General features: G+C 70.5%; 42 protein-coding genes, 1 tRNA gene and 4 pseudogenes (1 of these 47 running past the window's edge). 25 read left to right on the top strand and 22 right to left on the bottom strand.

Annotated elements, in window-relative coordinates; translation table 11 throughout:
• Positions 1-208: 208 nt before the first annotated feature.
• Positions 209-592, top strand: a pseudogene (locus P3T39_RS14135) (ATP-binding cassette domain-containing protein); the annotation flags it as partial.
• Positions 593-782: 190 nt separating this feature from the next.
• Here the strand turns inward: P3T39_RS14135 and P3T39_RS14130 are convergent.
• Positions 783-1,331: a DoxX family protein gene (locus tag P3T39_RS14130; RefSeq protein ID WP_280697880.1), complete on the bottom strand. Its 549-nt coding sequence runs from the start codon at positions 1,329-1,331 to the stop codon at positions 783-785.
• Between the two features lie 364 nt (positions 1,332-1,695).
• Here P3T39_RS14130 and P3T39_RS14125 point away from each other — a divergent pair, with 364 nt between their 5' ends.
• Positions 1,696-2,673: a pirin family protein gene (locus P3T39_RS14125; RefSeq protein ID WP_280697879.1), complete on the top strand. Its 978-nt coding sequence runs from the start codon at positions 1,696-1,698 to the stop codon at positions 2,671-2,673.
• A gap of 58 nt (positions 2,674-2,731) precedes the next feature.
• Here P3T39_RS14125 and P3T39_RS14120 read toward each other — a convergent pair.
• The 3 genes and pseudogenes from P3T39_RS14120 to P3T39_RS14110 all read right to left on the bottom strand — a co-directional run.
• Positions 2,732-2,914, bottom strand: a pseudogene (locus P3T39_RS14120) (NAD(P)H-binding protein); the annotation flags it as partial.
• A gap of 410 nt (positions 2,915-3,324) precedes the next feature.
• Entirely contained in the window at positions 3,325-4,845 is a 1,521-nt protein-coding gene (locus P3T39_RS14115) for a DEAD/DEAH box helicase (protein ID WP_280697878.1), read from the bottom strand.
• A 357-nt stretch (positions 4,846-5,202) separates the two neighbouring features.
• Positions 5,203-5,406, bottom strand: a complete 204-nt coding sequence (locus P3T39_RS14110; protein WP_280697877.1) for a cold-shock protein — start codon at positions 5,404-5,406, stop codon at positions 5,203-5,205.
• A gap of 415 nt (positions 5,407-5,821) precedes the next feature.
• Here P3T39_RS14110 and P3T39_RS14105 point away from each other — a divergent pair, with 415 nt between their 5' ends.
• The 7 genes from P3T39_RS14105 to P3T39_RS14080 all read left to right on the top strand — a co-directional run bounded on the left by P3T39_RS14105 (position 5,822) and on the right by P3T39_RS14080 (position 12,552).
• Positions 5,822-6,043 carry a hypothetical protein gene (locus tag P3T39_RS14105; RefSeq protein ID WP_280697876.1) on the top strand — a complete coding sequence of 74 codons (222 nt, stop codon included), beginning with the start codon at positions 5,822-5,824 and terminating at the stop codon, positions 6,041-6,043.
• A gap of 156 nt (positions 6,044-6,199) precedes the next feature.
• The gene (locus P3T39_RS14100; protein WP_280697875.1) at positions 6,200-6,817 is read left to right on the top strand and encodes a hypothetical protein; all 618 of its coding nucleotides are present in this window, start codon (positions 6,200-6,202) and stop codon (positions 6,815-6,817) included.
• Positions 6,818-6,873: 56 nt separating this feature from the next.
• Positions 6,874-6,972 (top strand): Ms4533A family Cys-rich leader peptide, encoded by a 99-nt coding sequence (locus P3T39_RS37555; RefSeq protein ID WP_348534341.1) that lies wholly within the window; start codon positions 6,874-6,876, stop codon positions 6,970-6,972.
• Positions 6,973-7,068: 96 nt separating this feature from the next.
• Complete coding sequence (locus P3T39_RS14095) at positions 7,069-8,778, top strand: ABC transporter substrate-binding protein (RefSeq protein ID WP_280697874.1); 1,710 nt, start codon at positions 7,069-7,071, stop codon at positions 8,776-8,778.
• 32 nt (positions 8,779-8,810) lie between these two features.
• The gene (locus P3T39_RS14090) at positions 8,811-9,842 is read left to right on the top strand and encodes an ABC transporter permease (RefSeq protein WP_280697873.1); all 1,032 of its coding nucleotides are present in this window, start codon (positions 8,811-8,813) and stop codon (positions 9,840-9,842) included.
• Positions 9,839-10,828, top strand: a complete 990-nt coding sequence (locus P3T39_RS14085; RefSeq protein WP_280697872.1) for an ABC transporter permease — start codon at positions 9,839-9,841, stop codon at positions 10,826-10,828. Before P3T39_RS14090 ends, P3T39_RS14085 begins: the two co-directional genes overlap by 4 nt.
• The gene (locus P3T39_RS14080; protein WP_348534340.1) at positions 10,825-12,552 is read left to right on the top strand and encodes an ABC transporter ATP-binding protein; all 1,728 of its coding nucleotides are present in this window, start codon (positions 10,825-10,827) and stop codon (positions 12,550-12,552) included. Before P3T39_RS14085 ends, P3T39_RS14080 begins: the two co-directional genes overlap by 4 nt.
• 86 nt (positions 12,553-12,638) lie before the next feature.
• Here the strand turns inward: P3T39_RS14080 and P3T39_RS14075 are convergent.
• Positions 12,639-13,031 (bottom strand): annotated as a pseudogene (locus P3T39_RS14075) (LLM class flavin-dependent oxidoreductase); the annotation flags it as partial.
• A 368-nt stretch (positions 13,032-13,399) separates the two neighbouring features.
• On the opposite strand from P3T39_RS14075, the gene P3T39_RS14070 reads away from it, so the two are divergent.
• Entirely contained in the window at positions 13,400-13,618 is a 219-nt protein-coding gene (locus P3T39_RS14070) for a hypothetical protein (RefSeq protein ID WP_280697871.1), read from the top strand.
• Between the two features lie 15 nt (positions 13,619-13,633).
• Here the strand turns inward: P3T39_RS14070 and P3T39_RS14065 are convergent, their stop codons facing one another.
• Together P3T39_RS14065 and P3T39_RS14060 are read right to left on the bottom strand one after the other, a co-directional pair.
• Positions 13,634-16,648 (bottom strand): BTAD domain-containing putative transcriptional regulator, encoded by a 3,015-nt coding sequence (locus tag P3T39_RS14065; protein WP_280697870.1) that lies wholly within the window; start codon positions 16,646-16,648, stop codon positions 13,634-13,636.
• Between the two features lie 156 nt (positions 16,649-16,804).
• A complete protein-coding gene (locus P3T39_RS14060; RefSeq protein ID WP_280697869.1) occupies positions 16,805-17,566 on the bottom strand; it encodes a DUF2127 domain-containing protein in 762 nt (253 codons plus the stop codon).
• Positions 17,567-17,683: 117 nt separating this feature from the next.
• On the opposite strand from P3T39_RS14060, the gene P3T39_RS14055 reads away from it, so the two are divergent.
• Both P3T39_RS14055 and P3T39_RS14050 read left to right on the top strand, forming a co-directional pair.
• Positions 17,684-17,757: transfer RNA gene (locus tag P3T39_RS14055), tRNA-Met, on the top strand.
• Between the two features lie 213 nt (positions 17,758-17,970).
• Positions 17,971-19,821, top strand: a complete 1,851-nt coding sequence (locus P3T39_RS14050) for a glycoside hydrolase family 15 protein (RefSeq protein ID WP_280697868.1) — start codon at positions 17,971-17,973, stop codon at positions 19,819-19,821.
• Between the two features lie 43 nt (positions 19,822-19,864).
• On the opposite strand, the gene P3T39_RS14045 is transcribed toward P3T39_RS14050, so the two are convergent.
• Complete coding sequence (locus P3T39_RS14045; protein WP_280697867.1) at positions 19,865-20,320, bottom strand: hypothetical protein; 456 nt, start codon at positions 20,318-20,320, stop codon at positions 19,865-19,867.
• A 321-nt stretch (positions 20,321-20,641) separates the two neighbouring features.
• Between P3T39_RS14045 and P3T39_RS14040 the strand changes: the two genes are divergently transcribed.
• Positions 20,642-23,284, top strand: coding sequence for an amino acid permease (locus P3T39_RS14040; RefSeq protein ID WP_280697866.1), 2,643 nt, complete (start codon positions 20,642-20,644; stop codon positions 23,282-23,284).
• 31 nt (positions 23,285-23,315) lie between these two features.
• Here P3T39_RS14040 and P3T39_RS14035 read toward each other — a convergent pair whose 3' ends face one another.
• The 5 genes from P3T39_RS14035 to P3T39_RS14015 form a co-directional block, all read right to left on the bottom strand.
• Positions 23,316-24,929 carry a peptide chain release factor 3 gene (locus P3T39_RS14035; RefSeq protein ID WP_280697865.1) on the bottom strand — a complete coding sequence of 538 codons (1,614 nt, stop codon included), beginning with the start codon at positions 24,927-24,929 and terminating at the stop codon, positions 23,316-23,318.
• A 228-nt stretch (positions 24,930-25,157) separates the two neighbouring features.
• Positions 25,158-26,513: a YcaO-like family protein gene (locus tag P3T39_RS14030; protein ID WP_280697864.1), complete on the bottom strand. Its 1,356-nt coding sequence runs from the start codon at positions 26,511-26,513 to the stop codon at positions 25,158-25,160.
• Between the two features lie 113 nt (positions 26,514-26,626).
• Entirely contained in the window at positions 26,627-26,791 is a 165-nt protein-coding gene (locus P3T39_RS14025) for a hypothetical protein (RefSeq protein WP_280697863.1), read from the bottom strand.
• A gap of 97 nt (positions 26,792-26,888) precedes the next feature.
• Positions 26,889-28,196, bottom strand: a complete 1,308-nt coding sequence (locus P3T39_RS14020; protein ID WP_280697862.1) for an MFS transporter — start codon at positions 28,194-28,196, stop codon at positions 26,889-26,891.
• A complete protein-coding gene (locus P3T39_RS14015; RefSeq protein WP_280697861.1) occupies positions 28,193-29,164 on the bottom strand; it encodes a cupin domain-containing protein in 972 nt (323 codons plus the stop codon). Before P3T39_RS14015 ends, P3T39_RS14020 begins: the two co-directional genes overlap by 4 nt.
• 259 nt (positions 29,165-29,423) lie before the next feature.
• Between P3T39_RS14015 and P3T39_RS14010 the strand changes: the two genes are divergently transcribed.
• Positions 29,424-30,791, top strand: a complete 1,368-nt coding sequence (locus tag P3T39_RS14010; protein WP_280697860.1) for a peptidase C39 family protein — start codon at positions 29,424-29,426, stop codon at positions 30,789-30,791.
• Between the two features lie 117 nt (positions 30,792-30,908).
• Here the strand turns inward: P3T39_RS14010 and P3T39_RS14005 are convergent, their stop codons facing one another.
• Positions 30,909-32,147 carry a hypothetical protein gene (locus tag P3T39_RS14005; protein WP_280697895.1) on the bottom strand — a complete coding sequence of 413 codons (1,239 nt, stop codon included), beginning with the start codon at positions 32,145-32,147 and terminating at the stop codon, positions 30,909-30,911.
• A 393-nt stretch (positions 32,148-32,540) separates the two neighbouring features.
• On the opposite strand from P3T39_RS14005, the gene P3T39_RS14000 reads away from it, so the two are divergent.
• Positions 32,541-34,118: an NAD(P)/FAD-dependent oxidoreductase gene (locus P3T39_RS14000; RefSeq protein ID WP_280697859.1), complete on the top strand. Its 1,578-nt coding sequence runs from the start codon at positions 32,541-32,543 to the stop codon at positions 34,116-34,118.
• Positions 34,119-34,267: 149 nt separating this feature from the next.
• Here P3T39_RS14000 and P3T39_RS13995 read toward each other — a convergent pair whose 3' ends face one another.
• The 5 genes from P3T39_RS13995 to kdpF form a co-directional block, all read right to left on the bottom strand.
• Positions 34,268-34,492, bottom strand: a complete 225-nt coding sequence (locus P3T39_RS13995; RefSeq protein WP_280697894.1) for a hypothetical protein — start codon at positions 34,490-34,492, stop codon at positions 34,268-34,270.
• Between the two features lie 109 nt (positions 34,493-34,601).
• Positions 34,602-35,240 (bottom strand): K(+)-transporting ATPase subunit C, encoded by a 639-nt coding sequence (kdpC, locus tag P3T39_RS13990; protein ID WP_280697858.1) that lies wholly within the window; start codon positions 35,238-35,240, stop codon positions 34,602-34,604.
• Between the two features lie 46 nt (positions 35,241-35,286).
• Positions 35,287-37,335, bottom strand: coding sequence for a potassium-transporting ATPase subunit KdpB (gene kdpB / locus P3T39_RS13985; protein WP_280697893.1), 2,049 nt, complete (start codon positions 37,333-37,335; stop codon positions 35,287-35,289).
• 83 nt (positions 37,336-37,418) lie between these two features.
• Positions 37,419-39,083, bottom strand: coding sequence for a potassium-transporting ATPase subunit KdpA (gene kdpA / locus P3T39_RS13980; protein WP_280697857.1), 1,665 nt, complete (start codon positions 39,081-39,083; stop codon positions 37,419-37,421).
• Between the two features lies 1 nt (position 39,084).
• Positions 39,085-39,174, bottom strand: coding sequence for a K(+)-transporting ATPase subunit F (gene kdpF, locus P3T39_RS13975; protein ID WP_280697856.1), 90 nt, complete (start codon positions 39,172-39,174; stop codon positions 39,085-39,087).
• A gap of 333 nt (positions 39,175-39,507) precedes the next feature.
• Between kdpF and P3T39_RS13970 the strand changes: the two are divergent.
• A pseudogene (locus P3T39_RS13970) lies at positions 39,508-39,627 on the top strand (integrase); the annotation flags it as partial.
• A 272-nt stretch (positions 39,628-39,899) separates the two neighbouring features.
• Here the strand turns inward: P3T39_RS13970 and P3T39_RS13965 are convergent.
• The gene (locus tag P3T39_RS13965) at positions 39,900-40,784 is read right to left on the bottom strand and encodes a cyclase family protein (protein ID WP_280697855.1); all 885 of its coding nucleotides are present in this window, start codon (positions 40,782-40,784) and stop codon (positions 39,900-39,902) included.
• 259 nt (positions 40,785-41,043) lie between these two features.
• Between P3T39_RS13965 and P3T39_RS13960 the strand changes: the two genes are divergently transcribed.
• The 4 genes from P3T39_RS13960 (at position 41,044) to P3T39_RS13945 (ending at position 47,870) form a co-directional block, all read left to right on the top strand.
• Positions 41,044-43,902, top strand: a complete 2,859-nt coding sequence (locus P3T39_RS13960) for a SpoIIE family protein phosphatase (protein WP_280697892.1) — start codon at positions 41,044-41,046, stop codon at positions 43,900-43,902.
• 178 nt (positions 43,903-44,080) lie between these two features.
• Positions 44,081-45,655 (top strand): sugar ABC transporter ATP-binding protein, encoded by a 1,575-nt coding sequence (locus tag P3T39_RS13955; RefSeq protein WP_280697854.1) that lies wholly within the window; start codon positions 44,081-44,083, stop codon positions 45,653-45,655.
• Positions 45,652-46,728, top strand: coding sequence for an ABC transporter permease (locus tag P3T39_RS13950; protein ID WP_280697853.1), 1,077 nt, complete (start codon positions 45,652-45,654; stop codon positions 46,726-46,728). Before P3T39_RS13955 ends, P3T39_RS13950 begins: the two co-directional genes overlap by 4 nt.
• Positions 46,725-47,870 carry a substrate-binding domain-containing protein gene (locus P3T39_RS13945; RefSeq protein WP_280697852.1) on the top strand — a complete coding sequence of 382 codons (1,146 nt, stop codon included), beginning with the start codon at positions 46,725-46,727 and terminating at the stop codon, positions 47,868-47,870. Before P3T39_RS13950 ends, P3T39_RS13945 begins: the two co-directional genes overlap by 4 nt.
• 124 nt (positions 47,871-47,994) lie before the next feature.
• Here P3T39_RS13945 and P3T39_RS13940 read toward each other — a convergent pair whose 3' ends face one another.
• A complete protein-coding gene (locus tag P3T39_RS13940) occupies positions 47,995-48,570 on the bottom strand; it encodes a hypothetical protein (RefSeq protein ID WP_280697851.1) in 576 nt (191 codons plus the stop codon).
• Positions 48,571-48,997: 427 nt separating this feature from the next.
• On the opposite strand from P3T39_RS13940, the gene P3T39_RS13935 reads away from it, so the two are divergent.
• The 5 genes from P3T39_RS13935 to P3T39_RS13915 all read left to right on the top strand — a co-directional run bounded on the left by P3T39_RS13935 (position 48,998) and on the right by P3T39_RS13915 (position 55,661).
• Positions 48,998-50,617, top strand: coding sequence for a multicopper oxidase family protein (locus tag P3T39_RS13935; RefSeq protein ID WP_280697850.1), 1,620 nt, complete (start codon positions 48,998-49,000; stop codon positions 50,615-50,617).
• 170 nt (positions 50,618-50,787) lie between these two features.
• Positions 50,788-51,609 carry a hypothetical protein gene (locus P3T39_RS13930; RefSeq protein WP_280697848.1) on the top strand — a complete coding sequence of 274 codons (822 nt, stop codon included), beginning with the start codon at positions 50,788-50,790 and terminating at the stop codon, positions 51,607-51,609.
• A gap of 45 nt (positions 51,610-51,654) precedes the next feature.
• Positions 51,655-53,646 (top strand): fumarate reductase/succinate dehydrogenase flavoprotein subunit, encoded by a 1,992-nt coding sequence (locus P3T39_RS13925; RefSeq protein ID WP_280697847.1) that lies wholly within the window; start codon positions 51,655-51,657, stop codon positions 53,644-53,646.
• Positions 53,643-54,413, top strand: a complete 771-nt coding sequence (locus P3T39_RS13920; RefSeq protein WP_280697846.1) for a succinate dehydrogenase/fumarate reductase iron-sulfur subunit — start codon at positions 53,643-53,645, stop codon at positions 54,411-54,413. The genes P3T39_RS13925 and P3T39_RS13920 overlap by 4 nt, the downstream gene beginning before the upstream one ends.
• A gap of 324 nt (positions 54,414-54,737) precedes the next feature.
• Positions 54,738-55,661 (top strand): TIGR03620 family F420-dependent LLM class oxidoreductase, encoded by a 924-nt coding sequence (locus tag P3T39_RS13915; protein WP_280697845.1) that lies wholly within the window; start codon positions 54,738-54,740, stop codon positions 55,659-55,661.
• Here the strand turns inward: P3T39_RS13915 and P3T39_RS13910 are convergent.
• Positions 55,635-56,285: the 3' portion of an FAD-dependent oxidoreductase gene (locus tag P3T39_RS13910; protein ID WP_280697844.1), read on the bottom strand. It continues 1,065 nt past the right edge of the window; only the last 651 of its 1,716 coding nucleotides appear in the window; its start codon lies off the right edge, out of view; it ends in the stop codon at positions 55,635-55,637. The genes P3T39_RS13915 and P3T39_RS13910 overlap by 27 nt on opposite strands.

Genomic DNA, 56,285 nt, shown 5'->3' with positions numbered 1-56,285 from the left:
CCTTCTGGGCCGCCCACCACTGGTACTAAGCCATGCCCAACAAACACACCCACACGAACGGGCCCGGTGCACACGCACCGGGCCCTTCGTCATGCCACCTCCGGCAGCAGCCGGTCCAGATAGGTGTCCAGTGCGGCCTCCAGATCGGCCGCTGCCAGCGTTCCGGGTGAGCTGACCGCGTCGAGATGGCCGGCCTGGTCCGGGCCTGGTGGCTCGCCGACCCCGGCGCACCGCGTGGCAGCTGCTGGTCCGCTTCCTCGACCCCGACAGCGGCACCGTGCGCCTCGACGGCGAGGACATCAGGGACGTGACCCTCGGCTCGCTGCGCGCGGCCATGACGCTCCTCCCCCAGCAGTCGTCACTGTTCCACACCACGATCCGGGAGAACACCGCCTACGGCAGGCCCGACGCCTCACGGGCCGACATCGAACGGGCCGCCATGGCAGCCGACGCCCACGGCTCCATCACGGCGCTGCCGGACGGCTACCTGAGCGAGATCGGCAGCGACGGCTTCCGGCTCTCCGGAGGACAGCCCCAGCGGATCGCGATCGCCCGTGCTTTTCTGCGCAGCACTCCCGTCCTGGTCCCGGACGAGCCCACCGCGGGCTTGGACGACCGGTCCGCAGAGCGCGTGATCACCCCGCTGCGGCACCTCATGGCCGGACGCACCACCGTCCTGATCACGCACGACCGGGCCTTCGCCCGCACCGCCGACTCCATCCTCAGGCTGGGCCCTGACGACACGACGCCGACGGCCGCGGCTTTACCGGAACAAGGTCCCTTCACAGGGACAGGACGATGGCGGCGCCGATGCCGCCCAGGCCCAGGGCGACGGTTGCTTCGTACCACCCGCCACTGCCCCAGCGGAACGGGCGGTCCAGCGCAAAGCGTCCGGGGCCGATGGCGGCGAGGGCGAGCGCGACCAGTGCGATGCACAGGGGGTACTCCATTCCACCCTCGGTCTCCCACAGCCCGCGGGCCGAGGTGACGACCATCGCATTGATCATCACCCCGATCACGGTGGCGGCCGCCAGCGGGGTGAGCAGACCGGCGGCCAGGCCCAGGCCGCCGAGCATCTCCGAGGCACCGGCCACGCCGGCGAAGAGAGTCCCGGGGTGGTAGCCCAAGGCTTCGAAGCCCTTGCCGGTGGCACTCAGGCCGTGCCCGCCGAACAGGCCGAAGAGCTTCTGGGCGCCGTGGCCGGCCAGCAGCAGACCGATCGACCGGAGCAGAAGCAGACCAGCGTCGGCAGCGGACACCGGTGGCGGGTGCACAGAAATGGTGGCGGTGGGTCGGGGAGAGGCCCGCAGCCGCTCGATAATCCGTTTCATGGCGAAGCTCCTTTGCCTCGCGCCGCCACTCCCGGGGAGCAGTCGTCGACCGCCCGAGGCGTCGGCATGCACCATCGGGTTGAGCACTGTCGAGTTGGGCGGCCGCAGAACATGCATACGACCAACACATGCATCTACTACGTTCCACCTCGTGGGAGGGATTGCCCGATGCCCGGCGGACCGGCGGTGATCCGCCGATGATTGGTCGGTGAGAAGTCGGCGAGTCGTCGGTACGGTCACGCGATGCTACGAGGCGCAGAGCCCGGACAGCGAGGGAATGTTCAACATTCAACTCATGTTGTCGCAACAGCACGGCTTGCAGCACCCAGAACAGCTCCGGGAGCGGCTTCCGAAGGAGAGTCCGATGCCCGCAATCACCGTTCAGAACATCCTCACCCTCCCCCGTGTCCCCCGTCCCGACCGCACGGTCCTCGTCCAGCGGCCGGTGAGCTCGGTGACCACCGCGCCCAGCGGCTTCGAGGGAGAGGGCTTCCCCGTCAGGCGCGCCTTCGCCGGCGTGAGCACCCGGGATCTCGACCCCTTCATCCACATGGACCAGATGGGCGAGGTCGACTACGCGCCGGGTGAGGCCAAGGGCACCCCGTGGCACCCCCACCGCGGCTTCGAGACCGTCACCTACATGATCGACGGCATCTTCGAGCACGCCGACTCCAACGGCGGCGGCGGTGTCATCACCAACGGCGACACCCAGTGGATGACCGCCGGAAGCGGGATCCTGCACATCGAAGCGCCCCCGGAGCACCTCGTGGTCTCCGGAGGACTGTTCCACGGCATCCAGCTGTGGGTGAACCTGCCCCGCGCCAACAAGTGGAACCCGCCTCGGTACCAGGGCATCCAGGGCCGCGAGGCGCTACTGCTCGCCTCCGAGGACGGCGGCGCACTCGTCCGCGTCATTGCCGGGGAGGTCTCCGGACACACCGGTCCCGGGTCCACCTTCACGCCCATCACCATGATCCACGCCACCGTCAACGCCGGAGCGGAACTGACCCTGCCGTGGCGGCCCGACTTCAACGCGCTCGTCTACGTGCTCGCCGGCCGGGGCACGGTGGGAGCCGAAGCGCATCCCGTCCACACCGGGCAGCTGGCCGTCTACGGTCCGGGCGACCTCGTGACGCTCGACGCCGCGCAGCAGCAGGACAGCCGCACGCCGGAACTGGAGGTGCTGATCCTCGGCGGCCGGCCGATCGGCGAACCCGTCGCGCACTACGGCCCGTTCGTGATGAACACCGAGGCCGAGCTGCGGCAGGCGGTCGAGGACTATCGGGCAGGTCGGCTCGGCGTCGTCCCCGCCGTGCATCTGCCGCACGGAAGGGGTGTCTGACGATGGAACTGAACCTCGCCGGCGGCGTCGCCGTAGTCACGGGCGGGTCCGCAGCGCGCGTCAGATCGCCGACGACCACGTCGGCGCCCGTGGCGCGCAACGCCTCGGCACGGTCGTCCGCACGGCGGACGAGCGCCCGGACGGACAGACCCCGTCGCCGGAGCGACTCGACCACAGCCCGGCCGACGGCTCCGACGCTCCCCGCGGCACCGGTCACGAGGATCGGTCTCTCATCCGGCATCGGCATCTCCCGGTCCGAGCCCTTGCCGCACGGTGTCACGGTGCGGCCGCTGGGCCGCACGAGATCGGGGGCGCCGCCGGCGATGGCGCTTCCGTGGTCGTCGGGCTTGCGGAAGCCGCCGGTCCCGAGCGTCGGCTCGGATACCCGCAGCCCCGTTCCGTTTCCGAAGACCTGATACCGCATGTCGATTCCCTTCGATCCGACCGGCACCGTTGGTCCTGTTGTCCCGAAGCGTCAGATCACTTGCAGGAACGTGCCGTTGGCGAGGTCACCGGCTCAAACACGGTCTGCGCCGGACAGCGGGCGCCACGCTGGCGCGTGGCTCTGACGAGGGGTCGTCATCGGTCGCCCGCCGCTGACGTACGACTCCGCCGGGCCGACGGTCAGTCCGTCCGGTGATGGCCGCCGACCTACCCGGCGGTGTCGACACGCGAGGGCGAACCGGTGCGGGCGGACCGGCCGTTGCGGCCCGCGTGGGCGGGACGGCTGCGGCGGCTGCGGCCGGAAGAGGCGTTGCGGCGGGGGCGTTCGCGGACCGGGTCGGCCACCACCACGGGCACACCGCTGGGGACGCGGGCGCCGGTGATCCGGGCGAGTTCCTCGTCGCTGGAGTGGACCCGGGCGGAGCCGGGGGTGATTCCGGCGGTCGCCATCATGCGGGCCGTCTGGCGGCGCTGGCTGGGCAGCACCAGGGTGACGACGGTGCCGGACTCGCCGGCGCGGGCGGTGCGGCCGCCGCGGTGCAGGTAGTCCTTGTGGTCGGTGGGCGGGTCGATGTTGACGACCAGGTCCAGACCGTCGATGTGGATGCCGCGGGCGGCGACGTTGGTGGCGATCAGCGCGGTCACCGCTCCGGTGCGGAACTGCTCCAGGGTGCGGGTGCGCTGGGGCTGGGACTTGCCACCGTGCAGCGCGGCCGCCTTCACCCCGTTGGCCAGCAGGTCCTCCACCAGGCGGTCGGCGCCGTCCTTGGTGTCGGTGAACATGATCACGCCGCCGTCGCGGGAGGCGATGTGGGCGATGGCCGCGTTCTTGTCGGAGTGCTGCACATGCAGCAGGTGGTGCTCCATGGTGCTGACCGTGGCGGCGGACGGGTCCACGGAGTGGGTCACGGGGTCCTTGAGGAAGCGGCGGACCAGCCGGTCGACGTTGCGGTCGAGGGTGGCGGAGAAGAGCATCGTCTGGTTGTCGGCGGCGACCTGTTCGAGCAGTTCGGTGACCTGGGGCAGGAAGCCCATGTCGGCCATCTGGTCAGCCTCGTCGAGAACCGTGATCTGGACGCCGTCGAGCCGGCAGTCACCGCGCTGGATCAGGTCTTTGAGTCGGCCCGGGGTGGCGACGACGACCTCCGCTCCCCGGTTCAGGGACTTGGCCTGGCCGCCGATGGACATACCGCCCACCACCGTCGCCATCCGGAGCTGGACGGCGCGGGCGTAGGGGGTGAGGGCGGTGGTGACCTGCTGGGCGAGCTCACGGGTGGGGACCAGCACCAGGGCCAGCGGCCGACGGGGTTCGGCGCGCCGGCCAGCGGTGCGGGCCAGCAGGGCGAGGCCGAAGGCGATGGTCTTGCCGGATCCCGTGCGACCCCGGCCCAGCACGTCGCGGCCGGCCAGCGAGTTCGGCAGCGTGGCGGCCTGGATCGGGAACGGCGAGGTGACACCCTGTCGGGTCAAGGTCGCCAGCAGGGCGTTCGGCATGTCCAGCTCGCCGAACGACTCGACGGCCGGCAGCGCCGGAGTGGTGCTGACGGGAAGCGCGAACTCGGCGTGTGCCGAAGGGATCTGACGTCCCCTCGGCCCGGATGAGCGCTGTGCACCGGAGCGGGACCCGTAGCCGGAGCCACCGCCGGAGCGAGAGCCGGACGAGGAACGCGAACCGGAAGCGGAGCGCGAACCGGAACTCTGGTACGAAGAACGACTGGAACGAATCATGCGAAAACCTTCCTCAGGACGGCACGTCGCAAGGAGGAGTCCGGGGCGCAGAAGCGCACGGAGGCCGCAGGAACGAGCCAGGAATACGGAGAGTGGGCCGTGGACGGCAGAACCGTACGGCAGGTCGTCTACGGTCGGCGCTCGCCGGAAGCGGCGGCGGAAACCTCGAACCGTGACATCTCACGGCAGGGTGCCGATCCGGACGCGGCGCGGAGCATCTCGCGTGGGATGGTCACCGGTGGCAGAGCCAGAGGCCTGAGCGGACCGGACTGTTCCTGGTGCACTGCCGAGGGGCCCGCACCGAGCATGTACGCGGTGCGGGCCCCTGCTGCTTGGCGGGTGCCTTAGCAGAAAAAATCAGAGCGGGCGAATGTTCTCCGCCTGCGGGCCCTTCTGGCCCTGCGTGACGTCGAACTCGACCTTCTGGCCCTCGAGCAGCTCACGGAAGCCGTTGGCGTTGATGTTCGAGTAGTGGGCGAAGACGTCAGCGCCGCCACCGTCCTGCTCGATGAAGCCGAAGCCCTTTTCCGAGTTGAACCACTTCACGGTGCCATTAGCCATTAAAAATCTCCTTCAAGGGACTGTCCGAAACCCGCGACATGCGGACTCCGCGTCGCCGTGATGATGACCCGCCCCGGGGAAGAGCCGAGGAAACAAAAATGCGCCTGAAGGTCGAAAACCAGCAGGCGCACACAAAGTTCATGGGAACCACAACTGCAACTGACTCGACTGTAGCAGGGTTTCAGCCGCAGCGGGGGAAATACCGCGGACCGGTTTGCTGCAGCGCCCGTGCCCGCGCTGCCGACAGCCCCGGGAGTCGCATCCCGCCACGGGGCTCACCCAGCCGCTGGCACGGCCTGCCGGCCAGGGCTGGGTGCGGCCCGACGATCAAACCGAGGGCGCAGCACGGGACCTCGTTCAGTCCGTAGGCCTCGAAATGTCCCACGAACGTCGTCATGGGCGCATACTGCTAGTGATGAAGAAATCAGCCGCAGCCCGGCGCACTCTACCGACAAGCCCCTTCAAGCCCCCTGCCCCGCCCGTCCTCAAGGAATTTGCCGTCGGGGACCGGGTGACACACGACCAGTACGGTCTTGGCCGGGCCATCGCCATCGAGAGCGACAGCACGGTGCTCGTCGATTTCGGTTCACGACAGGAGCGCATCGCGCAGCCGTACGCACGAATGTTCAAGCTCTGAGCCTCCGCACCGCAGTTGACGACTGCGTGGCGTGAGTGTCCGGCCACACCCACCGGTGCGGCCGCGATGGGTGATGACCATGGCCATGCCTGCGTCTGCGTCGGCGCGCTGCCCTGAGCCGCCGGAGCAGGCGGCAGCAGGGCAGCGCCGGGTGCGGTGTCGGGCCTGGATCTGCTGACGATCCGCCCGGCCCTGAGCGATGGCGGTCTTGCGCGGCTTGGCGCGCTCGGCGACCGGGATGCGCAGTGTGAGGGCACCTGCGTCGTAGTCGGACTTGATTCCGTCGGCGTCGACATCCAGGCGGCCCGCGACGCTGGCGCGAGCCGGGCCGATCTCGCCCACCCCCTCGGCGTCACCAGCCGCCAGGCGGCCGAACGGCGCTACCTGTGTCTGCGCCCCGCGGAAGCCACCGACAGTGCCACCGACAGCACCGGCGACCAGCGAGTGAAAGCCGAACGCGACCGCCGCGCCCCAGAACGCGCCGTCACCGCCTGGGCCCGCCACATCTCGGCCGACCTGCGCCGCCTCGCTGGACAGATCGGCGCACTCGACGACCTCACCACCGGGGCCCGGCCACACATCGACAGTCTTCTGCGCGCCCTCGGCGACAACGACGCCGCCCGGCTCATCGGCCCCCTCGTGGACACACGTCCCCATCTCGAAGACAGCCACCCCGACCTCGCCGCGCGTGTGGACGCCCTCACCCGCCACACCGCCGAGCTTCGACGGCACAGCAACGACCAGCGCCGCACCGACCCCCGACCCGGCCGGTAGCAACCTCCGTCAGGCCGACATTGACATTCCGTGAGCACTCATACAATCTTCTCGGCATGTGCATGTCAGACCGTCACACGATCGAGTGCGCCGCCATCGAGCTGGCGCTGATCGGCGTGGCCGCGCACTGCGTCTCCGACATCCACTGTCGCTGAGCCCCGCCGTCCCCCTGCGGGCGCAGTGCCTCTCCCCCTCGGCTCGCTGCCGCCCGCCTTCCTCCGTATGCAGTCGGTAGCGAAAGGCCAGTTCCGATGTCCCGAGTCCTTCTCGTACCCCGCCGCCTCGCCGCGGCCGCCGTCACCTTAGCCCTGGCCTCAGGGGCCGCAGCGTGCGGGCCGAAGAGCGGGAGCGCGGGATCGGATGCCCAACCGCACCCCGGGGGCACGCTGACCGTCCTCAACCAGAACCCGCAGAACAGGTTCGACCCCGCGCGGCTCTACACCTCAGGCGGCGGAAACGTTCCTTCCCTGGTCTTCCGCACCCTCACCACCCGCAACCGGGCCGACGGCGCGGCCGGCACCAAGGTCGTCCCGGATCTGGCCACCGATACCGGCACACCGTCGGCGGACGCGACGGTGTGGACGTACCACCTCAGGGACGGGCTGAAGTTCGAGGACGGCTCGCCGATCACCACCGCCGACATCAAGTACGGCATCGAGCGGTCCTTCGCCCCTGAACTCTCCGGCGGCGCACCCTACTTGCGGGACTGGCTGGCGGGCGCGGCCGACTACCAGGGGCCGTACCAGGACAAGCACGGCCTGGACGCTATCGAGACCCCGGATCCGAAGACGATCGTCTTCCATCTCGACAAGCCCGAGGGCGACTTCCCTTACCTGGCCACCCAGACGCAGTTCGCGCCGGTGCCGCAGGCCAAGGACACCGGGACGAAGTACCAGGACCACCCCGTCTCCTCCGGCCCCTACCAGGTCGTCAAGAACGAGAACGACGGCATGCGTCTCGTACTCCAGCGCAATCCCGACTGGACGCAGGAGAGCGACAGCCAGCGCAGGGCCTATCCGGACACCATCGACGTGCAGGCCGGACTCGACCCGGCGGTGATCAACCAGCGGCTGTCCACCGGCTCCGGCGCCGACGCAGCCGCCGTCACCACCGACACCGACCTCGGCCCGTCCGAACTCGCCCAGCTGGCCGGCGACGGGCAACTCGCCTCACGGGTCGGTACCGGCCACTTCGGATACGTCAACTACCTGGCGTTCAACCCGAAGAGCAAGCCGTTCGACAACCCCAAGGTGCGGGAGGCGATCGCCTACGCCGTCAACCGCACCTCGGTGGTCAACGCCGCGGGCGGCTCTTCGCTCGCCGAGGCCGCCACCACCTACCTGCCGGACCAGGCGGCCTTCGGCCACACGCCGTACGACCCGTTCCCCGCCGGTGCCACCGGCAATCCGGACAAGGCGAAGGAACTGCTGAAGGAGGCCGGCTACCCGGACGGGCTGACCATCACGCTGACCCACTCCACCTCGGCGGGCACCGGCTACGGCCCGAACCTGGCCACCGCCGTCCAGGACGGTCTGAAGGCGGCCGGGATCACCGTCAAGCTCGACGGCCTGGAGGAGAACAAGTACTCCCAGACCATCCACACGGTGAGCACCGAGCCCGGCTTCTTCCTCTCCGGCTGGGGTGCCGACTGGCCGTCCGGCGGCCCGTTCCTCGCGCCGATCTTCGACGGCCGCCAGATCGTCACCGACGGCTACAACTTCAACTCCGCACAGCTCGACGATCCCTCGGTGAACAGCGAGATCGACCGGATCAACAAGATCACCGACCATGACACCGCCGCCGGGCACTGGGGCGCACTGGACCGGCAGATCGGTGCGCAGGCGCTGACCGTCCCGCTGTTCCACCCCGTCTACAAGCGCCTCTACGGCAAGGACATCCGCAACATCGTCATCAGCGACTGGACCGGTGTCCTGGACATCTCCCAGGTCGCGGTCAAGTAGCGCACCGGGTCGGACAGATCGGTCACACAACCATGGCTGCACGAGAACTCCTGGCCGCCGAGGCCGTCACGACCTTCCCGGCCACCGGGACACGACAGGTGTGGCGGCGGCTGCGCACCCAGCGCGCCGCCGTCGCGGCCGGCACCGTCATCGTCCTGCTGCTGCTGATCGCGGCAGCGGCGCCGCTGCTCAGCGCGATCGAGGGCCAGGATCCCACCACCTACCACAACGACCTCATCGACTCGGCCTCCGGTGGCGTGCCCGTCGGACCCTTCGGCGGGGTCGGCGCGGAGCACTGGCTCGGCGTCGAACCGGGCACCGGCCGCGATGTGTTCGCACGGCTGGTCCACGGTGCCCGGGTCTCGATCCTGGTCGCCGTCGGATCGACCGTCGTGCAGGTGCTGCTCGGCGTCACCGTCGGACTGGCCGCCGGTCTGGGCAACCGCCTGCTCGACCAGCTGATCAGCAGCACCACCGACGTGATGCTGGCGCTGCCCTCGCTCGTCTTCTCCATCGCCCTGATGGCGGTCGTGCCGTCCGGCTTCCCCCGCCCGCTTCTGCTGACGCTGGTCATCGGCCTGCTGGGGTGGGGCGGCACCGCACGAGTGGTGCGTGCGCAGACGCTCACCCTCAAGGAGCTCGACTACGTGGCCGCCGCCCGGCTCGGCGGATCCTCCCCGTGGCGGATCGCCCGGCGCGAGCTGCTGCCCTCGCTGGCGGCACCGGTCATCACCTACGCGGCGCTGCTGCTGCCGTCGAACGTGGTCGCCGAGGCGGGGCTGTCCTTCCTCGGCGTCGGTGTCAGACCACCGACCTCCTCGTGGGGGCAGATGCTCTCCAGCGCGACCACCTGGTTCCGGGCCGACCCGACGTACATCCTGTTGCCGGCGGTGCTGCTGTTCGCCACCGTGCTCGCCTTCACCGTGCTCGGGGACAGGGTGCGCATCGCGCTCGACCCGCGCGCGGCCTCGCGGCTGCGGGTCGGCGTGCACAGGAGCGGCACAGGACCGGGCTCCGCTCCGCCGCTGAGGAGCGGCACACCGAACTCGAAGGAGGAGGCGTGAGGGAATATCTGATCCGCCGAATCCTCGGCATGGGCGGCGTTCTGCTCGCCCTCTCCCTGATCGTCTACGCGGTCTTCTACCTCGCTCCCGGCGACCCGGCCCAGCTGGCCTGCGGGCTCAAGTGCAGCCCCGCGCAAGTCCACCAGGTGCGCGCGCAGTTGGGGATCGACGACCCCGTACACCTGCAGTACGCGCACTTCCTCCAGGGGATCGTGACGGGGCGCGACTTCAGTACCGGCACCGGCGTACTGCACTGCCCGGCGCCGTGCCTGGGCGTCTCCTACCGGACCGGTGAACAGGTCACCGGCATGATCGTCGACCGGCTTCCGGTGACCGCGTCGCTCGCCCTCGGCGCGATGGCCCTGTGGCTGACGCTCGGAGTCGGCACCGGAGTGCTCTCCGCGCTGCGCCGCGGCCGCTGGAGCGAGCGGCTGCTGACCGTACTGACGCTGGCCGGCAACTCCGTCCCGGTCTTCGTCATCGCCCTGCTGCTGCTCATGCTCTTCTGCGCGCAACTGCAGTGGCTGCCGTTCCCGAGCTACGTGGGGCTCGGTGAGGACCCGCAGCAGTGGTTCTGGGGACTGTTGCTGCCCTGGGTCTCACTCGCGCTGGTCGAGTCCGCCAAGTACGCCCGGCTGACCCGCTCGTCGATGCTGGAGACCCTCGCCGAGGACCACATCAGGACCTTCAGGGCGTACGGCGTGGGCGAGCGGCAGCTGGTGACCCGGCACGCACTGCGCGGCGCGCTCACCCCGGTGATCGCGCTCAGCGCCATGGACCTCGGGACGATGTTCGGGTCGGCGGTGCTGACCGAGTCGCTCTTCGGGCTGCCGGGGCTGGGGAGGCTGCTGGTGTACTCGGTGAACGTCATCGACCTTCCGGTGGTCGTCGGCCTGGTCATGGTCACCGGATTCTGTGTCGTCCTGGCCAATGCCGTCGCGGACGTGCTGTATGCGGTGGCCGACCGACGGGTGGTCCTGTCATGACGTCCGTACCGCGCATGGACGGATCGCGCTCGGACGGATCGCGCTCGGACGGACCGCTCGTGGACGTACGGGACCTGGTCGTCGAATTCCCGGCCGACGGCGGGTTCGTCCGGGCCGTCGACGGGCTGGACTTCACCCTGGAGGCCGGGCAGGCGCTCGGCATCGTCGGCGAGTCGGGGTCCGGCAAGAGCACCGCCGCGCTCGCGCTGCTCGGCATGCACCAGGGGACCGGCGCGCGGCTGACCGGCTCGATCCGGGTGGCGGGCGTGGACGCGGTGACCGCCGAAGGCGCCGAACTGCGGCGGCTGCGAGGTGAGTCGGCGGCGATCGTGTTCCAGGACCCGCTCTCCGCGCTCGACCCGTACTACCCCGTCGGCGGCCAGATCGCCGAGGTGTTCCGGGCGCACCGCGACGTCTCCCGCCGTGCCGCGCGCGCACGCGCCGTGGAGGTACTCGACCGGGTCGGCATCCCGGACGCGGCACGGCGCGCACGGTCGCGCCCGCACGAGTTCAGCGGCGGCATGCGGCAACGGGTGCTGATCGCGATGGCGCTGGCCTGCGAGCCGCGGCTGCTGATCGCCGACGAGCCGACGACCGCGCTGGACGTGACCGTCCAGGCCCAGATCCTCGACCTGCTGCACGATCTGCGCGCCGAGACCGGTGCCGGACTGATCCTCGTCACCCACGACCTGGGCGTGGTCGCGGGCAGTGTCGACCAGGTACTGGTGATGAAGGACGGCCGGGCGGTGGAGCGCGGACCGGTCAGCGGCGTACTGGGCGCGCCGCGTGAGCCCTACACGCGCGCACTGCTGTCGGCTGTGCCGAGAGTGGACGCGCCCGCGTCCGCCTCCGCCTCCGCCTCCGCCTCCGATGACCGGGGCGACGGTGAGGTGCTGCTCGAAACCGTGGACCTGCGCAGGGAGTTCGGCAGTCGCTCGGCCACGGTGACCGCCGTGGACGGGGTCTCGCTCGCCGTACGCGAGGGCGAGACCCTGGGCATCGTCGGCGAGTCGGGGTCCGGCAAGACGACACTCGGCCGGATGCTGGTACGGCTGTTGGAGCCGAGCGGCGGCCAAGTCCGGTACCGGGGGCAGGACATCGGTGCCCTCGGGGAGAAAGCACTGCGGCCGCTGCGCCGCGAGCTGCAGATGGTCTTCCAGGACCCGGTCTCCTCACTCAACCCGCGTCGCACCGTCGGCGAATCCATCGCCGATCCGCTGCGCGCCGCAGGCGGGTGGGACGACCGAAGGATCCGGACGCGCGTCGGCGAGCTGCTGGAACGGGTCGGGATCGACGCCGACTGGTACCACCGCTATCCGCACGAGCTCTCCGGCGGCCAGCGACAGCGGGTCGGGATCGCACGGGCGCTCGCGCCGGCGCCGAGACTGGTCGTCTGCGACGAGCCGGTCTCCGCACTGGATGTGACGACCCAGGCCCAGGTCGTCGCCCTGCTGGCCGAGTTGCAGCGCGACCTCGGTCTCTCCCTGGTCTTCGTCGCCCACGACCTGGCCGTCGTGCGGCAGGTGAGCGACCGGGTCGCGGTGATGCGCGCCGGACGGATCGTCGAGCAGGGCAGCACGGAAGCGGTGTACGACTCCCCGCAGCACCCCTACACCAAGGGCCTGTTGGCTGCTGTCCCGGTGCTGGACCCACTGGAGTCGGCCACCCGGCGGGACGCACGGCGAGCCCTGGCGGCGGCAGGGCGACGGCCACACATGCAGTAGATCCAGGTCCCACGTCAGCCATGCACTGTCTGGAGGCGCGGGGCTCCGAACAGTGCATGGCTTCCCCCGGACGAGGTAGCTGCGGGTCAGACCTGGGCCGCGATCAGCCGGCGGCGGCCGTGCTCGGCCTGGGCTGCCTTGGCGGCCTTCTCGGCGTCGCGCTTGGCGACCTCCTGGCGGACGATCGGGATGACGTACCGGCCGAAGTCGATCGCGTCGTCGACCGGGGCGTAACCGTGCGCGCAGAAGGTGTCGACGCCGAGGTCGTAGTAGTCGAGCAGGGCCCGGGCGACCGTTTCCGGGGTGCCGACCAGGGCGTTGGAGTCGCCGGCCCCACCGGTGGCGGCGGCGGTCGCGGTCCACAGCGCGCGGTCGTAGCGCTCACCGGCCTCGGCGATGGCGAGCAAGCGCTGGGAGCCGTAGCGCTGATCCTTCGTCAGGATGTCGCCCTCGCAGTGCTGCCGGCTGTCGATGCCGCCCGATATGAAGTGCACCGTGAGCCGACCGTCACTGATCTGGTCGCTTCGGGGATCAGAGTCGGTAATCATGATCTACAGAGGATCAACCAGAGATCAGCAACGGCGTTGATCTAGATCCTTCGCGCCGCGGCACCGCGCGCCCGCCCGGCCGTCGGCGGTGGAGTCGAACCGCGTCGGGGTTCCTCACCGACGCCGACAGCGGCACCACACGCCGCGATCTTCCACACCGGCACCCCGGAAGGGCCACCTCCCCGATGACACTTCGTCATATAGATCTTCAACGGCCGTTGATCATTCGTAGATCGAGGCCGATCATGATGTACCTGAAGCAGCCAGAAGCTGATCGACCCCGACCAGAGGTGTTGAACATGAGCCACGCTGTAACCCGCCTGCTCACCCGCGCCGCCCTGGGTTTCGCCGTCTCGGCGTGTGCACTGACCGCAGTGCTCCCCACGTCCGTGACGGCTGCTCACAGCGGCACGACGACCGGCGCGACCGCCCCCGTCGTGACCACCGTCGGCGGCCAGACGCCGCACAGCAACGGCGGCGACATCGGCCTCAAGGAGTGGAACAGCACCGGCTCGTGACCCGCCGGCGACACCTCACACGGTGTGCGGTGCGGGCCAACCGGCTGCCAGAAGTCGTGCGGTCTCCTCCCGGTCCGGCAACCCCAGCCGGGTGAAGACGGCATGGGCCTCGTGCAGCCGCAGCCCGGCCGCCTCCCGGTCGCCCGACTCGGCCAGCGCCTGGGCCAGTACACGCAGGGCGTAGCCCCGGTCGCGTTCGGCACCGATCCGCGCACAGTCCGCCAGGGCCCGCTCGGCCTGGTGCACTGCGTCCGTCGACCGGCCGAGGGCGCGCAGCGAGTCGGCCAGCCGGTAGCGGGCCTGCGCGGCCCGGACGGGGATGTCCACCTCTCCGCAGAGGTCGAGGCACTCGGTGAAAGCCGTCACCGCCGACTCGAACCGGCCCGCCTCGTGCTGTGCGAGGCCGAGTACGTAGAGCGCGTACGCGGCCCCGTGGCGGTCTCCGACCGCTTGCAGTACCGACAGGGTGGCCTCGCAGGCCAGGGCCGCCTCCTCGGACCGGCCGCTCCTGGCCCGGGCCAGTGCGGCGTTGAGGACGGTCGTCAGCTCACCCGACCGGTGGCCCAAGTCCCTTGCCAGGGCGGCGGATTCGTCGTAGTAGTCGCCTGCCTCCACGAACCGGTGCTGGTACTGGGCGATCATGCCCAGGTCATTGAGCGCCTGACGGAGGATCACGGTGTCCCGAGTCGCCCGGCAGGACTGGGCGGCGCCCCGGCTGTAGCGCTCGGCCTCGGAGAGCCGAGTGGCCTGCAGTGCGACGTTGCCGAGAATGAACTGGGCCCGCCCCTCCGACAACCGGTCTCCGGTGAACACCGCCACCTCGGCCACCGCCGAGGCGGCGATGGCGAGTTGCTCGTACTGTACGTCCCGGCCGAACGGAGTCAGCGCGATCAGCAGGTCGGCGGCGGTCCGCAGCATCGCACTGCCGTCAGCGGGCAGTTCCACGGTGGCCGCGAGCACCGCGGCCACCGCGCCTTCCGCCTCGGCCGACACCCAGGCACGGGCGGCGCCGACATCGGTGAACCACAGACCGCGGGCCGGCGAGACGGACAGCGTGGTGGCGACCGGGTCCCCCGGCACCATGACCTGGAACGCCGACGAGACCGTGGCCAGCAGGAAGTCCAGCAGCCGGCCGATCGCGGTGATCCGCTCGGCCCCCTGCTCCCTTCGAGCCGACTGCTCCAGCGCGAAGGCCCGGAGCAGGTCGTGGCAGCCGTACCGGTCGGCGCTGCGGGCGATCAGCATACCGGCGTCGACCAGGCCCTCCAGCAACTGCTCGGCGGAATCCTCCGAGACGCCGAGTACCGCAGCCGCGGCCGGCAGGCCGATGTCCGGCCGCGCGGTGCCGGCGATCAGGCGGAACGCCCTGGCCTGGTCGTCCGTCAGGTGCCGGTAGCCCCACTCGAAGGCGGTGGCCACGGCGAAGTCACCGACCACCAGCTCCGCCATCCGGCGGCGCTCGTCGGCCAGCTTCCCGGCCAGCCGCGCCACCGTCCAGGCCGGTCGCGAGGCCAGACGGGCCGCCACGATACGGACGGCGAGCGGCAGATGGCCGCAGGCCGCGACCAACTCCCGTGCGGCCTGCGGGTCGGCGGCCACCCGCTGGGCGCCGGCCACCTTGGCGAGCAGGGCCAGAGCCTCCTCGGTCTCGAAGACCTCCAGGTCTAGCTGGGTCTCGGCCGGCAGGCCGAAGAGCCGGCGACGACTGGTCAGGATGACGGCGCAGCTGTCGGAGCCGGGCAGCAGCGGGCGGACCTGGGCGCTGTCCTGGGCGTTGTCGAGCACCACCAGGACCCTCCGCCCGTCGAGCAGGGAACGATAGAGCCGGGCGCGGTCCGCCACCGTCTTCGGCAGCGCGGGACCGGTGACTCCCAGGGCGGCGAGAAAGCTCGCCAGCACCTCGCCCGGCGCGGCCGCACGGGTCTCGTCACCGCCGAGATCGGCGTGCAACTGCCCGTCGGGGAAGCTGCCACGGACCCGGTGGGCGACTCGCAGGGCCGCCGTGGTCTTGCCCACTCCCCCCATGCCGATCAGTACAGCGGTGCGCACTCCCTCGGCGGTGGGCCCGGCGAGAGCCTCGCACAGCTGGGCGAGCACCCTTTCACGGCCGGTGAAGTCGGCTATGTCGGAGGGAAGTTGAGCCGGAACGGGAAGCGCGGCGACAGGCTGTTCCGGGCCGTCGGCCGTCGGGGCGTCAGCCGAGCTTCGGTCGAGTGCGGGACCGGGGCCGGTCACGGACGCGCCGGTGGACGCGGGCCCCGGCTCCACCGCGAGCTCCGGGTCGTTCGCCAGCACCTGCCGATGGAGGGCCTGAAGCTCCGGTCCCGGAGCGACTCCCAACGCCTCACCGAGCAGCCGCCGCACGCCGTCGAAGACCGTGAGCGCGTCGGCCTGCCGACCACTCGCGTACAGGGCCCGCATCAGCATGGCGTACGGGCGCTCGCGCGTCGGGTGCTCGGTGGTGAACTCGGCCAGCGCAGGGACCATCAGCGTGAAGCGCCCGAGCTGTAGTTCACAGTCGAACTGCCGCTCCCTCAGGGCCAGTCGGAGCTCACCGAGCCGGTCACGCTGGCGCTGCGCGTACGGCCCGGGAATCCCCGCGAGGGGCTCGCCCCGCCACAGGCCGATCGCCGCATCCAGCAGCCGCGCCGCCTCTGCCGTGTCCCCGTCCTCCTGGGCCCGCGCGGCGGCCTCGGACAGCCGCTCGGCCTGCCAGGCGTCCAGGTTCTCCGGCGGCAGGTCGAGCTGGTACCCGTCACCGACCGACTGGAGCATCCGCCCTTCGGCCCCGGCCTGCTCCAACGCCCGCCGCCAGCGCCAGGCGTAGGTCCGCAGGACGCGCACCGCACTGTCGGGCACCTCCTCGCCCCAGAGCGCGTAGATCAGCTCCTCGGCCGGCACGGCCCGGCCGCCGCGCAGCAGCAGGACGGCCAGTACGGCCTGCTGCTGCGGGGAGCCGGTGGAGATGGTGACGGTCTCTCGGTGTGCGGTCATCCGCCCCAGCACGGCGAAACGGATGTCATGCGCCACTTTGAGATCTCCTGAGCCGATGGGTTCGCATTCTGTGCCGGAATCGCCCGGATTATATATGCAATCATTCACTAATAGAACAAAATAGGATGAGCAAAACGGGCAAAGGCGGCCGCATCGGGCGCTCTGCCTCCCGCTTTCGGACCAGGGCCGCCCTCAGCCGGTCTGCTCGGCGGCGGCCCGCTCGATCTCCAGCAGGGACTCCGAGTGGCGCTCGGCCTCGTAGGCGGCCTTGCCGCCGCGCAGCCCGAACAGCCGCTTGGCGACCAGCAGATACACCACCGCGAAGACGTTGAGCGCGAAGATGACGATCTTGACGACCGTGAACCGGTCCACGAGTTCGTAGATCTCCAGCGGCAGGAACGCGGCCGTGGCGACGAGAGCGAAGTACTCGCCCCAGCGGGCCAGCCGCCACAGGCCGACGGCCTCGACGATCTCGACGGCCGCATAGGCGAACAGTCCACCCGCGATGAGCGTGAGCGTGTGCGGCTTGGCATCCAGCACATGCCTCAGATGCTGCACCGTCGAACTGGTGTCGAGATTGACGGCGAACACCTGGGCCAGCGATCTGGCCTGTGGCAGCGCCCGTTCGAACAGCTCCCGCAACGAGGCTTCCGAGCGTTCGAACCGGAGGACCGCGTAGCCCAGAACCAGGAACAGCAGGCCCCTGAACAGCCGTTCGACCGCGAGGAGGCGCAGGATGAGCGCGTCCCGGAGCGCCGGACCGCGAAGCAGCTGCGGCGCCTCGTCCGCAGGCCCCGCCCCCCGAGGCGGACCGGGGACGAACACGGCGCACCGCAGACACCGCCATGCCGGTCCACCCGGCGCGACGGCTTGGAGCCGATCGTGCAGCGGACGCTCGTCAGGTGCATAGGTGACATGGCCCTTGACAGAGCAGATCACCATGTTCCAGTCCACGGTCGCCAGTGTAGGCACAGCGCGGCCCCCGGCCCCGAGGGCTCGGCGGCGCCGGCAGTGGGGCGTGGCAGCGGATTTCACGCTGGGCGCGCAGTGCCGTAGAGTCAAGGTCATCGACGCGGGGTGGAGCAGCTCGGTAGCTCGCTGGGCTCATAACCCAGAGGTCGCAGGTTCAAATCCTGTCCCCGCTACTGCAAGCCAGGGCCCGGTGCACCCAGTGCACCGGGCCCTGCTGTGTTTCCCGCTCGGGCGGGCGCTGCCCGCCCGCCGTACCGGGTCGGCCGCAGTGAGCGACCGCCGGGTGGGCGTCGCGTCGCGAACCCGCCACCAGCTACGCGCGGCGGGCACGGCGGCGGTATACAGGGAGTGGTGGAGTTCACGCATCCCCTTGAGGAGGGGTTCGTATGCAACTCGTCACCGGGAGTGGCAAACCGGCCTACACGCCGATCGAGGACCACGGGATCATCGGCGATCTGCACACCGTGGCGCTCGTCGGGGACGACGGCACGATCGACTGGTGCTGTCTGCCGCGCTTCGACTCGCCCTCGGTCTTCGGATCGCTGCTGGACTGCAGGCAGGGCGGTGCGTTCTCGGTCTCGGTGCGCCAGGCCCAGCGCACCAAGCAGATGTACCTTCCCGACTCCAATGTGCTGCTGACCCGGTTCCTCGGCGAGAGCGCCGTGGCCGAGCTGTACGACTTCATGGTGCCCGACCACTACTCGTGTCCCAAGGCCGGCGTGCGGCAGATCGTCCGCCAAGTGCGGGTGCTCAGGGGGCGGGCCGTGGTGGACATGCGCTGCCGCCCCGCGTTCGACTACGCGCGCGCGCCGCACCAAGTGCACCTCGTGCCGGACCTCGGAGCCGTGTTCAGCAGCCCGGCCGGCACGCTGGCCCTGCGGTCGTCCGCTCCGCTGCGCCCCGACGGCGACGCCGTGGTGGCGACGGTCGAGCTGGAACCCGGGCAGACGCTGGAGTTCGCGGCCGAGTGGGGCGGTGAGCTGCACCCCATCGACGACACCCAGGTGTGCCGCCTCCTCGACTCCACGCTGGCCTTCTGGGACAGTTGGATCCGGCACTCGCACTACCAGGGCAGGTACCGCGAGATCGTCGAACGCTCCGCCCTCGCACTGAAGTTGCTCGTCTACCAGCCCAGCGGAGCGCTGGTCGCGGCCCCGACGACCTCGCTGCCCGAGTCGCCCGGCGGAGCACGCAACTGGGACTACCGCTACACCTGGGTGCGTGACGCCGCCTTCACGCTCTATGCGCTGATGCGGCTCGGCTTCACCGAGGAGGCCTCCGCGTTCATCGACTGGCTCCGCTGCCGCTGCCTGGAGGCCCCGCCGGACACCGGGTTGCAGGTGCTCTACGGCATCGACGGCCGGCCGGATCTGCCGGAGACCGTGCTCGACCACCTCGACGGGTACAGCGGATCCCGGCCGGTCCGGATCGGCAACGCGGCCACCGGCCAGCTCCAACTCGACATCTACGGCGAGCTAATGGACTCGGTCTACCTCTACAACAAGTACGGACAGCCCATCTCCTACGAGTTGTGGGAGGCCCTGAGCCGACAGCTGGAGTGGCTGGAGAAGCACTGGGAGGAACCGGACGAGGGGATCTGGGAGACCCGCGGCGGCCGTCAGCGGTTCACCTACTCGGCGCTGATGACCTGGGTCGCCTTCGAACGGGCCCAGCGCATCGCCCGGCAGCGCGGAATGCCCGCCCCCGTCGAACGGTGGCGGGACACCTCCTCCGCCGCCTACCGCTACGTCCAGGAGATGTGCTTCGCCCCCGAGCACTCGGCGTACGTCAGCTGCCCCGGCAGTTCGACGCTGGACGCGTCACTGCTGGTGATGCCGCTGGTCAAGTTCGCGGCGCCGGGCGACCCGAGGTTCCTGTCCACGGTACGGAGGATCGAGGAGCACCTCGTCAGCGACAGCCTCGTCCACCGCTACCACGCCGACGGCAGCGACGGTTTCACCGACCGGGAAGGCACCTTCAACCTGTGCTCCTTCTGGTACGTCGAGGCGCTCGCCCGCAGCGGACGAGTCGGCGAAGCCCGTTACGTCTTCGAGAAGATGATCACCCACGCCAACCACCTGGGCCTGTACTCGGAGGAGATCGGTCCCGCCGGAGAAGCCCTGGGCAACTTCCCCCAGGCCTTCACGCACCTGGCGCTGATCAGCGCGGCCACCAACCTGGACCGTGCGATCAAGGCTCGCCCCGGAACGGTCTCCCGGCACTGCCAGACCCACTGAGCCAGACCCACTGCCCTCGGCCAACGCCGAGGACTCCGGCCGCTCAGCCCTCGTGGAAGAGTTTGCGTGCCAGGGTCGTCAGCCTGGCCAGATCCGTGTCGAGGGTCTGGTCCCCGCCCGGGACCGGCTCGCCCGGCCGACCGTCATGTGCCGTGGCTGCGGGCCCGGTCTGCCGGTCCGCCGCCTCGATGACCATGGCCTTCAGCGCCTGCCCGGCCTGGGCGTCCCGCTGGAGGGCGTCGGCCCTGGAACGCTCGGCCACGGCCTGGCTCTTCGCGGCCGCGCGCTCGTTCCGGGCATCCGCGACCGCCCCTCGCTGGACAGTCGTACCGAAGAGCGCACCGGCGCCGGCAAGGACGATCGCCTCAAGACCGGAGATCAACAGGGCGACGAACACCACGACCAGCCCGACCGCGACACCGGTCGCCGTCCTGCCCAGTCCTTGTCCTTGTCCCTGTCCTTGCGGCGGCGTCGGAGGAGGAGGAGGAGAAACGGCCATAGGGCACCCGTCCTTCGAGTCCGGCACATGCCGAACATGCCGGGAACCGCCGCAGCGGCACCTGTCCTCAGCGTATCGCCGCACCTCACGACCGTGCGCCCTTGCTCCACGGACATGCGCCGTCACCGCTGGTGACGGTTACCGCCGGACGGGCGGCACCGCAACCACCGCGTCCCCGCCCGTGACCTGCCCTGGCGGGCCTCATCGTCTGCGGGGAAAATGGTGATCGCGAGACCCGGGCGGAAGGCCGACCGTGACGGGGCGGCCTCCCGGGCCGTCCGGCAGTCGCGTTGCGCGCGAGATTCGGAGTTGGAATCAGGTGTGAAGCTCTCCGGTGGTCCTGCCGAGTTGGCCGCGCCGGTTGCGCCCGGCTCGGGCGCAGGCGAGAAAGGGCTCAAAGCCGGTGCCCTGGGGCTCTTCTCCTCGGTTGTCATCGGCCTGGCCTCGACCGCTCCCGCCTACAGCCTGGCGGCAGCGATCGGCCTGGTCGTGGCGGGGGTCGGCCTCCAGGCCCCGATCGTCACCATGCTGGCCTTCATCCCGATGCTGCTGATCGCGTATGCCTACAAGGAACTCAACGCCAGCGACGCCGACTGCGGGACCACCTTCACCTGGGCAACCCGCGCCTTCGGTCCTCGCATCGGCTGGATGGGCGGCTGGGGCATCATCGTCGCCGACATCATCGTGATGGCGAACCTCGCGGAGATCGCGGGTATCTACACCTTCCGTCTCCTGGGGTTCGGCTCACTCGCGGACAGCAGGCTGTGGACCACCGTCGCAGGAGTCGTCTGGATCGCCGTGATGACCGCGGTCTGCTACGTCGGCATCGAGGTCTCGGCCGCCGTCCAGCGCTGGCTGCTGTGCGTCGAGGTGGCGGTGCTGGTCCTGTTCGCCGTCACCGCCCTGGTCAGGGTCTACACCAGCAGCCCCCCGACCGCGATCCACGTCTCCGCTTCCTGGTTCAACCCCTTCCAGGTGTCCTCGGCCAAGGCTCTGACGGCAGGCGTCCTCTCCGCCGTCTTCGTCTACTGGGGCTGGGACACCGCCGTCACGGTCAACGAGGAGACCTCCGACAGCAGGCACACGCCGGGGCGGGCGGCGGTCGTCTCCACTGTGCTACTGCTGATCATCTACGCCCTGGTCGCCACCTCCGCGCAGGCCTTCGCCGGAGTCGGCACCGAGGGCATCGGACTGGGGAACACGAACAACTCCGGGGATGTGCTCTCCGGTCTGGGCAACGCGGTCTTCGGCAACCAGGGCCTGGGCCAGGTCTTCACCAAGCTGCTGATCTTCATGGTGCTGACCTCGGCGGTCTCCTCCACCCAGACCACCATCCTGCCCATGGCCCGGACCGTCTTCTCCATGGCGGCGCACAAGACCGTCCCCTCCTACTTCGCCCGGTTGCACCGCAGGTACCTGACCCCCACGTGGTCGACCGTCGGCATGGGCCTGGCCTCCGTCGGCTTCCTCATCCTGCTGACGACGATCAGCCACAACGTCCTGGCCGACTCCATCGACTCGGTCGGCCTCGCGATCGCGTTCTACTACGGCCTCACCGGCTTCGCCTGCGCCTGGTACTACCGCAAGGTGCTCACCCGCAGTCCCCGGGACCTCGTGTTCAAGGGCCTGCTCCCGGGCCTGGGCGGGCTCATGATGCTCTACTTCTTCTGCTACGCCGCCTTCGACGTCTACGCCGACCCCGGCTACGGCGCGACCTCCTTCGACCTGCCGATCATCGGACGAACGGGCGGAGTGACCGTCATGGGCCTCGGGGCCCTGCTGCTCGGCGTCGTCCTGATGCCGGTCGTCACCCGGGAGCACACCGCGGCCCTCAGACTCCAACGAAGCCTGCTGCCCCACAGCCTGCCGCCACAGACGGCGGTCGAGGCGGCGAGCCGCTATGTGCCCGCAGACAGCCGGTCCGGGGTGGGCGGCGACTGGTTCGACGTCATCCCGCTGTCGGGCACGCGGGTCGGCCTGGTCGTCGGGGACGTACTCGGCCACGGACTGCGCGCCGCCGTCACCATGGGACGCCTGCGCACCAGCGTGAACGTCCTCGCCCGGCTGGACCTCGCTCCGGACGAGCTCCTCGCGCGTCTGGACGACGTGGTCGGGCAGACCGCCAGGGAGCAGGCGGACGCCCCCCGCCGGGGCGACTGGGGAGCCGACGGTGACGGAGCCCTCGGCGTGACGTGTCTGTACGCGGTGTACGACCCGGTGTCCGGACAGTGCAGCATGGCGCGGGCCGGCCACTCGCCACCCGCCATCGTCAGCCCGGACAGCGGCGTCGTCAGCTACCCGGAGCTCCCGCCGGGCCCGCCCCTGGGACTGGGCGGCCTGCCGTTCCAGAGCGCGGAACTCCCCCTGCCCGCGGGAAGCCTCATCGCCCTGTTCACCGACGGCCTCGTCCAGGCCGCCGACCACGACCCCGACGTGGGGCTCGGCCTGCTCGCCGATGTTCTCTCCCAGTCCCGGCGCCCCTTGGAGGAGCTCTGCGACCGAGTCGTGGCCGCCCTGCTGCCCGGCCCCGTGGACGACGACGCGGCCCTGCTCCTCGTCCGCACGCAGATGCTCGACGAGCTCCAGGTGGCCGAATGGGAGCTGGATGCCGACCCGGCCACGGTCGGCGATGCCCGTGCCGCCACCACGGGACGACTGCGCGAGTGGGGACTGGAGGACCTGTCGTTCACCACCGAACTGATCGTCAGCGAACTGGTCACCAACGCCATCCGCTACGCCGACGGGCCGATCCACGTCCGTCTCATCCTCGACCGGAGCCTCAGCTGCGAGGTCTCCGACACCGGACACACCTCGCCCCATCTGCGCCACGCCGCCAGCGACGACGAGAACGGCCGGGGCCTGTTCATCATCGCCCAGATCACCCAGCGGTGGGGAACGCGCTACACGGCCGCGGGCAAGACCATCTGGGCCGAGCAGGACCTGCCGGCCGGGGAGGGCACCTGATCCGGAGCCCCCTCGGCCGGCAGACGGCCGGTCAGTCCGCGGTGGCGATCAGCGGCTGGAGCAGGATGTCGGGCTTGGCGCGCTGGAAGGCGTTCAGGTGCCACTTGTCGGCGAACAGGGCCAGCAGCGCGTCGTCCGAGCGGCGGGTGAGCACCTCGCCGTCGGTCAGCCGGGCCTTGGCCAGCGCGGCGGCGCCGTCGGCGTCGGTGACCCGGGCCAGCCGGTAGGAGAGGTGGTCGAGGGTGATCGGGGAGGAGAACTCGTGCTCCATCCGGTGCAGGACGACGTCGAACTGCATCGGGCCGACCGCGGCCATCACCGGTGCCTGGTCACCACGCCGGTCGGAGACCAGCACCTGGACCACGCCCTCCTCGTCCAGCTGCGAGACGCCCTTGCGGAACTGCTTGGAGCGGCTGATGTCCTTCGGCCGGGCCACCGCGAAGTACTCGGGGGCGAAGGCCGGCAGTGCCGGGAACTCCACCTTCCTGCCGGTGTAGAGGGTGTCGCCGACCCGCAGCGCGCTCGCGTTGATCAGACCGACCACATCGCCCGGGTACGCCGTGTCGACCACGGTGCGCTCGGCGCCGAAGACGGTGTGCGCGTACTTGGTGGCGAAGGAACGGCCGCTGGCCGCACGGGTGACGTTCATTCCGCGCTCGAACACGCCGGAGCAGACCCGGACGAAGGCGATCCGGTCGCGGTGCGCCGGGTCCATGTTCGCCTGGATCTTGAAGACCAGGCCGGAGAACTCCTCGCCCACCTCGCGGCTGCCGCCCTTCGCCAGCGGGCGGGGCCCGGGGGCGGGGGCCAGGTCGACCACGGCGTCCAGCAGGAGCTTCACACCGATGTTGGTCAGCGCGGCGCCGAAGAAGACCGGGCTGATCTTGCCGGCCTCGAAGCTCTCCTGGTCGTAGCCGGGGCCGGAGGAGAGCACCAGCTCCAGCTCCTCCAGCGCGGTCTCCCAGTCCTCACCCTCCTGCTCGGCGGCCTGCTCGGCGGTGAGCTGCTCCTCGATGGCGGCGTGCGTACCCGCGGGCACCTTGGTGTAGCGCAGCATCTGCTCGGTGTCCGCGGCCTGGACCAGGCCGCGCAGGTTGCCTGCGGCACCGACCGGCCAGACCACCGGCACCGGGGTGATGCCCAGGTGGGTCTCGATGTCCTCGAGCAGGGTGAGCGCGTCGCGGCCGCGGCGGTCCCACTTGTTGATGAAGGTGATCACCGGGACGCCACGGTGGCGGCAGACCGCGAAGAGCTTGCGGGTCTGCTCCTCCAGGCCCTTGGCCGCGTCGACCAGCATGATCGCGCAGTCGACGGCCGCCAGCACCCGGTAGGTGTCCTCGGAGAAGTCGGCGTGACCGGGGGTGTCGACCAGGTTCATCACATGGCCGCGGTGGTCGAACTGCAGCGCCGCGGAGGTCACCGAGATACCGCGCTCGCGCTCCAGCTCCATCCAGTCGCTGGTCACCCCGCGCCGGCCGCCCTTGGCGTGCACCGCGCCCGCCGAGGTGATCGCCCGCGCGTGCAGCGCCAGCGCCTCGGTGAGCGTGGACTTGCCCGCGTCGGGGTGGCTGATCACGGCGAAGGTCCGACGGCGGCCGGCCTCGTTGAGGACCTGGAGGACGGGGATCGACTGTTCGTTGCTCACGTGTTTCCTCGGGTACAGGTAGGCATCAGGCCGGTGACGCCATCTCCGTACCTGCTGAGCCGGGTGTCTGGTCCGCAGCCCCGCAGTGATTCTAGTCGGCCGGACGGCCTAACCCCCAACGGGCCCGGGCAGTGGGGCGGCGAAACGGCGGACCGGCGCGGCACGTCGGCTGTTCTGCGGACCGCAGAGCGGGGTCCGATCTGCACCGGGGCCTGTTGCCGGCCGGTCTCAGGAGTGCGGCATCGGAAAGGTGTTCAGCTCGCTCTCGTCCAGCGGTTCGCTCCGCCAGCCGAGTTGGACCGCGCAGCGCTGCACCCGTCCGGCACCCCAGGAGGGGAAGGCCGCCGGAGCCGTACAGACGGTGCCGGGAACGATGATCCGTCCGGCCCGCATCCCGGCCGCGTCGGCCTCCGGGGTGCTCAGGTCGACCCAGATGACCTCGTGTCCCACCGCTTCGACCCGGGCCCGCAGGGTGTCGATCGAACGCTCGGGGAGTTCGGGCAGCCCCTCCCAGCCGCGCTCGGGCAGGTCCCAGGTCCACCCGGCCACGCGTTCGCCCGCCCGCCGGTCCAGGAAGAGCTGCTGCTGGCAGATCAGTTCGACCACGTCTGCCGCGTCGTCACGGTAGGAGTCGAGGTATCCGCGGTCCTGCCGCCAGGGCTTCAGGGCCGTCGGGCGCGACCCGTTGCCGCCGCTGAGCCCGGCCAGCGTGCGCGGGTTGTCGAGGCTCAGGCAGGTGAGCTGCAGCAGATACGCCTCGGCGAGGGCTTTGCGGGCGGCTTCGCCTGCGTCGTGCCGGGCGGCCGTGCCGATGGTCAGCCAGCCCTCGGCGGAGTCCCGGACCACCGCGGCCATGACCGGTACACCGAAGACGTTGTCCAGATGGATCAGCCGGGTCTCGAAGTCCCGTGCCGAGGGCGTCAGCAGTGCCGCGATGTCCCGCGGCACCGGCAGCGCCGGCAGGGCCTGCGCGTTACCCCACCAGATCGCGGTGGTGTCCCGCTCCACGACCTCCTCCAGCGCCGAGAGCTGGGCCTGCGCATCGGTCGTACCGGCGGCCAGTCCGCCGAGCACCGGGAAGGTGTACCGGGGCTCGGATCGCCCCTGCGGCATCTGGGGCCAGGACGCGTGCACCAGAAAGGCCGGCACATGGATGTCCCGTCCGTGACTGAGCGACCGGCCTCGCACCCACCACACCTCGTCGGCCTCGGTGAACGGCCTGAACCGGAAGCCGGGGGCGGCGTACTGCGCCCGGGAGTAGAGCGCCAGCGCGGACGGGTCCAGGGCAGGGACGCCTCGTCGCACCAGATCCAGGTAACTGCCGTGGAGGGTCTCGTGCTCGGGGCGCGGCCAGGGGGCGCAGTAGCGCTCGACCGCCTCGCCCGTCGCGCCGCGAACCGCCTGCTCCTCGCCCTCCCAGGACGCCCCGAAGGCCTGCCGGTCTCCTTGCCAGGGCAGCCGTCCCGTCAGATCCGGCAGGTCGGCCACGGCGAGGCGCAGCCGCTGCGGCGTACCGCCGGGTCCGGCGAAGGTCCGCATCCTGGTGATCACGGTGCTGAACGGCCGGACGTCGTTGCGGATCACCTGCGGGCTGCCTTCCGGTGGGCGGGACGGTACGGGGAGCGGTTCGCGATTTCTCGGTGCCCGGTGCGGGGCGGCCGTGGCCGCCCCGCACCGAAGGGTGCTACGACGTACCGTCAGATCACGTACGCCATCACACAGTTGTTGACGACGAGCTCATCCTGCTGCATGAACGCGGCCACACAGTTGTTGACCACGAGCTCCTCCGGCAGGTAGGCGGCGACGCAGTTGTTGACGACGAGCGACTCGTAGGCGGTCTCGGACTCGAAGGACTGGGTCATTGCGGTTTCCTTTCGGGTGCGGACGCCACCGCGGCTGCGGGGCGTTCGGTGCGAGGTCGAGAGGTGGGGCTCCACCTCTCCCCCCAGTTCCGCCGATCTACAACTCGGCGGCCTGAGGGAGTACTTGGGTATTCCGGATCTTCCGAACCGTCCGGCGTTCGCCGGGTCGGGCCCGGCCGTCGTCCCCGGTGTCGTGGGAGCCCATGCCGTGGACGGCGGCGGCGCTGCCCAGGGCCGCCACCGTGCCCACCCCGGCGCAGAGCCACCACAGGGCGGCCGGGCCGAATCGGTCCAGCACCCAGGCACCGCCGGCCGGGCCGAGGAAGGAGGCCCCGGACCACGCGGTCGAGTACAGGCCCTGGTACCGGCCGCGGAGGCCGGCCGGGGCACGGTCGGCGACCACCGCGATCCCGACGGGGGCCTGAAGGATCTCGCCGAGGGTCCACAGGGCCACGGAGAGCGCGTACACGACGATGCCGTGCGCGACCGCGTTCACCCCGAACCCCCAGGCCAGCAGCAGCCCAGCGACCAGGAGCACCCCGGTTCTGGACCGCCCCCGGACCAGGCCGGTGAGCGGGATCTGCAGCAGCATGATCAGCAGCCCGTTGAGTGCGATCACCGTACTGAAGGCCGAGGCGGACAACCCCGAGCGCACCATGGCGAGCGGCAGGGTGCTCTGCGCCTGCTGCATGACCGAGCCGAAGAGCAGGGTGGAGACCACCAGGAGCACAAACCTGCCGTCGCGCAGCACAGTTGTCCGTCGCCGCGCCGTGGCCACCGGCTCGGCCCCGGCCGCGGCACTCCGGGGCGCCGCGGGGCGCGGTGCCGTCTCCGGCAGCTTCAGATAGACCAGCAGCGCACAGAGCAGGGTCGTTGCGCCGTCCGCCACGAAGACCAGGGTGAATCCGCAGGTCACGAGCAGCCCGGCAAGCATCGCCGCCACCGCGAAACCGACGTTCAGCGCCCAGTAGTTGAGGGCGTACGCGCGTTCGCGGTCCTGCGGCGGCACAAGGTCGGCGAGAATCGCCTGCATCGCCGGTCTGGCGGCGCACTGTCCGAGCCCCATCGCCAGCGTCGCCGCCATGATGCTCCACGGCCGGTCGGCCAGGCCGATCAGCGCCATGCTGACCGCCGTCCACAGATGCGCACCCAGCAGCGTCGCCCGGCGCCCCACCCGGTCGGTCAGGACGCCGCCGAGCAGCGTCCCCGCGACTCCGCCCGCACCGACCAGCGCGACCACGAGCCCCGCGAACCAGGCCGAGTACCCGCGGCCGGTGGTGAGGTAGAGGGCGATCAGCGGAGTGGCGAAGCCTCCGGCCCAGTTCACCAGAATGCTCGCCCACACCCACCAGAACTCGCGCGGCAGCCCGCGCACCGCTCCGGCAAGGGCCTCACGGGCCCTCATCGGCCGGCGGGACACGCGTCGGGCAGCGCGAAGACCGGACGGGCTGGCGCACCGGTGTCCAGCTCCCCCGCGAGCTGCTCCAGCAGGCCCGGTGTGTCCACCGCCTTGACCAGTACCTCCCGCAGGGCGGCGTACCACCGCCCGGCGTCCTCCGGTCCGGCGAACCGTGGCAGGTCCTGTCGTATCTCGGCGTACTCGCCGGCCGCCCGGGTCATCAACCGGCGGAGCAGGTCGCCCGCCGAAGGCAGCCTGGCGCTCACGGTGAGATGCGCCGACACCTCGTCGGTGGCGCTGACCCGGTGCCACCAACCGCGCGGCAGATAGAGGACGTCCCCGTCGGCCAGCTCGCCCGACCAGTGGGCGGTGCCGGGCTCCGGCAGCGGAGGCTCACTGATCACACCGACCGGGAAGTCCATGGTCGGCCGGTGGATCTCCCAGTGCTTGGCGCCCTCGATCTGAAGGATCAGTACGTCGTGGTCGTCCCAGTGGGTGCCGAACCCCTGCCTGGCACCCCCGAGATTGGCGTACAGGTTGGCCTGCACGAGGCAGCGAAGACTCTTCTCGACAGCGGCGACGAGCCTGCGCAACGGGGCGTGCAGCTCCTCGATGCCGTCGACCACCAGCGTCGCACCCTCGGCGAGCGCCGCCTGGAGGCGGTCCGGAGCCAGGCGCAACGGCGTTCCGCGCGGGGCCAGTTGCGGCACCGGCTCCGCGCAGGAGAGCAGCGAACGGGTGCCCGCACCACCTGCGAGATGCATACGGCCGAGGTCCACCCGGGTGGATCCGAGGATCGCGTTCAGATCCTCCCAGCCCAGCAGATCCCCGAACCGTCCGGCCGACCCGCGGACGACGAAGGGCTTCCTGCCGAGCCGCTCACGCAGAAAGCTCTCGCTGTCCAACGGCTCGATCAGACCTGCGAGACCGCCATCGGCTGCGATGGCCCGGTCACCGGCACGCAAGATGTCCACGATGCGTCCTCATCAGTCGGGTGGTCGCCGACCGGGACCCGCTGACCGACCCGGTGGCGGTCCTCATCCTGTCCCAACTCACCGGACCCGGCTCCTACTTCGAGCCGAGAGTGTCAACTTGGAGGATCCGCCAGCAGGTAACCCGTCAGAATGGGGCATCCCGGGGGCGCGAGGCTCTCAGACCCTCCGGCAGTCGGGGGGCGGCGGCGCGACGCCCCGCACCGCGTGACGCCGCCCGGGCCGGCCGCGTTGAGAACACGTGCCTGACTACACCTCACGCAGAACCGTCCTCGCCGCCGCCCTGGCCGTCGTACCGGCCGGCGCCGCCGCTCCCCGTGCCTCGGCCGCCGCTCGGAACCAGGGCCGGGAAGGGAGTGGACGTTCCGCAGCCACGACGGTCGACTACCGCGCCTGGACCACGACGGCCGACTGGGCGAGCGGCTCCGGCCGGGGCACCCGGATCGTGGGCGGAGACCGCCCCGGCGTGTGCATCGCGACGGCCGCCGGGACCAGCGACCAGCTCGACCCGCACACCGGCAGGACGTCCACCTGGGAGTGGGCCACCTGGACCTCCCCCGTGCACTGCCTCACGGCCCCGGCGACCGAGGCAGTGGCGTCCTGGAACGCCCACACCCCCGCCGGTACCTGGATCACCGTGGAGCTGTCCGGCACCTACACCGACGGCACCGGGACGCCGTGGTACCTGATGGGCCGCTGGGCAGCCGGCGACCAGGACATCCGCCGCAGCTCGCTCGACAACCAGAGTGACGGCAGGAGCCGCATCTCGACCGACACCTTCGTCATCGAGGACCCGGCCGGCGGTCTGCGCCTGACGTCCTACCGACTCCGGCTCACCCTCTACCGCAGGCCGGGCACCGAACTGAGCCCCACCGTCTGGCGTCTGGGCGCCATGGGCTCCGACGTCCCCGAGCGCTTCGAGGTACCCGCCTCCACCCCTGGCATCGCCTCCGGCCGCGAACTGGCCGTGCCCCGCTACTCGCAGGAGATCCACAAGGGCCAGTACCCGGAGTACGACAACGGAGGAGAGGCGTGGTGCAGCCCCACCTCCTCCCAGATGGTCGTCGAGTACTGGGACCGCAGACCCACCTCCGCGGACCTCTCCTGGGTCAACGCCTCCTACACCGACCCGCAGGTCTGTCACGCCGCCCGCTCCACTTTCGACTACCAGTACGGGGGCTGCGGGAACTGGCCCTTCAATGCCGCCTACGCGGCGACGTTCCAGGACATGCAGGGCATCATCACCCGGCTGGACTCGCTGACCGACGTGGAGCTCCTGATCCACGCGGGTGTCCCGGTCATCACGTCCCAGTCCTTTCTTCCGGGCGAGCTGGACGGCGCGGGGTACGGCACCGCCGGGCACCTGATGGTGGTCATCGGCTTCACCGAGGACGGCGACATCATCGCCAACGACCCCGCCTCGCCGACCGACGACGCGGTCCGGCGGGTCTACAACCGCCGCCAGTTCGAGAACGTCTGGCTGCGGACGAAGCGGTACGACGCGAACGGCCGGGCGGTGGGCGGTTCAGGCGGTGTCTGCTACCTCTACTGGCCCACCGACTCGGCACCGGGTCAGCGCCGCGCACTACGGGATGCAGGAATCAGCTGACCAGGTGCCGGCCGAAGGCCGTCTCGACGCCCCGGCGGCTCCTCGTCGCTGTCGCGGGCCCGCCGTCGCCGGCGAATGCCCTGGGCCCGCCCCTGCGTTGATCTCCCGCTGTGCGGCCTATCTCGACAGGATCCGCTCGCTCTGCCACTCCCGCGTTGTGCCTGCGCCACTGCGAGAGCCGTCACGGGCGGGCTCCCGCCGCCGTTGTTCCGGCACGTGGTGGCTGCGTGGCGGCACCCGCCGTCCACGGCCGCGCCCGCGCCCCCTGCGGCGCAGCTGTTTGGCGGGCCAGCACAGAACGACCGACGTGGAGACCACGACGAAGGCGAGCCGTGCCAGCCCTCGGATCGGATCAGTGGGCAGGAGGAGCGTGCCCCCGTAAAGGGTGATCAGCGCGACCCAGCTCCACCAAGGTACGAGTCGGCGCTGTCCGACCGTGTCCCAGAGCAGCGTCCCGAGCAGGATCGACGCCGTGTAGTAGGTGTAGACGCTCGGGTCGAGCAGGACGCGGGCGTTGGCACCGAGCAGCACGACAGCCGGCCAGCGGCCGCGCCGGACCGCGATGGTGCCGAAGCCGAGCCCGAGGCCGAACTGGGCGGGGCGGTCCCACCACGGCGTGGCCGGGTCGGAGACCCCGAGCCAGCGAAGCGAGGAGGCGGGCTGGTTGGGGATGGTGAATCGGGCCGCGGAGAGGGAGCCGAGGTTGCCCAGGTAGAACGGCAGCCAAGCGACGGCCACCAGGCCCCCGAACCAGAGGAAGGTCCGCTTCCAGGCCGGGCTGGGCAGGGCGAGCACCAGGGGCAGGAAGGAGATCGCCCAGGGTTTGGAGTCCACCGCCAGGGCGAGGAAGACGCCCACCGCCGTGGGCCGGTCATGGACCAGCGCATGCGCGGCGAGGGTGGTGAAGAAGAGTGCCAGGACGTCGTCGAGGTGGGCGAACCGGACCGAGACCTCCACCCACATCGGGATGAAGGCCAGACCCGCGACCAGGATGCGCTGCTGCAGGCGCCGGTGGTTCGTTCCGGTGCCCAGGTAGTGCCTGGCGGCGGTGCGCCCGACCAGAACCAGCATCACCAGGCCGAGCGCCGACATCGTCGCCTCGGCCAGGACCTGTCCGGTGTACGGCGGGAACGGGTCGAACAGCCGGGCCGCGGCGAGGCTGACCGGGCCGATCTGCAGTTCGGGATGGTGGGCGTAGAGCGAGAGCCCACCACCGGAATCGCCGCCGAAGAGCAGTTGCTCGCCCTGGCGCAAGTAGTGCCAGGAGACGCCCCCGCTGGGCTCGACGATCAGGAACCAGAGGGCTGTCCAGGCGGCCAGCAGAATATGGTGTCGCCGGATCCACAGACCTGCGATCCGGCCGGTCTCGGCACTGTAGTCGGCAGTGGCACGTGCAGGGGTCACTCCGAACACTCGTCCCTCTTCCCGACTCGCGAACCCCCGCTCAGCCGCACAGCTTATGCGATCAGTGCGAACGGGCGATTTCGGCGCCGTGCGGGTCAGGTGCGGTGTGGTCACGGTAGGCGCCATGCGGGCGTCGCAGTCGCCGCAGACCATGGGCCACGGATCACCGAAGCTCCAGGCCCCGGGGCACTGGCACATGAACCTCTCCCGGAGCACCGGGCATCGCGGATCGCATCGGTTCAACAGCCCCGGCTGCAGCTGTCACCCTCGCCCTACTCCCGATGTGGGCGTGCCCTTTGACGACAACCCCTGGCCAACGCCACCGCGCCCTGATAGGACAGCCGCATGCAGCCCAACGCCGCACCGCCGGCAAGCCGCTCCACCTACGACGCCGTCATCGTCGGCGGTGGCCACAACGGCCTGGTCGCCGCTGCCTATCTGGCCCAGGCCGGACGCAGCGTGCTGGTCCTCGAACGGCTTGGCCGCACCGGCGGTGCAGCCGTGTCCACCCAGGCGTTCTCCGGCGTGCAGGCACGGCTGTCCCAGTACTCCTATCTGGTGAGTCTGCTGCCCAGAAAGATCATCGACGAGCTGGGGCTGCGCTTCGCCGTGCGAAAGCGGCGGATCGCCTCGTACACCCCGACCGTGCGCGGCGGCCGTCCGACCGGCCTCCTGGTGGACGGCGCGGACCAGGCCCGTACCGCCGCATCCTTCCATGAACTCACAGGCTCGGAAAAGGAGTTCAAGTCCTGGCAGGATTTCTGCGGCATGACCCGCAGGGTGGCCGAGCGGGTTTTCCCGTCGCTCACCGAGCCGCTGCCGAGCCGCGCGGAGCTACGCCGGCGGGTGGCCGACCCTGCGGCGTGGGAGGCACTCTTCGAGCGGCCGATCGGCGAGAGCGTGGAGCGCCACTTCACGGACGACCTCGTCCGAGGGTTGGTCCTCACCGACGCTCTGATCGGTACCTTCACATATGCTCACGACCCGTCGCTGCGCCAGAACCGCTGCTTCCTCTACCACGTGATCGGTGGTGGCACCGGGGACTGGGACGTACCGATCGGCGGCATGGGCGCGCTCACCGACGCACTGTCCGACGCGGCGCAGGCCGCCGGCGCCCGGATCCGCACCGGCTGCGAGGTGACGTCGGTCGCCACCGACGGCACGGCCGCCGAGGTGACCTACCGCGCCGGGGACACCGAACACACGGTGGGGGCGCGGCAGGTGCTGTGCAACGCGGCACCACAGACCCTGGCCCGGCTCCTCGGCGAGCAGCCCGCCGCCCCCGGACCGGAGGGCTCGCAGCTCAAGGTGAACATGCTGCTACGACGGCTGCCACGGCTGCGGGACAGCTCGGTGGACCCGCGGGAGGCCTTCGCGGGGACCTTCCATGTCGCCGAGTCGTACCGCGAGCTGGAGGCCGCATACCAAGAGGCCGCAGCCGGGCGGCTGCCCGGGGCCGCACCCTCCGAGATCTACTGCCACTCACTCACCGACCCGTCGATTCTGGGCCGCGAGCTTGCCGCCCGGGGCTACCAGACCCTCACGCTCTTCGGACTGCACCTGCCTGCCCGGCTCTTCGCGGACGGCGGGAGCGCGATGCGGGAAGCGGCGCTCCAAGCCGTCCTGGAACCGCTGGACGCGTTCCTGGACGAACCGCTCGCGGACTGCCTGGCACTGGACGACCACGGACGGCCGTGCATCGAAGCGAAGAGCCCGCTCGACCTGGAACACGAACTCGGCCTCCCGGGCGGGAACATCTTCCACCAAGACCTGGCCTTCCCCTGCGGTGACAGCGCGAGCGACCGCTGGGGTGTGGCAACCGCCCACGCCAACGTCCTGCTCTGCGGAGCAGGCGCCGTACGCGGCGGGGGCGTCAGCGGCATCCCCGGCCACAACGCGGCAATGGCCGCGCTTGGCCGGTGACACCTCACGGTCTCCGCCACGGCGACGGTCGGCACACCTTCACCTGGGCCGACTGGCCGACCACGGGCCCTCCCGTGAATCATCGCGCAGACCGCTTCCCCCGCACGGGCGAGACCGAGCCATCCGCATGCAGGAGCTGCTGCGCGCGATCACCTTCGGTGCCGAACCGGCCCGCGCGTCGAGCCGCCGCCCGAACGGGGGCAAGTGAGATCAGCGGCAGGGCGCATCGTCCCGGCCTCGACGAGGGCGGCCGATCCGTCCGCGTACAGGGCGGCCACGACCACGTCGGTGCCGCGGGCCTTGCGGCGCAGCGCCTCGTCGAGCATGCAGTACGTCTTGCCCACCCCTGGGGCCGCGCCGAGGTACACCTTCAACCGGCCGCGTCCGGCGTGCTCCCGGGGTACGGGGTGGAGGTCCTCCCGGCCGGAGTCCGTGGATAGGTCGGGGTGCTGCGTCACCGCGCGCCTCCTTCCCCGGAAGGTGTCAGCCGAGCCGCGCGAGCGCCAGGTTCAGGGTGACCACGTCCACCCGGGGCTCGCCGAGGAAGCCGAGGGTGCGGCCCTGGAGGTGATCCTTGACCAACTGGCGGACTTTCGGCGCGTCCAGACCGCGAGCCCTGGCAACCCGGTCGACCTGCTCATAAGCGTAGGCAGGCGAGATGTGCGGGTCGAGGCCGGAGCCGCTCGCTGTGAGCGCGTCGGGGGGCACCTGGCCGGCGGCGACGCCGTCGAAGGCGGCGATCGCCGCGCGGCGTTCGTGGATCGTCTGTGTCAGGCCCGCGTCGTTGGGGCCGAGGTTGGAGGCGCCCGAGGCGGTGGGGTCGTAGCCGTCGGTGCCGGCTGCCGAGGGGCGCGGCTGGAACCACTTGGAGTCCGGCGCCGCCTGTTCCTTGGGGTCGTCGGGATTCTTCTTCGGCAGGTTGAAGGTCTGCCCCAGCAGGCTGGAGCCGACGACCCGGCCGTCCTTCTTCACCGGTGAGCCGTTGGCCTGTCGGGAGAGGGCGACCTGGGCGATCCCGGTGATCAGCAGCGGGTAGGCCAGGCCGCAGAGCACGGTGAAGACCAGGAGGACACGCAGGCCGGTCAGATGCAGCCTGATCAGGGGCGGCAGGGGCTTTGCCATGAGCGTTCTCCTTCGGTCGACTTCGGCCCGCGTCGGCCCATTTCGGTCAATGCAGGCCGGGGATGAACTGGACGACGAGGTCGATGAGCTTGATTCCGGCGAACGGCATGATCAGTCCGCCGACGCCGTAGACGGCGAGGTTGCGCCGGAGCAACGCCGAGGCGGAGGACGGCTTGTAGCGCACGCCGCGCAGGGCCAGCGGGATCAGGCCGACGATGATCAGCGCGTTGAAGACGATCGCCGAGGCGATCGCCGAGGTGGGGCTGTGCAGGGCCATGATGTTGAGGTGCCGCAGGCCCGGGTAGACGCTGGCGAACATGGCCGGGATGATCGCGAAGTACTTGGCGACGTCGTTGGCGATCGAGAAGGTGGTCAACGCGCCCCGGGTGATCAGCAGTTGCTTGCCGATCTCGACGATCTCGATCAGCTTGGTCGGGTTGGAGTCCAGATCGACCATGTTCCCGGCCTCCTTGGCGGCCGAGGTGCCGGTGTTCATCGCCACCCCGACGTCCGCCTGGGCGAGGGCGGGTGCGTCATTGGTACCGTCACCGGTCATCGCGACGAGCTTGCCGCCACCCTGTTCCTGCCTGATCAGGGCCATCTTGTCCTCGGGTGTGGCCTCGGCGAGGAAGTCGTCGAGGCCGGCCTCGTCGGCGATGGCCCGGGCGGTGAGCGGATTGTCACCGGTGATCATGACGGTTCGGATGCCCATCGTGCGCAGGTCCTCGAAGCGCTCCCGGATGCCGTGCTTGACCACGTCCTTCAGGTTGACGACCCCCAGGACCCGGGCAGGCTCGCCGGTGTGGTGGACGGCCACCACTAGTGGGGTGCCGCCGGCGGAGGAGATCCCCTCGACGAGGGCCCCGATCTCCTCTCCGGGCCGCCCTCCGTTCTCCTCCACCCAGGTGGCGACCGAGCCGGCCGCGCCCTTGCGGATTCGCCGGGTGCTCCCGTCCTCGTGGAGGTCGGCGCCGCTCATCCTGGTCTGCGCGGTGAACTCGATCCACTCGGCATGGCCGATCTCGGCCTGGGTGCGGGCCCGTAGCCCGTACCTCTCCTTGGCCAGGACGACGATCGAGCGGCCCTCGGGGGTCTCGTCGGCGAGGCTGGACAGCTGCGCCGCGTCGGCCAGCTGGTTCACGTCCGTCCCGGTGACCGGCGTGAACTGGGCGGCCTGCCGGTTGCCGAAGGTGATGGTGCCGGTCTTGTCGAGCAGCAGTGTGGAGACGTCGCCCGCCGCCTCGACCGCGCGGCCGGACATGGCCAGTACGTTGCGCTGGACCAGGCGGTCCATGCCGGCGATGCCGATCGCGGACAGCAGCGCGCCGATGGTGGTCGGGATCAGCGCCACCAGGAGCGCGACCAGGACCACGATCGTCTGTTCGGCGCCCGCATAGGTGGCCATCGGCTGCAGGGTGACGACCGCGAGCAGGAAGACGATGGTCAGCGCGGCGAGCAGGATGTTCAGCGCGATCTCGTTCGGCGTCTTCTGCCGGGCCGCGCCCTCGACCAGAGCGATCATGCGGTCGATGAACGTCTCTCCGGGCTTGGAGGTGATCTTCACGACGATGCGGTCGGAGAGGACCTTGGTGCCGCCGGTGACCGCCGAGCGGTCGCCGCCGGATTCGCGGATGACCGGCGCGGACTCGCCGGTGATGGCCGACTCGTCGACCGTTGCGGCGCCCTCGACGACATCACCGTCGCCGGGGATCAACTGCCCGGCCTCCACGATCACGTGGTCGCCCAGCTTCAGCTCCGCTACCCGGACCACCTCCTCGGCAAGCCCGGTGGCGCCGGGTCGCCACGGGCCGACGATCCGCCTGGCCACGGCTTCGGTCTTGGTCCGGCGAAGGGTCGCGGCCTGAGCCTTGCCCCGGCCCTCGGCCACCGCCTCGGCCAGGTTGGCGAAGACGACGGTCAGCCAGAGCCAGCCGGTGATCACCCAGGCGAAGACGCTGGTGTGGCGGATCGCCGAGTACGTGGTGAGAAGCGAGCCGATCTCGACCACGAACATGACCGGGTGCTTGAACATCACCCGGGGATCGAGCTTGCGGATCGCGTCGGGGAGGGAGCGGAGGAGTTGCTTGGGGTCCATCAGCCCGCCGGAGACCCGGTGCGCCTCGTGTGTTGGCAGCGGGCCGCCCGGTTCGGCTGCGACCGGGTCCGGAGCAGGCGTGGTCATCGGTGCAGACCCTCCGCGAGCGGTCCCAGCGCCAGAGCCGGAAAGTAGGTGAGTCCGACGACGATCAGCACCACGCCGGAGAGCATCCCCACGAACAGCGGCCGGTGGGTCGGCAGTGTGCCCGCAGTCACGGGGACGGGCTGCTGCCGGGCCAGCGAGCCGGCCAGCGCCAGCACGAAGACCATCGGCAGCAGGCGGCCGAAGAGCATGACCAGCCCGAGCGCGGTGTTCCACCAGGTGCTGGTGACGGTGAGGCCGGCGAAGGCGGAGCCGTTGTTGTTGGCCGCCGAGGTGAAGGCGTACAGCACCTCGGAGAAACCGTGGGGCCCGCTGTTGAGGATGTTGGCCCGCTCGGCCTTGAAGGACATGGCCACGCCGGTGCCGATGAGCACGATCGCCGGGGTGGTGAGGATGTAGAGGGAGGCGAACTTCACCTCCCGGCCACCGAGCTTCTTGCCCAGGTACTCCGGGGTGCGTCCCACCATCAACCCGGCGACGAAGACCGCGACCACGGCCAGGATCAGCATGCCGTACAGCCCGGATCCGGTGCCTCCGGGGGCGATCTCACCGAGCATCATGTCGAAGACCGTCACCCCGCCGCCCAGTGGCGAGAAGGAGTCGTGGAAGGAGTTGACCGCGCCGGTCGAGGTCAGCGTGGTGGAGGAGGCGAAGAGCGCGGAGCCCGGGATGCCGAAGCGCACCTCCTTGCCCTCCATCGCGGCCCCCGCAGCCTGCAGAGCGGTGCCGTGGTGCTGCCACTCGAAGAACGTGAGCAGGGACGCCGAGCACACCCAGAAGAGCGCCATCACGGCGACGATCGCGTAGCCCTGGCGGCGGTCTCCCACCATCGTGCCGAAGGTGCGCGGCAGCGAGAACGAGATGACCAGCAGCAGGTAGATCTCCAGCCAGTTGGTCAGCGGGTTGGGGTTCTCGAAGGGGTGCGCCGAGTTGGCGTTGTAGAAGCCGCCGCCATTGGTGCCCAGCTCCTTGATGACCTCCTGCGAGGCCACCGGTCCGCCGGTGATGCTCTGGGCGGCGCCGCTGAGGGTCGTAACGTGGCTGGCAGCGTGCAGGTTCTCGACCATGCCCGCCGCGACGAAGACGATCGCGAAGACGATCGAGACGGGCAGCAGCAGACGCAGCGTCACCCGGGTGAGATCCACCCAGAAGTTGCCGACCTGATCCGTGCGATTGCGGTGGAAGCCCCGGATCAGTGCCGCCGCCACCGCGATACCCACGGCGGCGGACAGGAAGTTCTGCACCGCCAGGCCCGCCATCTGCACCAGGTGGCCCAAGGTCGACTCACCCGAGTACGACTGCCAGTTGGTGTTGGTGACGAAGGAGGCCGCGGTGTTCCACGCCGTCGCAGGGCTCACCGCCGGGAAGCCGAGTGACAGCCACAGGTGGTTCTGCAGCCGCTGGAAGGCGTAGAGGAGGAGCACCGACACCGCGGAGAAAGCGAGCACGCTCCGCAGATACGCCATCCACGTCTGGTCGAAGCCACCGTCGACGCCGATCAGGCGGTAGATGCCGCGCTCGACGCGCAGGTGCTTCCCGCTGGTCAGCAGGTACGCCATGTAGTCGCCCAGCGGGCGGTGGGACAGGGCGAGCGCTGCCACCAGGGCAAGCGCCTGCAAGAACCCCGCGAGAGTGGCGTCCACCTCAGAACCTCTCCGGATGGGTCAGCGCCAGGACCAGATAGACAACGAGGACGACCGAGACGATCAGGCCCACGATGTTGTCGGCACTCATTGCGCCACCCTCACGTCGAGGTGCGGCGACCGCGTGGTCACAGCCTCTCCACCCCCTTGGCGACAAGGGCGAGGACAGCGAACACGAGAATCGTGACGCCGACGAAGGCAAGGTCCGCCATAGAAGGCTCCGCCCAGGGGTGTCGGGATCGGTACCGGATTCCTCACGGGAGAGACGCTCCGGCACGGCGCCCGCGGACGATCGGCCGAGACGACGAGTCCGCTCGCCGACCGGGTACCCGACCGGTCTCCCCGATTCTCCGCCGTGCGTCCCTGACATGCTGACCGGTCCTGGGCCATTAGGGCTGCGTGAGGAATCGTCAGTCGAACCCCGCAGGCGGCGAAGAACCTTGTCATGGACCTCGAGGACGCCGGCTCTCGGGCGCGCCACGTGATCCGGGAGCGGGACGGGAAGTTCCCCGAACCGTTCGACGTCGTCCTCAATGACGCGGGACCCAGGTCGTGCTCAGCGAGGTCCGAGCCCGGCAGTCTCGACCGGCCCCAACCCTCATGGGTGGGTGTTTGTGTTTCCTCTCGACAGCCGCCAGGTGGTGGGCGGTTCAGGCGGTGGCGACGTGGCCACACTCGGGACGTGGGCAGGTGCGGGAGGTGTTGCGGGGGTCCGGGGGAGGCCCGGCGCAGCCGTGCATCTGACGCCTGGTGAGCGCGACGGCGCGAAGGGCCGGGCAGTGGGCCGCTCAGGCAGTGTCCGGGCCCACCGTGGTCTCAGAAGACCGCGAGCGGATTGACCGGGGAGCCGGTGCCCCGGGGGATGTTCAGCGGCGCGGTGACGAAGAGGAACTCCCACCGTGAGGTGCGCGCGCACGTCTCGGCCAGGGCCTCCAGGTCCATGTTGTCGATCAGGGGCAGCCCCATGGCGGTGATGGCCAGCACATGGATCGGCGAGTGGACGCCGTGAACGGGGCTGGGACGCACGTCGCTGTCGCCGTCGCCGCCCAGCGCCGAGACCCGCGATTCGCTCAGGACCCGCATCGCGCCGGGGTGCAGCCCCGCGCTGAGGTCGTCCGGGTCCCACGCGCCCAACTGCCGCCGTCGGGCAAGGTGACCCGTGCGTACCAGGAGGATGTCCCCGGGCCCGAGCGGGCTGCTCTGTTCCTCGGCGCAGGCGAGCAGCTCAGGGCCGCCGACCGCCTCTCCCGGCTCCAGCCAGTCACGGCCGCGCAGGCGTGCCACGTCCAGCAGGACACCCCGCCCCACCAGCCCGGGCAGCAGTTCGGTCACCGCACCGTAGGAGGCCCCTTGCGACGAGACGGCGTCCTGCGCCCGCACTCCCGCGAAGAGCAGTCCGCGGTACGCGATGTGGCAGAGCGCGTCCAGGTGTGTCTGCGCCTTGCCGTGGTAGTCGGACGCGATGAAGTCCTTGTGCACGGTCGGTTCCGGGGCCGTGACGTCCGCCAGTTCGGTCATCTGGTGCAGCGCCGGCCTGCGGTTGTCCGGCCCCGGAACGCTGTCCCACGGCCGCCCCATGGCGACGACCTCACCGGTCTGCACGAGTCCCGCCGCTGCCACGCGTTGCGCCCCTGCGACCGGGCCGGGGAGGCGGTCGCGGCGCAGCTGGTCGAAGAACGCGTCGAACTCGTCACGGGTCATCGTAGGTCCGCCTGCGGCCGACGTGCGGTGTCCGGCGGACCGCTCGGGTGGGCAGGCAGAACCACTCATGGCACTCCTCGATCCCGCTTCCCCCGGTACAGCCGATGATGCGGCGGCGGTCGGGTTGTCGCCACCGTGGTGGGTCGACACGGACGACCCGGGCGACGGGCGGGATCCGGTGATAAGCACCGGGTTGTGAGCAAAGTCCTAATATTGCCTCAAGGGTGAAGCTCCTCGGAGTGTGAGTGCTGTGGCGATCATGACAGGTTCCGGCGAGGCGGGCATAGGCCCGGCACGGGTCCGTGAGCGGTTCCTGCATGGCGAGTCGGTCGAGGGAGGCGTGCGAAGTCTGATCTTGAGGTCGTGGCAGCGCTGCCGGTTGCTGGGGCTCTCACCGGACCAGACCGAGCTCCCGTACCGGCAGGATCTCGATCTGGACGGCCGGCTCGTCCGCGCGGCCGGACCCGTGCTCGACCGGCTGGAATCCCTGTTCGCGGGCAGCCGGATGAACGTGTCCCTTGCCGATGGGAACGGGGCGGTGCTTCAACGCCGTTTCGGCGAAGCCTCCATGGCCAGGAATCTCCCCGCGATCCAGAGCGTCCCGGGCTTCGTGTTCGCCGAGAAGTTCGGGGGGACCAACGGTATCGGTCTGGCACTCGCGGAGAGGCGGCTCTGTCAGGTCTACGGCGCCGAGCACTTCGCCGAGCGCGCCAAGTCCAATGCGTGTTCGGCAATTCCCGTTCGCGATCCCCTGAGCGGGCGGATCGAGGGCGTCCTCTGCTTCGGCTATCCGCGCACCGACGCGGACCCGGAGCTGAACGTCGTCATACGCAAGGCCGCCGCCGCCATCGAACGGCGACTGCTGGAGCAGAGTTCGGCGCGGGAGCGCTCCCTGCTACGGGCGTATCTCGACTCCGGGCGCCGCGCGCAGACCGGCGGACCGACCGGGGACGGGCGTCTGATCGGGGTGGACGAGCTGGCCCGGAGCGGACTGGACCGGCGTGATCAGACGATCCTCGAGGAGAAGGCCACCGAGCTGATCTCCGCGGCCCAGCGGGCCGCCGTCGAGGTGCCCCTGTCCCGTGGTCGGCGGGTCACCCTCCTGAGCCGTCCCGTGACGAGCCCGTCCGGGGTGGAGGGCGTCGTCATCGAGGCGGCCCTCCACAGCGACTCGCCACTGCAGTACCTCGTCGCCCCCGCTCACGCCGGCGAGCCGCCCGTCCTCGCGGCACACGGCGCGACCCTCGCCACCCCGCCGCACGGGCACCTTCCCGGCGCCGTGCGCAGTCTGTTCGCCACGCCGGCCGGCACCACCGATGGCACCGATGGCACCGCGGTCGGCGTGTCCCCCGGACTGCTGCTCGTGGGCGAGCCGGGAGTGGGGAAGTACGCCGTCGCGGCACGACGTCGCCTGGAGTTGCTGTCCGAGGCCAGCACCCGCATCGGCACCACCTTGGACGTGACCCGCACCGCCGAGGAACTCGCCGAGATGGCCGTTCCGCGCCTGGCCGACTTCGTCACCATCGACCTGCCCCAGGCCGTACTGCGCGGCGAGGAGTCCACCGACCCCCGCAGCGATCTGTGCCGCACGGTGGTCCACGGCATCCGCGACGACTGCCCCTTCTACCCGGTCGGCGAGCGGGTCGACTTTCTCCCCACCACGCCGTATCTCCAGTGCCTGACCAACAGGGAGTCGGTGCTCGAACCCGACCTCAAGGCGGCCGCCAGGTGGCTCTCCCAGGACCCCGAGCGCGCCGAGCGCCTCCTCGCGCTGGGCGTCCACTCCCTCATCGCCGTCCCCCTGCTCGCCCGCGGCGTCGTGCTGGGCATCGCCAACTTCTACCGCTCGCAGGACCCCGCCCCCTACGGGGACGACGACCGCTCACTGGCCCAGGAGCTTGCCACCCGCGCCGCCATCTGCATCGACAACGCCCGCCGGTACACCCGCGAACACACCATGGTCCTGGCCCTGCAGCGCAGCCTGCTCCCGCGCGGCCTGCCCGAGCAGAGCGCCGTCGAGGTCGCCCACCGCTATCTGCCCGCCGCGTCCGGGGTGGGCGGAGACTGGTTCGACGTCATCCCCCTCTCCGGCGCCCGCGTCGCCCTGGTCGTCGGCGATGTCGTCGGCCACGGAATGCACGCGGCCGCCACCATGGGCCGCCTGCGCACCGCCGTGCACAACTTCTCCGAGCTGGACCTCGCCCCCGACGAGCTCCTCACCCACCTGGACAACCTCGTCGGCCGACTGGACCGGGAGGAGGGCAGCGAGGAGTACTCCGGGAACACCGGCATCATCGGCGCCACCTGCCTGTACGCCGTCTACGACCCGACCTCGCAGCGCTGCACACTGGCCCGCGCCGGCCACCCCCCACCCGCGGTGGCCCGCCCGGACGGCACGGTGACCTTCCCCGACCTACCCGCCGGGCCCCCTCTCGGCCTGGGCGGCCTCCCCTTCGAGACCGCCGAGCTCCACCTCCCCGAGGGCAGTCGGCTCGTCCTCTACTCCGACGGGCTCATCGAGGACCGCCGACGCGACATCGACACGGCCCTCGATCAGCTGCGCCACGCCCTGGCCCACCAGGACCGCTCACCCGAGGACACCTGTCGCGCGGTCGTGGACGCCGTGGTGCCCGACCACCTCGTCGACGACGTCACGCTGCTCGTCGCCCGCACCCGTGCCCTGCCCCCCGACCGGATCGCCACCTGGGACCTGCCGGCCGACCCGGCCCGTGTCGGTGAGATGCGCGCCGCCGCCACCCGCCGACTGAGCGAGTGGGGGCTGGACGAGGTCGCGTTCGCCGCCGAACTGCTGCTCAGCGAGCTGATCACCAACGCCATCCGCTACGGCACCGAGCCCATCCAGGTACGGCTGATCCACGACCGCAACCTGATCTGCGAGGTCTCCGACGCCAGCAGCACCGCCCCGCACCTGCGCCACGCGGCCACCACCGACGAGGGCGGCCGCGGCCTGTTCCTGGTCGCACAGCTCGCCCAGGCCTGGGGCACCCGCTACACCGCCCGTGGCAAGGTCATCTGGGCCGAGTGCGCCCTGGAGGCGTCCGGACAGATCCCTGACATATCCGGGATTTATTCGGAGGATTTTCCCGGCATCGAATAACTCGCCTTTCGGCGGCAGAAGGGGACCGCAGCGTGTCAGAAATGCGGTGGCCGGGCCCAGGTGGTAGGAACGGTGCACCGCAGGAAGGCGCAGTGCGGAGAAGGCGAACCGCCAGGCGCTCAGTAGTGCTCCCGACAGAGGTCGGGAAGGACTCGGAGGCCGAGCCCTGGAGAGGTCCATGCACGACGACGCTCTCGACACCTCGGTGGGCCCACTCGCACGCCGCGGCCCGCTCGTCCGCATTCGCGGTCTCAGCAAGCGGTTCGGCGGCACTCTCGCGCTGGCCGGGATCGACCTCGACATCCACCGCGGCAGCATCCTGGCTCTGCTCGGTCCGAACGGCGCCGGAAAATCCACTCTCATCAAAACGCTCGCCGGGGTCTACCGCGCCGACGAGGGCGAGGTGGCGGTGGCCGGGCACCCGCTCGGCACCGACGCAGCCTCCCGGAGCATGTCCTTCATCCACCAGGACCTCAGCCTCGTCGAGTGGATGACGGTCGCCGAGAACATCGCCCTGGTCACCGGCTACCCGCGCCGTCGCCGGCTGGTCTCGTGGCGGCTGACCCGGGAGCGCTGCGCCGAGGCCCTCGCGATCGTCGCCGGACACCTCGACGCCGACGCGCGAATCGCCGACCTCGCCCCCGCCGAGCGCTCGCTGGTCGCCATCGCCCGCGCCCTGGCGACGCGGGCGGAGCTCGTCGTCCTGGACGAACCGACCGCCAGCCTCTCCGCCGCGGACAGTGCCAGGCTCTTCGGCGTCCTGCACACGCTGCGCGACCGAGGGCACGGCGTCGTCTACGTCACCCACCGGCTCGACGAGGTGTACAGGGTCGCCGACACCTTCGCCGTCCTGCGTGACGGCCACCTCATCAGCTCAGGCCCGCTCGCCGGGCACAGCCCCGGCCGCCTGGTGCACGACATCGTGGGCCACGAACCGACCGGTCGCCCGCGCGGACGGCCGCCCGCCACCGCCCCCGCCGAAGGCCCGGCCGTGCTGAGCCTCGACGGCGTCCGGACCGAGAACACCGGACCGGTGAGCCTGGAGCTGCGCGCCGGCGAAATCCTCGGGGCGGTGGGCCTCACCGGCGCCGGCCACATCGGCCTGGGCCGCGCTCTCGCCGGCTCCCGGCCGATCCTCGCCGGGCGGGCCCTGTTCGACGGACGGCCGTACACCCCGCATTCGGTCGCCGCGGCCGTCGCCCTGGGCGTCGGCTTCGTGACCGGCAACCGTCAGGAGGAAGGCTGCGCCGCCGAACTGACGGTGCGTGAGAACTTCCTGGCAAACCCCCGGGTCGGCGGCCTGCCGGCGCTGCACTGGATCAGCCCCCGGCGCGAGCGCGCCGAGGCCACCGCCCTGATCGAGCGGTTCTCGGTGCACCCTCGTGACAGCGAGGCTCCGATCGCCACCCTGTCCGGCGGCAACCAGCAGAAGATCATGGTCGGCCGGTGGCTCCGGGTGAACCGACGGCTGCTGATCCTGGAGGAGCCGACCGCCAGCGTGGACGTCGGCGCCAAGGCCGAGATCTACCGCCTGCTCGACGAGGCACTGGCCGCCGGCCTCGCGGTACTGCTCATCTCCACCGACTTCGATGAGGTCGCCACCGTGTGCCACCGCGCCCTGGTGTTCGTGTGCGGGGCGGTGACAGCCGAGCTGACCGGCGAGGCCCTCACCGTCACCGAACTCACCCGCGCCGCATCGGCCCTGCCCGCCGTCACCGGCAGTGACATCGACAAAAGTGCGACGGCCCGATGAGCAGATCCCCCTCCCGCCGTTCCCCGCTGGGCCGCCTGCATGGGCACCTCATCGGCACCTACGGCCTGTTGGCCCTCACCGCCCTGCTGTTCCTGGTCTTCTCCGCCGCACTGCCCGACACCTTTCCCACCATCGACAACATCTCCTCGATCCTCTACAACCAGTCGATCCCCGCAATCCTCGCGCTCGGCGCGACGATCCCCATCGTCACCGGCAAGTTCGACCTGTCCATCGGCTACGGCCTCGGCTTCGCCCACGTCGTGGCGCTGCAACTCATCGTCAACGGCGGCTGGCCCTGGCCCCTGGCCTGCCTCGTGGTGATCCTCGGAGGAGCGGTCTTCGGGATGCTCAACGGTGTCATCGTCGAGTTCGGGCAGATCGACTCCTTCATCGCCACGCTCGGCACCGGCAGCATCCTGTACGCCTTCACCGGCTGGATCACCGGCGGCGCGCAGATCGTCCCCGGAGCTGGCGGCCTGCCGGCCGCCTTCACCGACCTCTACGACTCCGAATTCCTCGGCCTGCCGGTCTCCGCCTCCTATGTGCTCGCCCTCGCCGTCGCCCTGTGGCTGCTGCTGGACCGGCTGCCGCTCGGCCGGTACATGTACGTCATCGGCTCCAACACCCGCGCCGCCGAACTCGTCGGCATCCCCACCCGCCGGTACAGCGTCTACGCCTTCGTCGGATCGGGCCTGGTCGTCGGCTTCGCGGGTGTCCTGCTCGCCGCGCAGCAGCAGATCGGCAACCCGAGTGTCGGCCTGGACTACCTGCTGCCCGCGTTCGTCGGCGCGCTGCTCGGCTCCACGGCCATCAAGCCCGGACGGGCCAACGCTCTGGGCACCGTCGTCGCCGTCGCCGTCCTGGCCGTCGGCCTGGCCGGTATCGGCCAGCTCGGCGCCGAGTTCTGGGCCGTCCCGCTGTTCAACGGCGCGACCCTGCTCCTCGCCGTCGGCCTGGCCGGGTACTCCGCACGGCGTCGGCTGCGCGTCGGCGCCACCGAGACCCGCCGTTCGTTCGCCGAGCCGCCGACCGCGCCGCCGACGGACGGCACGCCTTCCCAGGACACCCCGTGAACCGCGACACCGCCCTCGGAGTCGCCTCTGTGCTGGCCGCAGCCGTCACCGTCGTGGCCGGCTGCGAGCGCGGTGTGTCGACCGGAAACGGGCCCTCCCCCGCAGGGCCGTCAGGAGCCGGCTGCCCAGCCGTCCTCGCCAAGGCCAAGGCGGACGTGCACCAGGCGGAGAGGACCAACGTCTCCTGGAACGGCCCCACCAGCGGTCCGACCGCGGTTTCCGGCAGGACCATCGTCTATGTCGCCCAGACCATGACCAACCCCGGCGTCGCCGGGGCCGCGAAGGGCGTCATCGAAGCCGCGACGGTCATCGGCTGGAGCGTCCGGGTGATCGACGGACAGGGCACGCCCGCCGGCATCCAGGCGGCCCTCAGCCAGGCGGTCGAACTCAAGCCCTCGGGCATCGTCATCGGCGGCTTCGACCCGAATCTGACGTCGCAGCAGGTCGCGCAGGCCGATGCGGCGCACATCCCGCTCGTCGGCTGGCACGCACTCGCCTCCCCCGGCCCGAGCAGCAGCCCCAAGCTCCTCAGCAACATCACCACCAGGGTCGCGGACGTCGCGGAGATCAGCGCGGACTGGGTCATCGCGCAGTCCAACGGCAACGCCGGAGTCGTCCTCTTCACCGACGACTCGATTCCGTTCGCCAAGAACAAGTCTGATCTGATCAGGAACGAACTCGCCACCTGCCCGAGCGTGAAGATGCTGGCCTACGAGAACATCCCCATCCCGGACGCGACCAGTCGCACTCCCCAGCAGGTCTCCTCCCTCCTCTCCCGCTTCCAGGGCCGCTGGACGTACTCCGTCGCCATCAACGACCTGTACTTCGCCGATGCCGCACCGGCCCTGCGCGCGGTCGGCAAGCAGGGCGATGCCGCCCCGTTCAACATCGGCGCGGGCGACGGCGACCCCTCGGCCTTCCAGCGCATCAACAGCAGGCAGTTCCAGGCCGCCACCGTTCCCGAGCCGCTCTCCGAGCAGGGCTGGCAGATCGTCGACGAGTTCAACCGCGCCTTCTCCGACGCCCCCGCCAGCGGATACGTCGCACCGGTCCACATCGCCACGGCCGCCAACAGCAACGGGGCCACGGCCTGGGACCCGCCGGGCTACCGCGAGGCGTACCGGAAGATCTGGGGCAAGTAGGCGGCAGAGCAGCGCGCCCTCGAAGTGATGCGGCGCGCAGCCCCGCTCGCCCTTACGGAGTACGGGGTCCCTACCGGTTACGGGAATCCGCGAAGCCGACGCGGCCCGGGTGACCCTGCATGCTTCAGCGGATCGTCAGATCCCCGTCGGGTACGTCCTCGACCGTGACCTTCTCGCGAGGCTGGCCGAGGCCGTGCGCCACCGCCTCCGCCAGTCCGTCGAAGTCGGGCCTCGTGGGGTAGGGCACCTCTTCGCCCGGCCCGTAACTCTCCACCGCCTTCGTCAGATAGCCGGGGTACCAGGCGCCGACGGCACCCTTCACCTCGACCGCGCTCACCCGGCGGTCGCCGACCTGCTTCCGCAGGGCGGGGAGGATCTCGTCCGACCGGTACTCGCCGGGCACCTGGAACAGACTGGCGTGGGCGCCCACCAGACCGCCGTCCCGCAGACGGACCGTCACCGTCAGACAGCTGGTCACGCTGGGGTAGAGGATGCTGCCGCCCCGTCCGACCTCTCGGACCTGCCCCTCGGTGATCCGCACCTCGGCGGCCCGGCTGCTGGAGGCGGCAACGGCTCGCGGCCCGTCGAGCGGCCGGGCCTGCACCGGGCTCCCGGTGGCACATTGCAGGGCCAGCACCATCAGCAGGACAGTCAGGGGTGCGGCGGCCGGGACTGTTCGCAGTTCGTGGCGGGTGGACACAGGTACTCCTTCTGGTGTGCTGACGGTGACTCGGCAGCCGTGCGGCCTTCGGGCGGTGCGCTGCTCCCTGACCCGAGACCTCGAACACCATAGTTCGGGTACGCGCCACCGAGAAGGCCGGGCTGCCGGGCACCCGGACACCCTCCCGCTGTCGCCGACCGCATCGGTGCTCGACGCGGCGCCCCGGGCGCGCCCGGAAGCCGTGCCCGGCCGCGGTCGCGGTGCACGTGCTGCGGCCCGCGCTGATACTGGGTCAGCGGGCGGTAATGGAGCGCGGCAGGCGCTCCGTGGCCCGGGACGGACGGTTTTCCGGGCGCCTTCGTGGTCGTGGCCGCTGGTGACCGGTCGTGGCCCACCGGTGGTCACGACCTGTCACCAGTCCTGCGGCGCATCGCCCGGCGAGGCCCGGACGGAGAGAGAACAAGGCATGCTGAACCGACGAGACCTACTGAAATCCGCCACCGCAGGCGGCGCAGCGGCTCTGCTCCCCTGGGGCCGCTTACTGGAGCCGGACCAAGCCGTCGCCGCCACCGCGACGCCAGCCGCGACGCCCGCCGTCCGTGCCGTGCCGTTCGCCCACGCGATGCCGGTGCCCCAGGTACTGCGCCCGGTGTCGGTGACAGCGTCCTCGGACCGCTACCGGCTGCGGATGGCCGAGACCCAGGTGGAGATCGTCAAGGGGCTGCGGACCACCGTCAGGACCTACGGCGGCTGGTTCCCCGGCCCGACCATCCGGGCGCTGAGAGGCCGTGAGGTGGTGATCCAGCAGACCAACGACCTGACCGTGCACACCTCGGTCCACCTGCACGGCGGTCACGTCCCCTCCCGGTACGACGGTCTGCCGATGGACCTCGTCCAGCCCGGGCAGACCCGCGAGTACCGCTACCCCAACGAGCAGGTGGCCGCCTCGCTCTGGTACCACGACCACGCGCACGGCCTGGAGGCCGAGAACGTCTACCGCGGACTGCACGGCGCCTATCTGCTCAGCGACCCGCACGAGAGTAGTCTGCCGCTGCCCAGTGGTGAGTTCGACATCCCGCTGCTGATCCGGGACGCCCTGATCGGAACCGACGGCACGCTGCGCTACGTCCGGCCGTACGAGTGCCCGCACATGCTGGTCAACGGCAAGGAGCGGCCGTACTTCGCGGTGGCGGCCCGCAGGTACCGCCTGCGGATCTTCAACGTGTCGGCCAACCGCCATGTGTCGCTGCGCTTCGCCAACGGTGCGCAGTTCACCCAGGTGGCCTCCGACGGGGGCCTGCTCGCCGCGCCGGTGAAGCTGAACGAGCTGACCCTGACGGGCGCGGAACGGGCCGAGATCGTGGTCGACTTCTCCCGCTACCCGGTCGGCTCCTCCGTGGTGCTGGAGAACACGGCCGCGTTGGACACCGAACGGCCGGAGGTGCTGCGCTTCGACATCACCCGGACCGCCGAGGACCCGAGCCGGATTCCGGACGTGCTGGCCACCCTGCCGCCGGTCCCGCAGGGCACGGTGCGGCGGGAGTTCGACATGGCGACCTTCCCCGACACCAGAATCAACGGGCGCAAGTACGACCCGGACCGGGTGGACGTACTGACCACGGTCGGCACCAGCGAGATCTGGACGATCCGCAACATCCACACCCGCAGGCCGGCCGGGGTCTTTCACGCCCCCCACTCGTTCCACACCCACCTGGTGCAGTTCCGGGTGCTGGACCGCGACGGGAAGCCGGTCGGCCCCGCCGAGGCCGGCCTGAAGGACACCATCGCCATCCACCCCGGTGAAACCGTCCGGATCGCGATGACCTGGAGCGACTACCCGGGCGAGTACGTGTACCACTGCCACCACCTGGTGCACTCCTCGAACGGCCAGATGGGCCGGATCGACGTCCTGCCCGCAGCGCCGCAGGGCTCCGTGCGGGAGCCGGCCGGGGCATCCGCCCTCTCCTCCGACGGGACCCGCAGGCACCGGCGGCACCGACGGCACCGGCACCACCACCACCACAACCGTCGGCACGACCGGCACCGTCGGCGGGCAGCTTCGCCGGACTCCGACCACGGGCACTGAGGTCGCGCGGCACGTCCGTCCGGGGGAAGCCCGTAGCGTCCGGCCCCAAGCCGCCGCGACACGGCGGATCACCCGCTCGGCTCACCGCGCATGCAGGAGCCCCGGCGCAGGCCTTCGGTCAATCGTGATCCACGCCACACATTGGATCCACCGTTCTGGAACAGAGGGCAATGGTGAGTACGGAGACAGGGCCACCGACCGGCACGGGCGTACACAGCCCGGGCCGGGCCGCCGTCCCGCAGCGCCAGCTGCGCACCGACCGCTGGTGGCTGCCGCAACTGGCGACGGTCACCGGCCTGCTGGCGTTCATCGGCTACTCGACCTGGCGGGCCTTCGAGGGGGCGCACTACTACGCACCGCCGTACGTGTCCCCTTTCTACTCGCCCTGCCTGGCGGCGAACTGCGTGCCCGTACGCGGCGGTGCCGACTGGACGCTGTTCGGTGACTGGTGGCGGCTGTCGCCCGCGCTGCTGGTGCTGATCTTCCCCCTGGGCTTCCGGCTGACCTGCTACTACTACCGCAAGGCCTACTACCGGGCGTTCTGGTCCTCTCCCCCGGCCTGTGCCGTCCCCGAACCGCACACCAGGTACACCGGCGAGACGCGCTTCCCGCTGATCCTGCAGAATCTGCACCGCTACTTCTTCTACGTGGCCGTCCCGTTCGCCATGATCCTGACCTACGACGTCGCACTCGGATTCCGGAACACGGGCGGTGAGTGGGGACACGCCGGGCTCGGCAGCTTCGTCCTGCTCGGCAACGTCGCGCTGATCTGGGCGTACACACTGTCCTGCCACTCCTGCCGGCACATCGTGGGCGGGCGGCTGAAGCACTTCTCCGGACACCCGGTGCGCCATCGGCTCTGGCAGTTCGTCGGACGGCTGAATGTCCGGCACATGCTCTTGGCCTGGTCCTCGCTGGCCTCGGTCGGGCTCACCGACCTGTACGTGTACCTGGTGTCGTCCGGCGCCTTCGGCGACCCCCAGCTCTTCTAGAGACACAGCTTCCGGAGACACAGCTTCCGAGCCGAGAGGACGCGGATGACCGAGGTGGAGCGGTACTCCTACGACGTGGTCGTGGTGGGCGCGGGCGGTGCCGGGTTGCGAGCCGCGATCGAGGCCCGCGAACAGGGGCTGCGCGTCGCGGTGATCTGCAAGTCGCTGTTCGGCAAGGCGCACACGGTGATGGCCGAGGGCGGGATCGCCGCTGCGATGGCCAACGCCAACAGCAACGACAACTGGCAGGTGCACTTCCGCGACACCATGCGCGGCGGCAAGTTCCTCAACAACTGGCGCATGGCCGAACTGCACGCCAAGGAGGCCCCCGACCGGGTCTGGGAGCTGGAGACCTGGGGCGCCCTCTTCGACCGCACCAAGGACGGCAGGATCGCCCAGCGCAACTTCGGCGGCCACGAATACCCGCGCCTGGCGCACGTCGGGGACCGTACCGGCCTGGAACTGATCCGCACACTGCAGCAGAAGGTGGTCTCGCTCCAGCAGCAGGACTTCGCGGAGTCGGGCCGGCAGGACCAGGCACGGTACGAGGCCCGGCTGCGGGTCTTCCAGGAGTGCACGGTCACCCGCATCCTCAAGACCCGCACCAGCGGCGGCTCCACCACGGGTGGCCGGGTGGCGGGCGTGTTCGGCTACGCCCGGGAGAGCGGACGCTTCTTCACCGTCCAGGCCCCGGCCGTCGTCCTGGCCACCGGCGGGATCGGCAAGTCGTTCAAGGTCACCTCCAACTCCTGGGAGTACACGGGTGACGGCCACGCCTTGGCGCTGCTCGCCGGTGCGAGCCTGCTGCACATGGAGTTCGTCCAGTTCCACCCGACCGGCATGGTCTGGCCGCCGTCCGTGAAGGGCATCCTGGTCACCGAGTCGGTACGGGGCGACGGCGGGGTGCTGCGCAACAGCGACGGCAGGCGGTTCATGTTCGACTACGTCCCCGAGGTCTTCAAGGGCCAGTACGCCGAGACCGAGGAGGAGGCGGACCGCTGGTACGCCGACCAGGAGCACAACCGCCGGCCGCCCGACCTGCTCCCGCGCGACGAGGTGGCCCGCGCGATCAACTCCGAGGTGAAGGCGGGCCGGGGCACCCCGCACGGCGGGGTCTACCTGGACGTCTCCAGTCGCCTCCCCGCCGAGGAGATCATCCGTCGGCTGCCCTCGATGCACCATCAGTTCAAGGAACTGGCGGACGTCGACATCACCCGCGAGCCGATGGAGGTCGGCCCGACCTGCCACTACGTGATGGGCGGCGTCGAGGTCGACCCCGACTCCGCCGCCACACCCGGTGTCCCGGGGCTCTTCGCGGCCGGCGAGGTGGCAGGCGGGATGCACGGCTCCAACCGCCTCGGCGGCAACTCGCTCTCCGACCTGCTGGTCTTCGGTCGCCGGGCCGGTCTGCACGCGGCCCGGTACGCAGCAGAACTGACCGACCGCCCGGTCATCGACGAGGCCCAGGTGGCGGCGGCGGCCCGCGAGGCGGTGGACCCGTTCGACGAGACGCGCATCGGCGACGGCCCCGCCGAGAACCCGTACGGCCTGCACCAGGAGCTCCAGCAGACCATGAACGACCTGGTCGGCATCATCCGCCGGGCCGGCGAGATGGAGCAGGCGCTGGACCGGCTGGCGGTGTTCAGGGCCCGCGCCGCCCGCGCCGTGGTCGAGGGCCACCGCCAGTTCAACCCCGGCTGGCACCTTGCCCTGGATCTGCGGAACATGCTGCTGGTCTCCGAGTGCGTGGCCAGGGCTGCCCTGCTGCGCCGGGAGAGCCGGGGCGGCCACACCCGGGAGGACTGCCCCGGTATGGACCGCAACTGGCGCAGGGCCGACCTCGTCTGCACCTACACCGGCGACGGCATCGATGTCACCCGGAAGGAGAACGGGCGGATCCGGGCCGACCTGCTGGCCCTGTTCGGTCGCGAGGAACTGGCCAGGTACCTGACCCCCGAGGAACTTCCCCTCGCGACGCCCGGACCACCACAGCAGACTGACGACGCATCGGACTCGCAGAGCGGAGCCGGACAGTGACCTACCAGGCCGAATTCCGGGTGTGGCGCGGCGACTCCACCGGCGGCAGCTTCGAGTCGTACCGGGTCGAGGTGCACGAGGGAGAGGTGGTGCTCGACCTGGTGCACCGCCTGCAGGCGACCCAGGCGCCGGATCTCGCGGTGCGCTGGAACTGCAAGGCCGGCAAGTGCGGTTCGTGCAGCGCCGAGATCAACGGGCGTCCTCGACTGCTCTGTATGACCCGGATGTCCACCCTGTCGCCGGACGAGCCGGTGGTGATCACTCCGCTGCGAGCCTTCCCGGTGCTCCGGGACCTGGTGACGGACGTGTCCTTCAACTACGCCAAGGCCCGCGAGATCCCCGGCTTCATCCCGCCCGCCGGCCTCGGGCCCGGCGAGTACCGGATGCAGCAGGAGGACGTGGAACGCTCGCAGGAGTTCCGCAAGTGCATCGAGTGCTTCCTGTGCCAGGACACCTGCCACGTGGTGCGCGACCACGAGGAAAACAAGTCCGTCTTCGCGGGGCCACGCTTCCTGATGCGGGTGGCCGAACTGGACATGCATCCGCTGGACGCCGCCGCCGAGGCCGGACTGGACCGCCGGGCAACCGCGCAGGACGTGCACGGTCTCGGCTACTGCAACATCACCAAGTGCTGCACCGAGGTCTGCCCCGAGCAGATCAGGATCACTGACAATGCGCTGATCCCCTTGAAGGAGCGAGTCGCCGACCTGAAGTACCACCCGCTGGTCTGGCTCGGCAGCCGGATCGGCCTTCGTCGAAAGGACTGACCCGACGTCACCTCTCCTTGCCTTCAACACTGTTGGGGAGGCCGCCCCACGGGCGACCGTTCGCTCGGCGGCCCCCCCCGGGTCAGCAGGAAGCGGATCGTGAGGGTGGCGGGGAGTTCGATCCAGGGCGCGACAGCGGTCGGCAGCATCCGCACCGCCCGTACGGCGCCGCCATCGTCGAATCCACGGACAGTGCCAACACACCATCACCGAATAACCACTCGGGCACCGGGTCGGACATACTGTCGGAGCCGGTGCCCGAGCGCTGTTGACGCCTGTTCCCGGAACAAGGCCCCGGAACCAAGGACAGCAAGGAGCAGCAACATGGCCGAACCCACCGCACTCCCGCCCGTGGACCTGCCCGCTCTGAAACAGCGCCTGGGACGAACGGGTGTCTGGCTCGCATCGCTGTCCACGGTGTCGGCGGACGAGGAGCGGCGCGCCGTCGCGACCATCGAGGAACTCGGTTACGGGACACTGTGGTTCGGAGAGGCCCCCACCGGCAAAGAGGCGCTGACCCATGCGGCAGTCCTGCTGTCCGCCAGCCAGCGCCTGATGATCGCCACCGGTATCGCCAGCATCTACGGACGCGACGCGACTGCCGCGGCCAACGGCGCCGACACGCTGTCCGAAGCGTGGCACGGCCGTTTCGTGCTGGGCCTCGGCGTCAGCCACCTGCCGTTGGTGAGCGGTCGCGGACACGACTACGGCAAGCCGGTCTCCACCATGCGGGCCTACCTCGACGCCATGGACGCCACGCCCGTCGGCGTGCCGTCGGCCCGGCCGGTGCCGCGTGTGCTCGCCGCGCTGCGCCCGAAGATGATGGAGCTCGCCGCGACTCGGGCCCAGGGGGCCCACTCCTACTTCGTCACGCCCGAACACACCCGCAGCGCCCGGGAGATCCTCGGCCCCGATCCCCTTCTCGCCCCCGAGCAGGCCGTGGTGGTCGACACCGACCCCGAGCGGGCGCGGGCCACCGCCCGCAGCTACGCAGCGCGTTACCTGACCCTGCCCAACTACCGGAACAATCTGCTCGAACTGGGCTTCTCCGTGTCCGACCTCGACAACGGAGGCAGCGACGCGCTCATCGACGCGGTCGTCCCCTGGGGCGACCCCCTGACACTGGGTGAGCACATCCGGGCGCACTACCGGGCCGGCGCCGACCACGTCGCCGTGCAGCCCATCGCGAGGACACTCGACCGGCAGCTGGAGGACCTGCGCCTACTCGCCCCCGTCCTGATCCGCTGACCCGTGGACCGCTCCGCGTTCGGCGGGCGTGGAGCGGTGTTCGTGCTTCAGGGCCCGAGCGTGCAGTGCGGTGACCGCCTTGCGTGCGGAGAGGATCGCGCCGTGCTGCCAGCCGTCCGTGTAGGACAGCCAGTCGCCGGCGAACAGCACCCGTCCGCTCGGTTCCGTGAGCGGCCTCAGTACCGGCGCGTCCGGGCTGCCGCCCGGGAGGCGGTGCCAGGCCCCTTCCAGGTGCGGGACGTACTGCCAGGACACGGAGAACGACGAGGCCAGTTCGGTGCGGTACTTCCTGCCGTAGATCCGTGAACCGAGCGCGACCGCCCGTTCCTCGCGGGCCTTGGGGGACATCGTTCCGTACCGGTCGGCGCGGCTGCCCGTGTTGTAGTAGCCGATCATCACACCCCGCTCGCCGTTGAAGTCGTACGAGGGGTGCCAGATGTGGCTGAGATCGAGGTCGGTCTCGGTGATGCCGCCGTAGATACGGTGGTCCGTCTCCCACCAGCGGCTCCGGTACTCCAATCCGATCTTGCCCGCCGAGGCCGGGGCGATCGAGGTGAGCGCCCTCTGGACGGCACTGCCCAGGTTGTGCGGAAGTCCGGCCAGCAGGTGCGGCGGCATGGCCGC

Origin of the sequence: Kitasatospora sp. GP82 (genome assembly GCF_029892105.1) — a bacterium.
In the GTDB taxonomy this organism is placed as follows: Bacteria; Actinomycetota; Actinomycetes; order Streptomycetales; family Streptomycetaceae; genus Kitasatospora.
This window is presented reverse-complemented; position numbering and strand designations above follow the sequence as displayed.

Excerpts from the sequence above, each read along its gene's own strand:
- P3T39_RS14125 (WP_280697879.1), top strand. The coding sequence starts at position 1,696 with ATGCCCGCAATCACCGTTCAGAACATCCTCACCCTCCCCCGTGTCCCC.
- P3T39_RS14110 (WP_280697877.1), bottom strand. The coding sequence starts at position 5,406 with ATGGCTAATGGCACCGTGAAGTGGTTCAACTCGGAAAAGGGCTTCGGC.
- P3T39_RS13935 (WP_280697850.1), top strand. The coding sequence starts at position 48,998 with ATGCTGAACCGACGAGACCTACTGAAATCCGCCACCGCAGGCGGCGCA.
- P3T39_RS13915 (WP_280697845.1), top strand. The coding sequence starts at position 54,738 with ATGGCCGAACCCACCGCACTCCCGCCCGTGGACCTGCCCGCTCTGAAA.
- P3T39_RS14020 (WP_280697862.1), bottom strand. The coding sequence starts at position 28,196 with ATGAGGGCCCGTGAGGCCCTTGCCGGAGCGGTGCGCGGGCTGCCGCGC.
- kdpF (WP_280697856.1), bottom strand. The coding sequence starts at position 39,174 with ATGAGTGCCGACAACATCGTGGGCCTGATCGTCTCGGTCGTCCTCGTT.
- kdpC (WP_280697858.1), bottom strand. The coding sequence starts at position 35,240 with ATGGCAAAGCCCCTGCCGCCCCTGATCAGGCTGCATCTGACCGGCCTG.
- P3T39_RS37555 (WP_348534341.1), top strand. The coding sequence starts at position 6,874 with ATGTGCATGTCAGACCGTCACACGATCGAGTGCGCCGCCATCGAGCTG.
- P3T39_RS14000 (WP_280697859.1), top strand. The coding sequence starts at position 32,541 with ATGCAGCCCAACGCCGCACCGCCGGCAAGCCGCTCCACCTACGACGCC.
- P3T39_RS14080 (WP_348534340.1), top strand. The coding sequence starts at position 10,825 with ATGACGTCCGTACCGCGCATGGACGGATCGCGCTCGGACGGATCGCGC.
- P3T39_RS13960 (WP_280697892.1), top strand. The coding sequence starts at position 41,044 with ATGACAGGTTCCGGCGAGGCGGGCATAGGCCCGGCACGGGTCCGTGAG.
- P3T39_RS13965 (WP_280697855.1), bottom strand. The coding sequence starts at position 40,784 with ATGACCCGTGACGAGTTCGACGCGTTCTTCGACCAGCTGCGCCGCGAC.
- P3T39_RS13955 (WP_280697854.1), top strand. The coding sequence starts at position 44,081 with ATGCACGACGACGCTCTCGACACCTCGGTGGGCCCACTCGCACGCCGC.
- P3T39_RS14090 (WP_280697873.1), top strand. The coding sequence starts at position 8,811 with ATGGCTGCACGAGAACTCCTGGCCGCCGAGGCCGTCACGACCTTCCCG.
- P3T39_RS14050 (WP_280697868.1), top strand. The coding sequence starts at position 17,971 with ATGCAACTCGTCACCGGGAGTGGCAAACCGGCCTACACGCCGATCGAG.
- P3T39_RS14045 (WP_280697867.1), bottom strand. The coding sequence starts at position 20,320 with ATGGCCGTTTCTCCTCCTCCTCCTCCGACGCCGCCGCAAGGACAGGGA.
- P3T39_RS14115 (WP_280697878.1), bottom strand. The coding sequence starts at position 4,845 with ATGATTCGTTCCAGTCGTTCTTCGTACCAGAGTTCCGGTTCGCGCTCC.
- P3T39_RS13950 (WP_280697853.1), top strand. The coding sequence starts at position 45,652 with ATGAGCAGATCCCCCTCCCGCCGTTCCCCGCTGGGCCGCCTGCATGGG.
- P3T39_RS14070 (WP_280697871.1), top strand. The coding sequence starts at position 13,400 with ATGAGCCACGCTGTAACCCGCCTGCTCACCCGCGCCGCCCTGGGTTTC.
- P3T39_RS13925 (WP_280697847.1), top strand. The coding sequence starts at position 51,655 with ATGACCGAGGTGGAGCGGTACTCCTACGACGTGGTCGTGGTGGGCGCG.
- P3T39_RS14025 (WP_280697863.1), bottom strand. The coding sequence starts at position 26,791 with ATGACCCAGTCCTTCGAGTCCGAGACCGCCTACGAGTCGCTCGTCGTC.
- kdpB (WP_280697893.1), bottom strand. The coding sequence starts at position 37,335 with ATGGACCCCAAGCAACTCCTCCGCTCCCTCCCCGACGCGATCCGCAAG.
- P3T39_RS13930 (WP_280697848.1), top strand. The coding sequence starts at position 50,788 with ATGGTGAGTACGGAGACAGGGCCACCGACCGGCACGGGCGTACACAGC.
- P3T39_RS14105 (WP_280697876.1), top strand. The coding sequence starts at position 5,822 with ATGAAGAAATCAGCCGCAGCCCGGCGCACTCTACCGACAAGCCCCTTC.
- P3T39_RS14095 (WP_280697874.1), top strand. The coding sequence starts at position 7,069 with ATGTCCCGAGTCCTTCTCGTACCCCGCCGCCTCGCCGCGGCCGCCGTC.
- P3T39_RS14130 (WP_280697880.1), bottom strand. The coding sequence starts at position 1,331 with ATGAAACGGATTATCGAGCGGCTGCGGGCCTCTCCCCGACCCACCGCC.